The organism is Stenotrophomonas sp. CFBP 13718 (assembly GCF_014842145.1).
Classification (GTDB): domain Bacteria; phylum Pseudomonadota; class Gammaproteobacteria; order Xanthomonadales; family Xanthomonadaceae; genus Stenotrophomonas.
Genome location: NZ_JACYVC010000011.1, coordinates 1 through 56,981, shown reverse-complemented (window position 1 = coordinate 56,981; position 56,981 = coordinate 1). Strand labels below are relative to the sequence as shown.

General features: G+C 65.9%; 50 protein-coding genes and 1 rRNA gene (1 of these 51 running past the window's edge). 19 read left to right on the top strand and 32 right to left on the bottom strand.

The annotated features are described in order from the left end of the window. On the bottom strand, positions 1-288 hold the start of the coding sequence (gene glnE / locus IFT58_RS15600; RefSeq protein WP_192095943.1) for a bifunctional [glutamate--ammonia ligase]-adenylyl-L-tyrosine phosphorylase/[glutamate--ammonia-ligase] adenylyltransferase. It extends 2,523 nt beyond the left edge of the window; 288 of the gene's 2,811 nt are visible here — the first part of the coding sequence; its start codon is at positions 286-288; its stop codon lies off the left edge, out of view. A 516-nt stretch (positions 289-804) separates the two neighbouring features. Here glnE and IFT58_RS15595 point away from each other — a divergent pair. After that, positions 805-2,319, top strand: a complete 1,515-nt coding sequence (locus tag IFT58_RS15595; RefSeq protein WP_192082729.1) for an acetyl-CoA hydrolase/transferase family protein — start codon at positions 805-807, stop codon at positions 2,317-2,319. A gap of 69 nt (positions 2,320-2,388) precedes the next feature. After that, on the top strand, positions 2,389-3,165 hold the full coding sequence (locus IFT58_RS15590) for a hypothetical protein (RefSeq protein ID WP_192095941.1): 777 nt from the start codon (positions 2,389-2,391) through the stop codon (positions 3,163-3,165). Positions 3,166-3,277: 112 nt separating this feature from the next. On the opposite strand, the gene IFT58_RS15585 is transcribed toward IFT58_RS15590, so the two are convergent. From IFT58_RS15585 to IFT58_RS15545, 9 genes are all read right to left on the bottom strand, one after another. Further along, positions 3,278-4,642: a VOC family protein gene (locus IFT58_RS15585; RefSeq protein ID WP_192082731.1), complete on the bottom strand. Its 1,365-nt coding sequence runs from the start codon at positions 4,640-4,642 to the stop codon at positions 3,278-3,280. A 75-nt stretch (positions 4,643-4,717) separates the two neighbouring features. After that, positions 4,718-5,209, bottom strand: coding sequence for a hypothetical protein (locus IFT58_RS15580; RefSeq protein WP_192082732.1), 492 nt, complete (start codon positions 5,207-5,209; stop codon positions 4,718-4,720). 31 nt (positions 5,210-5,240) lie between these two features. Then, entirely contained in the window at positions 5,241-6,005 is a 765-nt protein-coding gene (locus tag IFT58_RS15575; RefSeq protein WP_192095939.1) for an HAD family hydrolase, read from the bottom strand. A gap of 475 nt (positions 6,006-6,480) precedes the next feature. Next, positions 6,481-6,906, bottom strand: a complete 426-nt coding sequence (locus tag IFT58_RS15570) for an EF-hand domain-containing protein (RefSeq protein WP_192082734.1) — start codon at positions 6,904-6,906, stop codon at positions 6,481-6,483. 217 nt (positions 6,907-7,123) lie between these two features. Further along, positions 7,124-7,501 carry a hypothetical protein gene (locus IFT58_RS15565; RefSeq protein ID WP_192095937.1) on the bottom strand — a complete coding sequence of 126 codons (378 nt, stop codon included), beginning with the start codon at positions 7,499-7,501 and terminating at the stop codon, positions 7,124-7,126. 59 nt (positions 7,502-7,560) lie between these two features. Next, positions 7,561-8,274: a M15 family metallopeptidase gene (locus tag IFT58_RS15560; protein WP_192095935.1), complete on the bottom strand. Its 714-nt coding sequence runs from the start codon at positions 8,272-8,274 to the stop codon at positions 7,561-7,563. Next, complete coding sequence (locus IFT58_RS15555) at positions 8,207-9,688, bottom strand: serine hydrolase domain-containing protein (RefSeq protein ID WP_249405731.1); 1,482 nt, start codon at positions 9,686-9,688, stop codon at positions 8,207-8,209. The genes IFT58_RS15560 and IFT58_RS15555 overlap by 68 nt, the downstream gene beginning before the upstream one ends. A 152-nt stretch (positions 9,689-9,840) precedes the next feature. After that, positions 9,841-12,867 carry a TonB-dependent receptor gene (locus IFT58_RS15550; RefSeq protein WP_192095929.1) on the bottom strand — a complete coding sequence of 1,009 codons (3,027 nt, stop codon included), beginning with the start codon at positions 12,865-12,867 and terminating at the stop codon, positions 9,841-9,843. Between the two features lie 39 nt (positions 12,868-12,906). Next, positions 12,907-14,412, bottom strand: a complete 1,506-nt coding sequence (locus tag IFT58_RS15545) for a transglutaminase domain-containing protein (protein WP_192095927.1) — start codon at positions 14,410-14,412, stop codon at positions 12,907-12,909. A 131-nt stretch (positions 14,413-14,543) separates the two neighbouring features. Here IFT58_RS15545 and IFT58_RS15540 point away from each other — a divergent pair, with 131 nt between their 5' ends. The 7 genes from IFT58_RS15540 to IFT58_RS15510 all read left to right on the top strand — a co-directional run bounded on the left by IFT58_RS15540 (position 14,544) and on the right by IFT58_RS15510 (position 22,343). Continuing rightward, on the top strand, positions 14,544-16,001 hold the full coding sequence (locus tag IFT58_RS15540) for an SH3 domain-containing protein (RefSeq protein ID WP_192095925.1): 1,458 nt from the start codon (positions 14,544-14,546) through the stop codon (positions 15,999-16,001). Continuing rightward, positions 16,001-17,095, top strand: a complete 1,095-nt coding sequence (locus IFT58_RS15535; RefSeq protein ID WP_192095923.1) for a dipeptide epimerase — start codon at positions 16,001-16,003, stop codon at positions 17,093-17,095. The genes IFT58_RS15540 and IFT58_RS15535 overlap by 1 nt, the downstream gene beginning before the upstream one ends. Positions 17,096-17,300: 205 nt before the next feature. Next, the gene (locus IFT58_RS15530) at positions 17,301-18,149 is read left to right on the top strand and encodes a MurR/RpiR family transcriptional regulator (RefSeq protein WP_192095922.1); all 849 of its coding nucleotides are present in this window, start codon (positions 17,301-17,303) and stop codon (positions 18,147-18,149) included. Positions 18,150-18,161: 12 nt separating this feature from the next. Continuing rightward, the gene (locus IFT58_RS15525) at positions 18,162-18,935 is read left to right on the top strand and encodes a L,D-transpeptidase family protein (RefSeq protein WP_188325863.1); all 774 of its coding nucleotides are present in this window, start codon (positions 18,162-18,164) and stop codon (positions 18,933-18,935) included. After that, positions 18,932-20,236 carry an amino acid permease gene (locus IFT58_RS15520; protein ID WP_192082743.1) on the top strand — a complete coding sequence of 435 codons (1,305 nt, stop codon included), beginning with the start codon at positions 18,932-18,934 and terminating at the stop codon, positions 20,234-20,236. Before IFT58_RS15525 ends, IFT58_RS15520 begins: the two co-directional genes overlap by 4 nt. 472 nt (positions 20,237-20,708) lie before the next feature. After that, positions 20,709-21,053: a hypothetical protein gene (locus IFT58_RS15515; protein ID WP_188325861.1), complete on the top strand. Its 345-nt coding sequence runs from the start codon at positions 20,709-20,711 to the stop codon at positions 21,051-21,053. Between the two features lie 135 nt (positions 21,054-21,188). Further along, positions 21,189-22,343: a PQQ-dependent sugar dehydrogenase gene (locus tag IFT58_RS15510; RefSeq protein ID WP_192095920.1), complete on the top strand. Its 1,155-nt coding sequence runs from the start codon at positions 21,189-21,191 to the stop codon at positions 22,341-22,343. Positions 22,344-22,409: 66 nt separating this feature from the next. Here IFT58_RS15510 and IFT58_RS15505 read toward each other — a convergent pair whose 3' ends face one another. The 6 genes from IFT58_RS15505 to tsaD all read right to left on the bottom strand — a co-directional run bounded on the left by IFT58_RS15505 (position 22,410) and on the right by tsaD (position 28,691). Next, positions 22,410-23,024 carry a hypothetical protein gene (locus IFT58_RS15505; protein ID WP_192095918.1) on the bottom strand — a complete coding sequence of 205 codons (615 nt, stop codon included), beginning with the start codon at positions 23,022-23,024 and terminating at the stop codon, positions 22,410-22,412. 133 nt (positions 23,025-23,157) lie between these two features. Continuing rightward, the gene (locus IFT58_RS15500) at positions 23,158-25,332 is read right to left on the bottom strand and encodes a glycoside hydrolase family 3 N-terminal domain-containing protein (protein WP_192095916.1); all 2,175 of its coding nucleotides are present in this window, start codon (positions 25,330-25,332) and stop codon (positions 23,158-23,160) included. A 141-nt stretch (positions 25,333-25,473) separates the two neighbouring features. Further along, positions 25,474-26,736 carry a mechanosensitive ion channel domain-containing protein gene (locus IFT58_RS15495; RefSeq protein WP_192095914.1) on the bottom strand — a complete coding sequence of 421 codons (1,263 nt, stop codon included), beginning with the start codon at positions 26,734-26,736 and terminating at the stop codon, positions 25,474-25,476. Positions 26,737-26,855: 119 nt separating this feature from the next. After that, complete coding sequence (gene folB, locus IFT58_RS15490) at positions 26,856-27,212, bottom strand: dihydroneopterin aldolase (protein ID WP_192082836.1); 357 nt, start codon at positions 27,210-27,212, stop codon at positions 26,856-26,858. 260 nt (positions 27,213-27,472) lie between these two features. Then, positions 27,473-27,649, bottom strand: coding sequence for a hypothetical protein (locus tag IFT58_RS15485; protein ID WP_192095912.1), 177 nt, complete (start codon positions 27,647-27,649; stop codon positions 27,473-27,475). 16 nt (positions 27,650-27,665) lie between these two features. Further along, a complete protein-coding gene (gene tsaD, locus IFT58_RS15480; RefSeq protein ID WP_188325855.1) occupies positions 27,666-28,691 on the bottom strand; it encodes a tRNA (adenosine(37)-N6)-threonylcarbamoyltransferase complex transferase subunit TsaD in 1,026 nt (341 codons plus the stop codon). Between the two features lie 168 nt (positions 28,692-28,859). Between tsaD and rpsU the strand changes: the two genes are divergently transcribed. From rpsU to IFT58_RS15455, 5 genes are all read left to right on the top strand, one after another. Beyond that, complete coding sequence (gene rpsU, locus IFT58_RS15475) at positions 28,860-29,075, top strand: 30S ribosomal protein S21 (protein WP_002808376.1); 216 nt, start codon at positions 28,860-28,862, stop codon at positions 29,073-29,075. Positions 29,076-29,217: 142 nt separating this feature from the next. Continuing rightward, entirely contained in the window at positions 29,218-29,664 is a 447-nt protein-coding gene (locus IFT58_RS15470; protein WP_192095910.1) for a GatB/YqeY domain-containing protein, read from the top strand. 260 nt (positions 29,665-29,924) lie between these two features. Beyond that, complete coding sequence (locus IFT58_RS15465) at positions 29,925-30,773, top strand: YihY/virulence factor BrkB family protein (protein ID WP_249405223.1); 849 nt, start codon at positions 29,925-29,927, stop codon at positions 30,771-30,773. A gap of 60 nt (positions 30,774-30,833) precedes the next feature. Further along, positions 30,834-32,570 (top strand): DNA primase, encoded by a 1,737-nt coding sequence (dnaG, locus tag IFT58_RS15460; RefSeq protein WP_192082833.1) that lies wholly within the window; start codon positions 30,834-30,836, stop codon positions 32,568-32,570. Positions 32,571-32,603: 33 nt separating this feature from the next. Further along, complete coding sequence (locus IFT58_RS15455; protein WP_188325851.1) at positions 32,604-33,575, top strand: bile acid:sodium symporter family protein; 972 nt, start codon at positions 32,604-32,606, stop codon at positions 33,573-33,575. Positions 33,576-33,847: 272 nt separating this feature from the next. Here IFT58_RS15455 and IFT58_RS15450 read toward each other — a convergent pair whose 3' ends face one another. From IFT58_RS15450 to IFT58_RS15425, 6 genes are all read right to left on the bottom strand, one after another. After that, complete coding sequence (locus IFT58_RS15450) at positions 33,848-34,603, bottom strand: hypothetical protein (protein ID WP_192095908.1); 756 nt, start codon at positions 34,601-34,603, stop codon at positions 33,848-33,850. Between the two features lie 289 nt (positions 34,604-34,892). Next, complete coding sequence (locus tag IFT58_RS15445; RefSeq protein ID WP_192095906.1) at positions 34,893-35,705, bottom strand: calcium-binding protein; 813 nt, start codon at positions 35,703-35,705, stop codon at positions 34,893-34,895. Between the two features lie 245 nt (positions 35,706-35,950). After that, complete coding sequence (gene cyoE, locus IFT58_RS15440; RefSeq protein WP_192082831.1) at positions 35,951-36,841, bottom strand: heme o synthase; 891 nt, start codon at positions 36,839-36,841, stop codon at positions 35,951-35,953. Positions 36,842-36,845: 4 nt separating this feature from the next. Beyond that, a complete protein-coding gene (locus IFT58_RS15435; RefSeq protein WP_192095905.1) occupies positions 36,846-38,009 on the bottom strand; it encodes a COX15/CtaA family protein in 1,164 nt (387 codons plus the stop codon). Positions 38,010-38,019: 10 nt separating this feature from the next. Further along, positions 38,020-38,595 carry a hypothetical protein gene (locus IFT58_RS15430; RefSeq protein ID WP_192095903.1) on the bottom strand — a complete coding sequence of 192 codons (576 nt, stop codon included), beginning with the start codon at positions 38,593-38,595 and terminating at the stop codon, positions 38,020-38,022. 80 nt (positions 38,596-38,675) lie between these two features. Then, the gene (locus IFT58_RS15425; protein WP_192095901.1) at positions 38,676-39,389 is read right to left on the bottom strand and encodes an SURF1 family protein; all 714 of its coding nucleotides are present in this window, start codon (positions 39,387-39,389) and stop codon (positions 38,676-38,678) included. 57 nt (positions 39,390-39,446) lie between these two features. On the opposite strand from IFT58_RS15425, the gene IFT58_RS15420 reads away from it, so the two are divergent. Then, entirely contained in the window at positions 39,447-39,665 is a 219-nt protein-coding gene (locus IFT58_RS15420) for a twin transmembrane helix small protein (RefSeq protein ID WP_188325844.1), read from the top strand. 17 nt (positions 39,666-39,682) lie between these two features. Here the strand turns inward: IFT58_RS15420 and IFT58_RS15415 are convergent, their stop codons facing one another. The 5 genes from IFT58_RS15415 to coxB form a co-directional block, all read right to left on the bottom strand. Continuing rightward, positions 39,683-40,558, bottom strand: a complete 876-nt coding sequence (locus IFT58_RS15415; protein ID WP_192082827.1) for a cytochrome c oxidase subunit 3 — start codon at positions 40,556-40,558, stop codon at positions 39,683-39,685. 23 nt (positions 40,559-40,581) lie between these two features. Beyond that, the gene (locus tag IFT58_RS15410; protein ID WP_188325842.1) at positions 40,582-41,178 is read right to left on the bottom strand and encodes a cytochrome c oxidase assembly protein; all 597 of its coding nucleotides are present in this window, start codon (positions 41,176-41,178) and stop codon (positions 40,582-40,584) included. Then, entirely contained in the window at positions 41,175-41,306 is a 132-nt protein-coding gene (locus tag IFT58_RS18950) for a hypothetical protein (protein ID WP_274603073.1), read from the bottom strand. The genes IFT58_RS15410 and IFT58_RS18950 overlap by 4 nt, the downstream gene beginning before the upstream one ends. An 8-nt stretch (positions 41,307-41,314) precedes the next feature. Continuing rightward, positions 41,315-42,925, bottom strand: a complete 1,611-nt coding sequence (gene ctaD, locus IFT58_RS15405) for a cytochrome c oxidase subunit I (RefSeq protein WP_192095899.1) — start codon at positions 42,923-42,925, stop codon at positions 41,315-41,317. Positions 42,926-42,986: 61 nt separating this feature from the next. Then, positions 42,987-43,958 (bottom strand): cytochrome c oxidase subunit II, encoded by a 972-nt coding sequence (gene coxB, locus IFT58_RS15400; RefSeq protein ID WP_192082825.1) that lies wholly within the window; start codon positions 43,956-43,958, stop codon positions 42,987-42,989. A gap of 422 nt (positions 43,959-44,380) precedes the next feature. Between coxB and putA the strand changes: the two genes are divergently transcribed. Further along, positions 44,381-47,602 (top strand): bifunctional proline dehydrogenase/L-glutamate gamma-semialdehyde dehydrogenase PutA, encoded by a 3,222-nt coding sequence (putA, locus tag IFT58_RS15395; RefSeq protein WP_192095897.1) that lies wholly within the window; start codon positions 44,381-44,383, stop codon positions 47,600-47,602. Between the two features lie 430 nt (positions 47,603-48,032). Here the strand turns inward: putA and pnuC are convergent, their stop codons facing one another. Together pnuC and IFT58_RS15385 are read right to left on the bottom strand one after the other, a co-directional pair. Beyond that, positions 48,033-48,611, bottom strand: a complete 579-nt coding sequence (pnuC, locus tag IFT58_RS15390; RefSeq protein ID WP_192095895.1) for a nicotinamide riboside transporter PnuC — start codon at positions 48,609-48,611, stop codon at positions 48,033-48,035. Positions 48,612-48,697: 86 nt separating this feature from the next. Then, positions 48,698-50,041: an outer membrane protein transport protein gene (locus IFT58_RS15385; RefSeq protein ID WP_192082822.1), complete on the bottom strand. Its 1,344-nt coding sequence runs from the start codon at positions 50,039-50,041 to the stop codon at positions 48,698-48,700. Between the two features lie 223 nt (positions 50,042-50,264). Here IFT58_RS15385 and IFT58_RS15380 point away from each other — a divergent pair, with 223 nt between their 5' ends. Further along, positions 50,265-50,957, top strand: coding sequence for a rhomboid family intramembrane serine protease (locus IFT58_RS15380; protein ID WP_188325836.1), 693 nt, complete (start codon positions 50,265-50,267; stop codon positions 50,955-50,957). A 104-nt stretch (positions 50,958-51,061) separates the two neighbouring features. On the opposite strand, the gene IFT58_RS15375 is transcribed toward IFT58_RS15380, so the two are convergent. Together IFT58_RS15375 and IFT58_RS15370 are read right to left on the bottom strand one after the other, a co-directional pair. After that, complete coding sequence (locus tag IFT58_RS15375; protein WP_192095893.1) at positions 51,062-52,555, bottom strand: S41 family peptidase; 1,494 nt, start codon at positions 52,553-52,555, stop codon at positions 51,062-51,064. Positions 52,556-52,683: 128 nt separating this feature from the next. Next, complete coding sequence (locus IFT58_RS15370) at positions 52,684-53,901, bottom strand: peptidoglycan DD-metalloendopeptidase family protein (protein ID WP_249405730.1); 1,218 nt, start codon at positions 53,899-53,901, stop codon at positions 52,684-52,686. A 190-nt stretch (positions 53,902-54,091) separates the two neighbouring features. On the opposite strand from IFT58_RS15370, the gene IFT58_RS15365 reads away from it, so the two are divergent. Then, on the top strand, positions 54,092-54,754 hold the full coding sequence (locus IFT58_RS15365) for a hypothetical protein (RefSeq protein WP_192095889.1): 663 nt from the start codon (positions 54,092-54,094) through the stop codon (positions 54,752-54,754). 55 nt (positions 54,755-54,809) lie between these two features. Further along, on the top strand, positions 54,810-56,537 hold the full coding sequence (locus tag IFT58_RS15360; RefSeq protein ID WP_192095887.1) for a M28 family metallopeptidase: 1,728 nt from the start codon (positions 54,810-54,812) through the stop codon (positions 56,535-56,537). Between the two features lie 169 nt (positions 56,538-56,706). Here the strand turns inward: IFT58_RS15360 and rrf are convergent. Then, positions 56,707-56,818, bottom strand: a 5S ribosomal RNA gene (rrf, locus tag IFT58_RS15355). Positions 56,819-56,981 lie beyond the last annotated feature (163 nt).

The window sequence follows — 56,981 nt, the reverse complement described above, 5'->3', positions numbered from 1 at the left end:
GGACATCGCTGCACGGTAGCGCCGCAGCAGGCCGGGCCACTCGCCCGGCTGGGCCGGATCCAGGACAGGCAGCGGCAGCGGCGGGCAATCGGGCTGCGCCAGGTGGGCGAGCAGGGTGGGCTGACGGCACAGCGTGTCGATGGCGAAATCGCTGGTGGCAGCGAGCTGGCGCAGGAACGGAGTCAGGTCTGCGGGAATCGGGGCGCCCTGTGCGGTTACCAGCCGCGCCATGGCGCGATCAACCAGGGGCAGAAGGGCATCGGGGAGCGGCGCGACGATCTGGGTCATCGCATGATTGTAGAGCCGACTTCAGTCGGCTGGTCGCGTACGGAGGTCAATCGGCTGGTCGCGTACGGCGCGCCGGGTAGAGCCGGCTTCAGCCGGCTTGTCGCGTACGGCAGCCGACTGAAGTCGGCTCTACCAGTCCGGACGTATCGGCCAGCGTGCTCCGGTCGGGTGCATCGCCCGGCGCGTATCGGGATGGTGCATCGACCCCGCGCATCGGTCGGCGCAGACATCGGCTGTCGCTTCCCGCAGCCGAAGCGCCGACGCCTATTCAGGTGTAACCTGCAGACGTAAAAAAGCCCGCTTGCAGCGAACTGCCAGCGGGCTCTGCTCCCTCCCCCACGTCGGGATGCAGGTCCATCGTGCCGGTTGCAAAAGCAACTTGCACGCTGCACTGCAAAACAATACTGGCAGGTACAGAAGCGTTCAGGCGCCGCGGCGCCATCCCACCAAGGTCGCAGGCCCCGTACGGGTGGGTTTGGCCGATAATCGGACTTTCCCCCACGAAACATCGTCGTCATGTCTGTAGATCGCATCGCCAACGCGCGTCTCCGTGACCGCGTGGTCTCCGCCGAGGCCGCAGCCGCGCTTATCCAACCCGGTGAAACCGTGGCCATGAGCGGCTTCACCGGCTCCGGCTATCCCAAGGCCGTCCCCGTCGAGCTGGCCCGCCGCATCGAAGCGGTACATGCGCAGGGCCTGCCGTTCCAGATCAGCCTGATGACCGGTGCCTCCACCGCCCCGGAGCTGGACGGCGCACTGGCCAAGGCCGATGGCATCGCCATGCGCATGCCATTCCAGAGTGACCCGTACGCGCGCAACCAGATCAATGAAGGCAAGCTGGATTACATCGACATCCATCTCAGCCATGTCGCCCAGCACGTGTGGTTCGGTTTCTACGGTGACATCGATACCGCCGTGATCGAAGTGTCGGCCATCCGCGAGGACGGATCGCTGGTGCCCTCCACGTCGGTCGGCAACAACAAGACCTGGCTGGACCTGGCGAAGAAGGTGATCGTCGAGGTCAACGAATGGCAGCCGGCCGGCGTGGATGGCATGCATGACATCTACTACGGCACCGCGCTGCCGCCGCATCGCAAACCGATTCCACTGGTGCACGCCAACGACCGCATCGGCGAAACCGCGTTGCGCTGCGACCCGGACAAGATCGTCGCCGTGGTTCGCACCAACGGACCGGACCGCAACAGTCCGTTCAGCCCGATCGATGCGGCCAGCGAACAGATCGCCGAATACCTGATCGACTTCCTGAAGCACGAGATCAGCAAGGGCCGCCTGCCGCCCAACCTGCTGCCGCTGCAGAGCGGCGTGGGCAACATTCCCAATGCGGTGCTGGCGGGCCTGGCCAAGAGTGGTTTCCGTGACCTCACCGCGTTCACCGAAGTCATCCAGGACGGCATGCTCGACCTGCTGCGCGATGGCGTGCTGAGCCATGCCTCGTGCACCGGTTTCGCGCTGAGCCCGCAGGCCAACGAAACGTTCAAAGAGCACATCGATTTCTACCGCGAGCGCATCATCATGCGCACGCAGGAAATATCCAACCATCCCGAACTGGTACGACGGCTGGGCTGCATCGGCATGAACGGCATGATCGAGGCCGACCTGTACGGCAACGTCAACTCCACCCACGTGATGGGCTCGCGCATCATGAACGGCATCGGCGGCTCCGGTGACTTCGCGCGCAACGGGTTCCTGTCGGCGTTCCTCAGCCCGTCCACGGCGAAGAACGGCACCATTTCGGCCATCGTGCCGATGGTCAGCCATGTCGACCACACCGAGCACGATGTGTCGGTGATCGTGACCGAACAGGGCCTGGCCGACCTGCGTGGCCTGCCGCCGCGCAAGCGCGCGCAGGTGGTGATCGACCGCTGTGCGCATCCGGATTTCCGTGCGCAGCTGCAGGATTACGTCGACCGTGCCAACCGGGACAGCTACGGCAAGCACACCCCGCATCTGTTGCCGGAAGCACTCAGCTGGCACCAGCGCTGGCTGGATACCGGCACGATGAAGGCGTGATGCCCTGCGCGCCGACACGGTGAGCGCACGCTGAAAGCAGAGCAGCGCAGGATGGGATGTGCTGCAGTCATGGACATTCCCTTTCCCTGCATTCCCTCCGCGCACTCCGCGTTCGCTACCGTGTCATCCCGTGCAGCCGGCAACGCACTTCCCTTGGCCACCGTGCCGGCGACAGTGACCAATGCAGATGCAACCTCACACGTTGCCTCGGTGCCACGCTTGCTGAGGCTGGCACCGAGCGAGACCGGCAATGACCTGGTCGCCAGCCTGCGTCGGCGCTGCGCGGAGTTCGGTGCACCGCAGTTGATCGACGCCGGCCTGACCTTTATCCGTGGCCTGGATCAGAAGGAAACCGCGGTCTTCCTGCGCGCGACCAGCCTTGCACTCGCCGACGACACGCGGCTGGGCGCTGCGCTGGCAGCAGAGCGCGGACAGGGCAGCGCGCGCGCTCCGGATGCACCCGCCCACCCGCTGACACCGCAGCTGCAGGAATATGTGGACTCACTCAACGGGCTGCTGTGCGCCGTGGCAGACAACGGCACGGTGATGGACGGGACCTACGGCTTCACTACATTTGCTGAGTACTGCCTAGACCGCATCCGCACGGCGCCAGGCCATCATGTTGCCGAGACGATGGTGAACGATTGTCTGCACTGGCAGCGGGCGGCGCGACAGGCGATCAGCGGTACCGACGCACGGCTTTGGCCGGTCCGCGGTAAAGACCCGCTGGGGCCGGTAGGCGTTGCGTTTGCCCTGGACGAACCGACCCCCGATGCGAAAACGGTGCTGAAAGAGCTGCGCCAGTTTCATACATGGCCCCTGCCGTTTGTGCCCCGCAGCGCCTGACGCGCGTTACCTGGAAGCGCGTGCCGTGCACTGCGCGGGCAATGCGCCATTCCCTGTCAGCTGACGAACGCCATGCCTACCCTGTGATCCGGCACCCATCGCGTTGAGATGGTCACGCCCGCAATGACGCGAGCGAGTCGTCCTGCAGCTGCTGGTACAACGCGAATTCGTCATGCACGCGCGCGCCCAGCGCTTCTTCAAACGCACTGCGGTTCGCGTGTGCGGCATAGGCGCGTTGTTCGCCGCCGCCCAGGTTGGACTGGAAGATGCCCGCTGCGCTGACCGGCAGGAAGTCCTCATAGATGATCGGATCGGCGGTGGCCAGGCCTTCGGCGATCAGCTGCTCGGCCGGCAGGTCGGCGACACGTCCCGGCGCCGCGCGGCCAGCGTCGGTGAGCTGGTACCGATAGAAGCCCAGACCCTCGGCACGCAACGTGGCATGGTCGTCCGGGAAGCCGACGAACACGGCCTGCAGGCGCTGGCCGTAGTCAGCGCCCGTGCTGCCTGCCGCATCGGCTTCGCGGGCCTGCGCGAGCAGCTGGTCATACAGCGCGCGGCCCTTGTGGGTGAGGGCCAGCCCGCGCTGCTCGATCTCGCCGAAACGCGCGGTGTGGCTGCCAGCGCGGCCGCCTTCGCCATCCGGGAAGTGCACCGGTTCCTCCAGCGCCTTGAAGCTGGTCTGCCGCAGCAGGATCGGGCAGGCGCGCGGCGGCGGTCCTTCGATCACCGCCTTGGCGGCCATGCCGCGTTCGATCATCGCCGCCTGCGCAGCGTCGATATCCAGCGTACGCGGCGTGAGGTGGTTGATGTGCGGGCCGCGGAAGCTGACCACGTCGGCGATCAGGCGGTGTGCCTCCTGCAGGGCGTGGTAAGTATCCAGCGCCACGGTGGCGTCGCCGTGCCAGCGGAACGTTTCCAGCGCCTGCGCGACGAAGCGTTCGGCATCGGCGGCCGACAGTCCACCGTCGTGCTCGGCCTGTTCGATCAGCGCGAGCGCGTCGTCGGTGAAGATGCGGCGGCGTGCCAGGATCGCGGCAGCCTGCGCGCGCAGCGCGTCGTCTTCGATCAGCTCCAGGCGCAGCAGCGACGTGAACACACGGAACGGGTTGGCCGCCAGCGCAGCGGCGTCGGTGGGACGGAATGCCGTCGAGTGCACCGGCACGCCGGCCACGCTGAGATCGTAGTAGCCCACCGGCTGCATGCCCATCATCGCGAACAACCGGCGCAGGGTGGAAAGCTCTTCGGCCGTGCCAACGCGGATGGCGCCGTGGCGCTCTTCATCCAGCCGACCGCGGCCATCGTTGCGCTGCAGCTGTGAGGCAAGCTCGGCATCGGTGTCCAGCACCTGTGCATTGATCTGCGCCACCAGATCGACCAGGTCGCCGTAGAGCGGCACTTCGGCGCGGTACATGCGGGACATCGCCTGCGCGAACAAGCGGCGGATGGCATCGGTCGACAGGAATTCAGAAGTGCTCATGGGGTACCCGGCAAGGAACTCGGAACAGGCGTTGAGCTGCATTGTCGCTGGGCCACCGCCGCTTGGGTAGCGCCGTCAGTTGCCCAGCTGGCGGCGCAGGGTGGCGTCCAGAGTGATCGGGCGGTCCCAATGGCGGAAGCTGGCCACGATGTCGTGGCGCACCGCGCGCCAGTGCAGGTTGTCCGGTGCTACCGGCAAGCGCTCGACCACGGCTTCCCAGCCCCCTTCCGGGTTCGCACTAAAAGCCCGCACCGTGTCGCGGCAGCTGTGCTTGATTGCCTTGGCCCAGAAACAGGCAAAGTACACGTCGGCGGCGTGCCAGCCGTGGTTGTTGACCAGTGCGGCGGCGTAACCGCGATCCACGCCGCTGTAGCGCGACACCTCGTCCAGGAAGCTGTCCGGGTAGCGTTCGGCGTAATGGTTGATGTCGCTCAGCCAGGTGTCCACCCAGGCGTCGCCGGTCTGCACGGTGTAGGTGGCGGATTTCTCCGCGGTCTGCTGGGCCAACGTGATCGTCGGCACCAGCAGCGCGGACAGCAACAGCAGCAGGGTCAGCAGGCGGCTCATGTCCTGATTGTGACCCAGCGCGCCGCGCCTGTCAGGCCTTCCCGTCGCGGGCCGCGATGGCCTTGGCCTCGATCGTGTCCAGTGCAGCCGGCCAGTCCCACGCGGTATCGGCGGTGACCATGCGCGGCTCGTCATCGGCCACGCCGTGCTCGGTTTCATGGGCCCAGGTGACAGCGTAGGGGGTATGCACGCCCCAGCCACCGAGGGTCACCACTGGCTCGATATCCGAGCGCAGCGAGTTGCCGACCATCACGAATTGCGCGATCGGCAAGTCGAACTCGGCCAGCACGCGGGCGTAGGTTTCCGGGTCTTTCTCGGACACGATCTCGATGCGCGGGAAGAGATCATGCAACTGCGCGACCTTGATCTTGGCTTCCTGATGAAACAGGTCGCCCTTGGTGATCAGCACCACGGGGTACTGCTCCGCGATCCTGGCGACCGACTCGCGCACACCCGCGATCAGCTCGACAGGATGACGCAGCGTGGCATGGCCGATGTCCAGCATGCGTTGGATATGCGCCGCACTGACGCGGCTGTCGGTGATCTCGATCGCCGCCTCGATCATCGAGAGCGTCATCGCCTTCACCCCGTAGCCGAACACGGTCAGGTTCCGACGTTGCACCTCCAGCAGGTGCCGCGCGGTGCCGGTGTCGTGCACATCGATGTAATGGGAAAGCAGCTCGAGGTAGTCCTGCTCGGCCTGACGGTAGAAATCCTCGCTCTTCCACAGCGTGTCGTCACCGTCAAAACCAACCAGGCCAATGGCGCGGTCACGCGCAGGCGTTGGGGTAGTCATCGGTGAAGAATAACAGGGGGTGGGCGGGGCTCCGGATTTGCCTGTGGACGGGGCTGCGAATGCCGGCTGGTGGGGATGCGGATGCGGATGCGGATCTGGCTCTGGCTCTGGCTCTGGCTCTGGCTCTGGCTCTGGCTCTGGCTCTGGATCTGGATCTGGCTCTGGCTCTGGCTCTGGATCTGGATCTGGTAGAGCCGACTTCAGTCGGCTGTCGTCAGGCGGCGCGGCGGCAGAGCAGCCGACTGAAGTCGGCTCTACCAAAAGCAAAGCAAAGCAAAGCCAAAGCCAAAAGCCAAAAGCCAAAAGCAAAGCCAAAGCCAAACTCAAAGCCAAAGCAAAAGCAAAACCAAAACCAAAATCAAAATCAAAAACGGCGACAACCAAAACCGCGAGCGAAATCGGAACTACCCGCGCCGGTCAGCCGGCCAGCATCCCGCGGTGTCGGCCGGAGCCGACACCGCAGAACAGGCTGGAATCAGTTGCCCTGTGCCGCGCCCGCTGCCTGCTGCGACTGGACGAAGGCCTTGTACTCATCGGTCGACAGCTCGCCGTCCTTGTTGGTGTCCGCCTGGTCGAAGACCTGGGCGAGTCCGGCGTTGACCTGCGCTTCGCTCTTGCTGAGGGTGCCGTTGCCGTCGGTATCGATGCTGGCCCAGGTCTGGCCACCGCCATTGGCCTGTGCGGCGGCCTGCCCAGCGGCGTGGGTTGCCTGGTCGGCGGCGTTGCCTGCTTCGGCGGCCTGGTTGCCCGCCGCTGCGGCGGCCTGCTGCGCCTGCACGGCCTGCGCCTGTGCATCCGCTGCGCGATCCTGTGCGGCGCTCTGCGCCATGGCCGGGAGGGCGAACACACTGCCAGCGGCGACAAGGAGGGCGATCAGCGGCTTACGGTTACGAATCGTCATTGGGTGGTCTCCTGAGGGAATGTTGCACGGCCATGTATTCCGTACGGGGCCTACGTTGGCAGCGTGTCGATGAACGCAAATTGGGCCGCAATCAGCACGAACACGGCGCGTTAACCACTCACCGGAAGGCATCGGCTACCTCCTTGGTTAGCCGGTGGTGAGCGGAAAGTAAGGTGCGCATTCAGCAGAGTCATTTTTAACCTGCAACAAACATAAATCAGCCGGCATCGGACGTTTCATCGACTGACCGCGAACTGAACAACAGCCACCCCAAGGCAACACCAGACAGGGCACCGATGATTTCCAGCATGACCCGACTACCCAGTTCGTTCGGATCGTGGATGGTGGACAGGAAAAGACGCGCGTAGAACGGCGACTCCATCCGCACGATGCCCATGTAGAACAGCTTCCACATGTCGATGCCGGCCGCGATGACCACCGAGATACCGCTGGCCCAGCCCAATGCGGGACCGTGGGCCCAGCGCAGCGCGCGCGCGAGGTGGTGGAACAGGAAGTACACGAGCAGGCCGACCAGCAGGGCGATGCCCGCCGCTTCCAGTGTGCCCAGCAGACCGAAATGAAGGGGAAGGTTCATAGCGACAGTGTAAGGGGAGCAGCAGGGCGTCAGACCGCGCGGTGGCGGGGATCGCGCGATCACTCCACGGGCACGTCGTACGCCGTCTGCGGATCCGGCTCGGGCTGGAAGGTGAAGTGCCACCATTCCTTCGGATAGTTGACGAAACCCTCAGCGGCCATCGCCTGCTGCAGGCGTCGCCGGTTGGCCCGCTGCACGTCGCTGAGCCCGGCCGCATCGGTATGTGCGCGGGCGCCGAAGAAGTCGAAGTCGGTGCCCAGGTCCAGCGGCGTGCAGCGTGCGGCGTCGCAACGCATCAGCCCGACATCCACGGTGGCGGCGCGACTGTGGCCGGAGCGCTCGGCGATGTAGCCGTCCGCAAACAGCTGCGATTTCTCCAGGTCGGGGTATTGCACCGCCTTGCGTGATGTCTCCCGGGGGTCCTGTGCCCAGGCCACGAAGGCCTGCACCGAGCGCACGGGGCGGTAGCAGTCGTACACCTGCAGCGCATGGCCTTGGCGGCGCAGATGGTGCTCCACCTTGGCCAACGCGTCGGCGACGGCAGGCAGGAGATAACAGGCCGGACGCGCGTAGCCGGGCACGCGCTGGCTGGTGAAGTTATTGGCCGTGGCATAGCGGATATCCAGCGCGATGCCGGGCGCCCGCGTACGGATCTCCACCAGGCCGGCTTCGGCCGTCGTCCGCGCAGGGGATACCGCCGGCGGCTCAGCGGCGTGGACGCTCGCGGCCAGGGCAATCGCCAGTACGAGTGAAATGCAGGTCCTGGTAGTCATAGCTGAAGTCGATATCCGGATCGATGGCGCGCAGGTCCAGGGTGGGCACCGGCCCGGCAGTGGGCTGCAGCCATGCCTGCGCGGCGGGCTCCAGCGTATCCCAGCGCAGCACCCAGCGTGATCCGGCCTGCAGCACATCGGCCTGCAGCCGCGGGGATTTGTCCACGCTGAAACGCAGCCGACCCTGCACCGGGCAGAGCGATGCGTCGCCCAGCCAAGGGTCACGATAGCGCCCCTGTACGGCCTGCAACGCGGTTGCGGATGCGCGCGGTGCCGCGCGGGTGGCCGCCAGCGGATCGTCCGCCGCAGCGGGCGAAGGGCGCGCCTGTGCCAGTTTGTCCAGCCATCCCTCCACGCCCTGCGTGTCAGCGGGCGCGGTGTAGTGTTTCAGCGCCGCCTGCATCAAGGCAGTACGTGCATTCTCGCCTTCGCCGTTGATCAGCAGCACCACGCCCACCTTGCGGTCCGGTAGCAGGGCGAGCGAGGAATACATGCCGGACAGGGTGCCGGTGTGGGCTACTTTCCATTCCCCGTCCAGGTCGGACAGCCGCCAGCCATATCCATAGCCTGCAAAGTGCGCGTTGTCCCAGCGCCGCTGTCGCTCACCCAGCGGCATCGGCATGTGCAGCGTCCACAACGCATTGCGCTGGGTGGCGTCCAGCCAGCCCGGGACGGTGTCCGGATCGAGCAGCACCTGCATCCAGCGCAGCATGTCATTCAACGAACAACGGATGCCGCCGGCCGCCATCGACGGTGCGTCCGGGTTGGTTTCCATGTCCGGCGCGACGACCACGTTGCGTCCCGCGCGGCGCACGTGGGGCTGGGCGACGTTGCCCACTGCGGTCGTAGACCAGGCACCCACCTGGCAGCGGGTCAGGCCCAAGGGCTGGAACACCTGCTCGCGCATCAGCTGGTCATAGGGTTTGCCGCCCGCGGCTGCGGCGACTTCACCGGCTACGACATACATCAGGTTGTCGTAGGCATACCCGCTGCGGAAACTGGTGACCGGTTTCAGGTGGGCCAGGCCGGCGATGATGTCCTGCCGTGTGAACTGGTTGGGCTCCGGCCACAGCATCAGGTCGCCGGCGCCGAGACCCAGCCCGCTGTTGTGGATCAGCAGGTCACGCACCTGCATCTGTTCCCCCACCCAAGGATCGAACAGGGTGAAGGACGGAAGGTGACGACGCACAGGATCGTCCCAGCGCAGGCGTCCCTGCTGCACCAGCCGTGCCAGCAACGCGGCGGTCATGGCCTTGCTGTTGGAGGCGATCTTGAACAACGTGTCGTCGTCGATGCGCGCACCCGTGGCGTCGCCGCGCAGCCCTTCCGCGCGGCGGTAGACGACGTCGCCATTCTCCACCACGCCCATGGCGAGGCCGGGCAACTGCTCGCGCTGCACCGTGCGCTCGAACATGGCGTCGAACGGCGATGATGCGAGCGCGAGCAGCAGCAGCGGTTGGAACATGGCGGGCAACCCTTCAAGAATGGATCCGTAGCGCCGAGCCATGCTCGGCGAGCGCAGCGGCCGGGGCAACCGATTGACGGCCAGCGGCCGTTACTACCTTCCTAGAAGTTCCAGGCCACCACCAGCTGCGCATAGCGCGGTGCCTGCCAACGCGTGCCCGTGTTGAACGTCGCTTCGCGGTACACGCCGGGCTGGCTCTCGTAGCGCTGGTGCACGTTGATCACGGTCTGGTTGTTGAACAGGTTGTACACCGACAGGCGCGCGCTCAGGTCGATGCCGTCCACCGGCAACCGCCAGGTCACGTTGGCCCCCATGGTCCAGGTCCACGGCAGGCGCCCGAAGGCGCCGCGCGCGGTCGGTTCGAACACACGCTGGTCGACGGGGCCGGCACAGTTGGCCACGCACAGCCAGCCGGTGCCGCCGCCGCTGCCTTCGCTGGAGGTGCTGCCCCCGGCCACGGTGTCACCCGGCCACATCACGCCGAAGGCGGTGATGGGGCCACCGGACTGCACCTGCAGCGTGGTACCGAACGACCACTGCTCGTTCAACGCATAGGCGGCGCGGAACTTGAACTGATGGCGGAAGTCGTTGAACAGCACGCCATAGCGTTCGTTGTTCGACGGGTGGTCCCAGTGCTGGACCATGCCGGTGTCACCGTAGTTGGTGTCCGAGTTGACCGGCCCTTCGAAGTTGCCTTCGCTCTTGGCCCACAGGTAGGACGCGTTGAACATCCACTTCTCGTCCCATGCGCGATCCAGCTGGAACTCCAGCGCCTTGTAGGTGCGCTTGGGTTTGGAATACCCCACCACCTCGCCACTGCCGCCCTTGCGGTAGCCGCTGTTGGCCGTATCGATGGTGATCCAGCCCTCCTCGGCGCACCCTATGCTGGAATCCCCCCAGATGGTCAGGCTTTCGCCGGGATTGGCGATCGGCCACAGCGTGCTGCCGGTCGGCCCGCACGGTGTGTAGTTCAGGCGCATGTCGTCCAGCGCACGGGTCATTTTGCGATAGGTGCCGTTGACGCCCCACGACCATGCCCGGTCGATCATGGTCTGGAACCCAAGGATGTATTCGTCCTGGTAGACCGCCTTCAGGTCTTTGTCCACGCTCTGCCGCAGATCGGCCGCACCGGTGTTCATGCGGGTATCGGTCGGCCCCACCTGCTGGCCGATGATCGGCGCCATGTACGGCGCACCGGTCACCGGATTGCTCTGCTGCTGCCAGCCGTTGAGCACGTAGTAACTGTATTCGTCGGTGAGCCCACCGGCGAAGTTGACGTTGATGTTGTTGGTCACCGGCAGGTAATAGCGTCCCGCGTTGCCGAAGATCTTGGTGCTGCCGTCGCCCTTCACGTCCCACGAGAAGCCGACGCGCGGCGCGATCAGATCGTCCATCTTGATGAAGGCATCGCCATCGGCGGTGCGGTTCTCGAACCGATCCCAGCGCACGCCCAGAGTGAGCATCAGGGTCGGGGTGATGTTCCAGATGTCTTCGACATACAGCGCGTTGGCCTCCGTTTCGAAGGTGCCGCCGGATACGCGGTTGCGGGCACGCAGCATCTGCATCACACCCGGCGGCACGAAGGCACCGGCGCCGTCCCACACCTCGTCACCGGGGCGCGCTGCATAGGCGGTGTAGGTCATCTGGCTGGGGCCGGGATAGCGGGTGGACTGCTCGGTGGTCATCAACTCACGGTCGATGCCGAAGCGCAGCAGGTGGGTGCCCAAGGCCCATTCGAAATCCAGGCGCGCGGCATCGCGGGTATCGTCGCGCTCGGCAATGGCGGTACCGGTGGGGTGGCAGCCGGCACGCAGTCCGTTCAACTGGCCCAGGTAGGGTGCGTACGTGGCATCGGTGAACACTGCATCGCAGTACAGATCCAGCGTCGAGTTGGAGAAGGCGCGCTGGTTGTTCTGGCCGACCATCGCCTTGGCGGTGAAGTTCTCGCCGAAGCGGCCGGTGTACGTGGCCGACCAGTTCTTGCCACCGCCGTCCGTCAGCGTGTCCCCGCCCCATTGCCCGAGCGTCTGCGTCTCCCAGTTGTAGCCGGACGACGCCTGCGTGGTCTCGGTTTCGTCGGAGAAGGCCAGCAGTTCCAGGGTGTGGTTGTCGGTGATGTTCCAGTCCAGCTTGGCCCCCCAGAAGTCGTCGTCGCCCTTGTTGTCGAACCAGGTGCGCCCGTCGGATGCCATGTTGTTGCCGTGGGTATCGCGCTTTTCATACATCGCGAACAGGAACAGCCGGTCTTTCACCAGCGCACCGGAACCCCACACATTGGTCTTGGTGAACGAGGTGGCATCGGTGCTGGCATAGGCGTGCGGCGAACCGTCGCGATGGAAATGGTCGCGTGCCGACGAGCGCCACGCGTTGGGCTCGAAGGTGACTTCGGCGCCTCCCTCGAACTCGTTGCTGCCGGAGCGGGTCACGGCATTGATCACGCCACCGGTGGAGCGACCGAACTCCACGGAGTAGCCGCCGGTCTTGACCTGGAATTCCTGGAAGAAGCCGAACGGCGCGCTGGAGAAGCCGCGACGGGTGTACATGTCGGTGACGTTGAGGCCGTTGATGTAGACCGCGTTTTCCGCCACTGACGAACCGGCAAAGGACAGGCCGCCGAACGATGAGTTGCCGCCGACCACACCCGGCGCCAGCAACGCCACGGCGGACAGGTCCTGGGCCACCGGCAGCCGCGAGATCTCCTGCCGGTTGACGTTGAACGAGGTCTCGGTGGAGTACACGTCCACCCGGTTGATGACCCGCGACCCGACCACTTGCAGGGCATCGAGATTGACCACGCCGCCACCGCTGGCCAGGTTCACCGTGGTGGTGCCGCCCACGGCCACGCTGACGCTGACCGGTTCGCCTACTGCCGCGCCGTCGCGGCTGAGTTGCAGCGTGTAGTCGCCCACGGGCAGCTGGCCAAGGCGGTAGCTGCCATCGCGTGCTGCCGTGGCGGTGCGGGTCAGGCCAGTGCCTCGGCTGACCACGGTCACCTGGTCGCCCGCCGTCGCCCGGCCGGCAACCGCGCCGGATACGTTCTGTGCCGATGCCACGCTGGGCATCATCATGCCCAGACAGGTCCCAAGTGCGACGCAGAGCGCCGCACGCTTCATGCTGATTGCCTTCATCCCCTGCTCTCTCCTGCAGAAATTGAACGGTGTAGGTGCCTAGGGTGTCGCGCTGGGTGTGCCGCCTGCAGGCAGTACCTGCCATTGGAACCGGTAGTCCCATTGGTCGAAGTACAGGTTGCCGCCTGCCCACTCGGCCTCGCCGCGCTGCGAGTCCACCGTTTCCGAGCGGAAGTGCTGTTTGGCCGGTACGAAGGGCTGGCCGAAATCATCGTTGAACGCGATGCGGTAGCCATCCAGGCCACCAAAGTAGAAGTCGCGCAGCACCGGATCCGTGCTGTCCAGCGCACCGGTGGTGACATCCATCGGCAGCCAGCCGTAGGGCGCCAGATAGACCGCGCCCCAGTCGTGCAGGTTGCTGTAGCCGGTCGCGTTGTCGGAGAACACCATGCCGGACTGCCACCGCGCCGGGATGCCGTTCATGCGCAGCAGGGTGATCAGCAGCAGGGTCTGCTGGCCGCAGTCGGCGTGGCCGGCCTGCAATGCATGCTCGCTGATGTTGCTCAGCGTGGAGTACTCGCGCGCACCGGCCCACGGGATCTGGTCGACCGCGTTGAACAGCAGGCGCGCCACTTCATACGGGCGGGTCTCGCCCTGCAGCACCCGCTGCGAGTACGCGCGCAGCGCGGGGGTGAAGCGCACATGCGGTGCGTGCTCGGCGAGGTAAGGCGCCAGGGCAGCATCGTGCGGCGTGGGCTGCACCGTGGAGGGATCGATGGCGGTGTGCCGTGCGCTCACGGTCAGGGCATAGCGGATTTCGAACTGCGTCGGCTGGCCGGCAACCGCCGTGGCTTCCAGATACGCCGTGCGCTGTTGCGTGTCCGCAGGCGCGATGCGCGCCCCGGCAGGACGGCTGCCGATCCACTGCAGATGCTCCTGCTGTCCCGGAATCTCGCGCGGATACGGAATCCATGCACGCACCGTTTCACCCGCCGGCACGGCGTCGGCCTTGACCACCAGCGATTGGGTGACCGCTACCCGCTGTGGCAATACGAACGCCGTGCGGTTGCCCCGTGCTGCCGCGATCACCTGCGCGTGGTACGGGGTGATCGATTCGAAGGGACCGTCCACCGGCATCGGGGCGTCCGCACGGCGACGCGCACGTGCCTCTTCGCTCAGGCGGAAGAGGTTGGACGGCGCGCGATTGAAGTACCAGCGCTGGCCATCGATATCCAGATGCTCCAGCCGCCCCTGCGCATCCCAGCGCGCGAACTCCTCGTCGCGCAGGTCCGGAATCCAGTGCCGCAGTTTCTCTTTTGCCGCACGCTCATCCAGGCTGAAATCCAGACGGATGCGGCGCATGCGCTCCTGCTGGAACCGCAGCGCCTCGGCCCCGGCGACGTCGGTTGCAGGCGTGAGCGCAAGCCGAGACTGCACTGCCTGCTGCGCTTCGCGGAAACGGCCGCTGTCGATCATCGTCACCACGTCGCCGGTCACATCGGCCGCAGGCGCCTGCGGCACGCTGCCGGTTGCCGGTGCGCACACGATCACCGCGCACAGGCAGGCCATGGCGGGCAGCAGCAGTTTGCGAACGACGGTATCCACAGCGACACTTCCCCAGCGCAGGTGGTCATCGCTGTGTAACACGCACGGGGCATCGGGTCAATAATTTATTCTTGCGTTCCCCGCGAAAAGGAATAACTATTCCACTGGCTATCAACGAGGGTGACCGCCGCATGTTCCTGGCTTCCCGTCTTACGTGCCGCTGGCAGGCGCCATCGCTTGCGCTGGTGCTGTGCCTTGGCAGCCTGCCCGCGCTGGCAGGCACCGCCGCGCCGCTGCCAGCCCCCGATCCGGGCCCCGCCCTGCCCTACATCGTGGGGCTGCATGAGGCCTACCTGACGCCCCAGTACTGGGCGGCGCGGCTGCCCGATGCGGATGTGCCGATGCTGGACCGTGCACAGGTCGACGCACAGAACGCGCGCATGCGCCGCGATGATGACCATATCCAGGACATCGCCCGGTTGCCTGCAGCGATCAGCGCGGCGCAGCTGCGGGCATCGATCGTCGCGCTGTCCAGCTGGCCGGCGCGGCCCCTGCACGATAGCCACGGCACGCTGGTGTCGCCGGCGCTGCGCCAGGACATCGAGGCCAACCTGGCGCTGGACGCGCTGCCCGCCAGCACCGCACCGCAGTACGGCCTGGTGGTGCACCGCGCGGCGCTGCGCACATTCCCGACCCGCCAGCGTGTCTTCAGCAGCAGCGAAGGCACCGACATCGACCGCTTCCAGGAGTCCGCACTGTTCCCGGGCGACAAGGTCGCGGTGGTCCATCGCAGCGCCGATGGCGCGTGGTTGTTCGTGCACAGCGACCGCTACAGCGCGTGGATCGAAGCCCGCTACGTGGCGACCGGTCGCAAGGACACCGTGCTGGGCTACGGCGCGAAGGGCCCGTATCGGGTCATCACCGGCGCGGTGGCGCATACCGTGTTCACGCCCGAGGAACCGCGCGTGTCCCGGCTGCAGCTGGACATGGGCGTGCGCCTGCCGGTGCTGGCCGACTGGTCACCTGCGCAGCCCGTGAACGGCCAGCAGGCGCATGCCAGCTGGGTGGTGCAACTGCCGGTGCGCGACGAAGACGGCACGTTGCAGTTGGTGCCGGCACTGCTGCCGCGCTCGCAGGACAGCAGCGCCGACTATCTGCCACTGACCCCGCGCCTGCTGCTTGCGCAGGCCTACAAGTTCCTGGGTGAGCGTTATGGCTGGGGCCACGACTACGATACCCGCGACTGCAGCGGCTTCGTATCGGAGATCTATCGCAGCTTCGGCGTGCTGCTGCCACGCAATACCAGCGCGCAGGGGATCAGCCCGGCCCTGGACCGCATCGCCTTCACCGCGAAGGACGACGCCGCCACGCGGGATCGCGCCGTCGCCGCCTTGCGGGTCGGCGACCTGGTGTACATCCCGGGCCACGTGATGATGGCCATCGGCCACGTCGACGGCCGCACCTGGGTGATCCATGACACCGCCGGTGGCAGCTGGAAGGGACCGGATGGCACGCGGGTGCAGGCGCATCTGAACGGTGTGTCGGTGACGCCGCTGGAGCCGATGATGGCCAGCGACACCCTGCGCTACATCGACCGCATCACCAACATCCAGCGGCTCCGGCCGCCTACCTCGCCGCAGAGTCCTTGATGAAGATCACCGATATCGAACTGGGCATGCTGCGCGTGCCCTTGAAGACCCCGTTTAAGACCGCCCTGCGCACCGTGGAGACCATCGAGGACGTGGTGGTGATGGTGCGCACCGACAGCGGCCACACCGGCTACGGCGAGGCGGCGGCGACCGCAGTGATTACCGGCGATACGCACGGGTCGATCATCGAAGCCATCCGCCATTTCATCAAGCCGCGCCTGGTGGGCCAGGAGGTGGCCAACCTCAACCGCTTGTGCGCGCTGGTGCAGACCTCGATGGAGCGCAACAGCAGCGCGAAGGCGGCGGTGGAGATCGCGCTGTACGACCTGTGGGCGCAGCTGCATGGCGCCCCGCTGTACCAGATGCTGGGCGGCGGCGATCCGGTGATCACCACCGACATCACCATCAGCGTGGACTACATCGACAAGATGGTGGCCGATTCCGTGTCTGCGCTGGATCGCGGATTCGAGTCGCTGAAGATCAAGGTCGGCAAGGACATCGGGCTGGATATCGAGCGGGTGAAGGCGATCCACGCGGCGGTGCAGGGCCGCGCCCTGCTGCGGCTGGATGCGAACCAGGGCTGGACCGCCAAGCAGGCGGTGCACGCCATGCGCACGCTGGAAGACGCCGGCGTGGTGCTGGAGCTGCTGGAACAGCCGGTCAAGGCCGCCGACATCGCCGGGCTGAAGTACGTAACCGACCGCGTGAACACGCCGGTGATGGCCGATGAGAGTGTATTCAGCCCGGCGCAGGTGATCGACCTGATCCAGCAGCGCGCCGCCGACATCGTCAACATCAAATTGATGAAGACCGGCGGGCTGTCCAACGCGATCCGCATCGCCGACATCGCCGCCATCCACGGCGTGCCGTGCATGATCGGCTGCATGATCGAATCCAGCATCAGCGTCGCCGCAGCGGTCCACCTGGCAGTTGCAAAGAGCGATGTGATCACCAAGGTCGACCTGGACGGCCCCTCGCTGGGGCAGTTCAATCCGGTCAGCGGCGGCGTCACGTTCAACGAGTCGGAGATCAGCATCAGCGATGCCCCGGGATTGGGGATCACCGAAGTGCGCGGGCTGGAGATGCTGGCGTGAACACGCAGGCGCAATGCGAAACACCGCGCACGGCGGGAACCACCGCGATGCCTGACCGAAACGCCGCCGAGCATGGCTCGGCGCTACGCGAGACGCCGAGCGACCGCTCAGGTAGCGCCGAGCCACGCTCGGCGGGAACCACCGCGATGCCTGACCGAAACGCCGCCGAGCGTGGCTCGGCGCTACGCGACGTGTTGGATGCTGCATGCCACCGCTGCTGAAAATCCGCGCCGAACGTGGGCAGATGTCGGCGATCGAGCGGCGCATCGCGGATTTCATCCTCGACAACGCCCACCTGCTGCGCGACTACTCCTCGCAGCAGCTGGCCAGCGCGCTGGGCATCAGCCAGTCCAGTGTGGTGAAGTTCGCGCAGAAGCTTGGCTTCAAGGGGTATCCGGACCTCAAGTACTCCATCGGCCAGGACATCGCCCGCAGCGGTGCGCCAGCCTCACCGGCGCCCACCGTGGCCAGCGGCGTGGACGGCTACACCCGCATCGCGCAGGCGCTGCAGGCCAGCAAGGCCGCCGCCGAAGACGAAACGCGCGCGGCCAACCCGCAGTCCGATGTCGAGCGCATCGTCGCCCTGATCGACGCGGCGCCCAAGCTGTTCGTCTACGGGCTGGGCGATGACGGCCTGTATGCCCGCGAGTTCGCGATGCGCCTGTCGCTGCTGGGCATGTTGGTGGTGCACCACGCCGATCCCATCCTGATGCTCGCCAACCTCTCCGCGGCCCGTCCGGGCGATGTGATGCTGGTGTTCTCCGAGTTCGGCAAGCTGCCCCAGTTGTCGATGCTGTCGCGCCAGTTCCAGGATGTCGGCGGCAAGGTGGTATCGATCACCCGGCACACCGCCAACCCCTTGCGCGCCCATGCCGATGCGTCGCTTGCCGTCTGCGCGGAAGATCGCGCGGCGCACGTGGCGCAGGTGCTGTACCGTTCTTCCTTGCAGTCGCTGCTGGATTTTGTTTTCGTGCTGTTGTGCGAGGCCAATCCGGACCGCAACCGCCAGTTGGCGGTCAACCTGGAACGCATCGAACACCTGCTGGATACCTGACCGGAGCTGCCCATGAAGTCGCTGTTGCGTTGCCTGACCATCGCGGCGCTGTCGCTGGCCGGTCCCGTTGTCGCCGGCACGCCGTTGCACGGCGCCGATCAGCTCGTGGTGGTGACCAGCGAGGGGTGGGACAGCACACAGGGGCGCCTGCAGGCGTACGCGCGCACCCGCAGCGGATGGAAGGCAGAGGGTGCACCGTTCGACGTCGCGTTGGGCCGCAGTGGCAGCGCGTGGGGCCTCGGCCTGCATGACGCAGACATCGACACGACGGCCCCCCAGAAGCGCGAAGGCGATGGTCGCAGTCCTGCTGGTGTGTTCGCGCTGGGTACCGCCTTCGGCTACGCCGCGCAGGCCGATACGAGGTGGCCGTGGCAGCCGATGCGCGAGAGCAGCTACTGCATGGACGTGCCCGACTCGCCGTACTACAACCGCATCGTCGATGCAGACACCGTGGGCGCAGATGCGGTGGAAGGCTCCACCGAGCCGATGCGCCTGGACCTGCACAAGAACGGCGACATCCGCTATCAGCAGGGATTCGTGATCGCGCATAACCCGCGCAACGTGCCCGGCCAGGGCAGCTGCATCTTCGCCCACCTGTGGCGCACGCCCGGTGAGGCGACGGCCGGCTGCACGGCCATGACCGCGGCACACATGCAGGCGCTGCTGGCCTGGCTGGACCCGCGACAGTCACCGCGCTTCGTGCTGTTGCCCCGCGCCGCGTATGCGCGCCTGCAGGACGCGTGGCAACTGCCTGCGTTGCCGCCCATCGCCAAGGCGCAACCGTGAGCGCGGCCGATACCGAACCCACCCCGAGCCTGCAGCGCGCGGTCAGTCGCTGGCAGATCGTTGGCCTGTCCATCAACGATGTCATCGGCAGCGGCATCTACCTGCTGCCCGCTGCGACGGTACTGCTGCTCGGCCCGTTCAGCCTGTGGGGCGTACTCGCTGCAGGCGTGGTCGTGGCCCTGCTGGTGCTGTGCTACGCGCAGGCCGCGAGTTACTTCGACGAACCCGGCGGCAGCTATCTGTACGCACGCGAGGCCTTCGGCCGGTTCGCCGGCTTCGAGATCGGCTGGATGATCTGGCTGACCCGCATCAGTTCGGCTGCTGCCCTGAGCAACGCGCTGGCCGATGCCGTGGCCCGCTTCTGGCCCATGGCCGGCAGTGGCGGCGGGCGCATCGCGGTGATCGTGCTGTCGCTGGCCTTCCTGACCGGGATCAACATCATCGGCGTGCGTTCTGCCGCGCGTACCGGCGTGGTGCTGGTGATCGGCAAGCTGGTGCCGCTGGTGTTGTTCGTGGCCATCGGCGCGTTCTACATCGATCCGCAGCTCGCCTTCTCCGGTCAGCGCCCGGACCCGCATGACCTGCAGCGGATGGGCGAAGCGGCGCTGTTGCTGCTGTACGCGTACGCCGGATTCGAGAACATCCCGGCCGCCGCGGGTGAGTATCGCAACCCGCGGCGTGACATCCCGTTCGCTCTGATCACCATGATCATCACCGTCACCGTCATCTATGCAGCGGTACAGATCGTGGCGCAGGGCACGCTGGTAGGTCTGGCGGGGTCTGCGACGCCGCTTGCCGATGCGGCGGCCGGCTTCGGTGGCGAGGCACTGGCCCTGATCCTGACCGTGGGGGCGACGATCTCGATCCTGGGCACGAACAGCAACACGATGATGATGGGGCCGCGCTTCCTGTATGCGTTGGCGGCCGATGGCTACGGCCCCAAGGTGCTGGCGCAGGTGCATCCACGTTTCCGCACGCCTGCGGCGGCGATCCTGTGCCAGGGCCTGATTTCGTTGGCGTTGGCGTTGAGTGGTTCGTTCGTGCAGTTGGCGCTGCTGTCGATGACGACGCGTCTGTTTGCCTACATCGGGACCGCTGCCGCCGTGCTGGTCCTGGCGAAGCGCTTTGCTGACCGTCCCGGTGCGTTGAAGCTGCCGGGCGGCCCCGTGATCCCGGTGCTGGCGCTGGTGCTGTGCCTGGCGCTGTTTGCCAGCGCGAGCTGGGCGAACATCCTGGCCGCGCTGGCCGCATTCGCGGTGGGCGCGGTGATCTATCTGTTCCCACGCAAAGCGGAGCAGTAACCCACGCGGTACCCATGACGCGCCCGGCTGCGTCAGCTCGGTAGAGCCGACTTCAGTCGGCTGCGTCAGCCTGGTAGAGCCGACTTCAGTCGGCTGCGTCAGCCTGGTAGAGCCGACTTCAGTCGGCTGCATCAGCCTGGTAGAGCCGACTTCAGTCGGCTGCATTTCGCGCAAGAGCAGCCGACTAAAGTCGGCTCTACCAGAGCGAGAGCAAGAGCAGCCGACTGAAGTCGGCTCTACCAGAGCGGGGGCAAGAGCAGCCGACTGAAGTCAGCTCTACCAGAGCGGGGGCAAGAGCAGCCGACTGAAGTCGGCTCTACCAGAGCGGGGGTGGTGGCGGGGGTGGCATGAGCAGCATGGGCGCAAGCCACAACCTGTCAGCTGCACGTTGCGCTCACGCCGTGGGCCCGGGGCGTTAACCGCCGCTCGGCCATGATGGAGCCTCACTCATGACCAAGACGGAGCCCACCCAATGAGCCCCGATTATCAGATCCCCGGCCGTGTGCCGGACGACGGTGTGCAGCGCGACACGTTCTCCACTTACTGGCGTGAGCGCTATCCGAGCGAGCCGTACTTCGATGCCAACTCGGCGTTTGATGAGTACGAGCCCGCCTACCGCCTCGGCCATCAGTCGCGGGCACAGGATGTCATCCGTGCCTACGAAGAGGTTGAGCGTGAGCTGGAAACGCGCTGGGCCGCCGAGCGCGGAGAGAGCCGCCTGGAATGGCTGCAGGCGCAGCATGCCGTGAAGCGTGGCTGGGAAGATGCATTGCTGGCCGATCCGCGGCTGGGCAAGGATCCGAAGCGCGGCCTCTGATCACGGCTGAGACATGATGGATCCCCGATGCGCCCCTCAGTGGGCGCATCGTCGTTTCCGCGCCGCGCACGGTGTGCACGACGGGGATGGTATACAGAAGGGGTTGGCCATCCGCGTCCCCGTCTGGAGATACCCATGACCCGTAAGTTGCTTCTCACCCTCGCCATCGGCTTGACGCCGGTGTTCGTCACTACCGCCTGCAGTGCGGCGGCACCCGATGCACCGGCCCCCGCCGCGACACCGAAGACACAGGCCGCGTTCAACAGCACGGAGTTCGCCCGCTTCGATGAGCCGTGGGCCATGGCCTTCCTGCCCGACGGCAGCCTGCTGGTGACCGAGAAAGGTGGCCGCCTGCAGCACTTCGATATCGCCACCAAGCAGAAGCACGAAATCAATGGCGGGCCGAAAGTGGCCTATGGCGGCCAGGGCGGCTTCGGCGATGTCGTGCTGCATCCCGCGTTTGCCAGTAACCAGCTGGTGTATCTGAGCTACGCCGAACAGGGCAGCAACGATACGCGCGGTGCGGCCGTGGCGCGTGCCAAGCTGGTACTCGATGGCAACGGCGGTGGCACGCTGCAGGACCTGTCGGTGATCTGGCGGCAGGATGCGAAGGTCAGCGGCAACGGCCACTACGGCCACCGCATTGCGTTCGGCCCGGATGGCAAGCTCTGGATCACCTCCAGCGAGCGGCAGAAGTTCGATCCCGCACAGGACATGAAGAGCAATCTCGGCAAGCTGATCCGGTTGAACGACGACGGCAGTGTGCCGGCAGACAACCCGTTCGTTTCGCAGGGTGGCGTCGCGGCGCAGGTGTGGTCGCTGGGCCACCGCAACATGCTGGGCATCGCCTTCGACGGCAGCGGCAAGCTGTGGGTGCACGAGATGGGCCCGGCCGGCGGCGACGAGTTGAACCTGATCACCCGCGGTGAGAACTACGGGTATCCGATCGTCTCCAATGGCGACCATTACGATGGGCGGCCGATCCCGGACCACAGCACGCGCCCGGAATTCGCGGCGCCGAAGATCACCTGGAATCCGGTGATTTCGCCTGCCGGCTTCATGATCTACAGCGGCGACCTGTTCCCCCAGTGGAAGGGCAGCGGCTTCATCGGCGGCCTGTCGTCGCAGGCGCTGGTGCGCGTGACGTTCGACGGCGAGAACGCGCGTGAGGCGGAGCGCTTCGACATGGGCGCACGCATCCGCGAAGTCGAGCAGGGACCTGACGGTGCGGTCTGGATCCTGGAAGATGGCAAGGACGGCAAGCTGCTGAAGCTGACCCCCAAGGGCTGAGCAACCGGGGTCGGATCCCTTTCGCAGCGCGAAGATGATCCGACCCCGCCCCTCGCGGGACGCGCGTTACTCCTGGATGGTCACGACCTTCACGTCGCTGCGGCTGCACGCCTGGTCCACGCAGGTGCCGTTCAACCAGACCTGGCCGCTGCCGATCATCACGCCCTGCTGGTTCGCGAACACGGTGTCGAAGGACTGCGCGGCGATCGCCTGCGCGACCGGCTTGGTGATGATCTGTGCGTAGTCGTGCTGGAACGCAGCGGCATCGGCGATTTCGCGCTTGCCGGCTGCGGTTTCGACACGCAAGGGATAGCGCATCAGCGTGGCGACCGCGGCACGGTCTTCGCTGGCAACGCCCTGCTGCAGCGCCTTGAATACGCGTTCATAGCTGTCCGCATCCCCGAGCACCCGCTCGATGCGGGTACGCGCCTGGCCGGCGTCCTGCGCTGCGGCGTCTGCCGGTGCGTTGGGCCCGGACTCCACGGCAGACGCAGTGCGGTCATCGGGTGCGGCCGTCGTCGGCGGGGGCGTCGGCGTGTCAGGCTGTGCAGGCGCTGCGCCCGTCATCGGCGGCGGCGCGGCTTCGTCAGCAGCGGGTGGCGCGGCGGAAGGGCTGCAGGCGGCCAGCAGCAAGGGGCTGGCAAGCAGCAACGGCAATGAGAAACGTCGTGTCAGGCGCATCGGTGACTCCGTCAGAATCGGTCACCACCAGCCTAGCCCGGCCAACGTGAGCCGGGCATGCATGACGGGCCGCAGACGCGTGTGCGCCGTGTTGGCAGACCCGTGCAACGCGCCCGCAGGCGCGTTGATCGCGTCAGCCCGCGAGCAGCTCGAACTGCACCGGTGAACCACTGATCGCCGAGGCACACACCCACAGGTCGAACAGCCCCGGCTCCGCACGCAGCACATTGTCGCGGCCGGTGAACTCCAGCTGCGAACGGTGCACGGTGAACGCCACCTCGACCGACTCGCCCGGCTGCAGCATGACCTTGCGGAAATCCTTCAGCTCACGCACCGGGCGCACGCGGCTGGCAACGCGGTCATGCACGTACAGCTGCACCACTTCTTCGCCGGCCACGCTGCCGGTGTTGGTCAGCGTGGTGGTGACGGTCAGCGTGTCATCCCAGCCCAGGCGGGCTGCACTCAGCTGCGGTACGCCGTAGGCGAAGCTGGTGTAGCTGATGCCATGGCCGAACGGGTACAGCGGCTCGTTCGGGATCTCGCGCCAGCGTGCCTTGAACTCCGACATGGTCGGCAGTTCCGGACGGCCGGTACGCGGATGGTTGTAGAAATAGGGCTGCTGGCCGGACACCTGCGGGAAGCTCACCGGCAGACGTGCGGACGGGTTGTAGTCACCGAACAGCACATCGGCCACGGCGTGGCCGGTCTGCGTGCCCAGGTACCACGTGATGGCCACGGCCTGCGCATTGCGCACCGCGCCCTGCAGGGCCAGCGCGCGACCATTGCGCAGCAGCACCACCAGCGGCTTGCCGGTCATCGCCACCGCTTCGGCCAGCGCCTGCTGCGCGGGCGGCAGGGTGATCTCCACGCGCGACTGCGCTTCGCCGCTGTACCGCTGCGGTTCGCCCAGGGCCAGCACCACCACGTCGGCGCGCAGGGCAGCCGCTACCGCTGCTTCGATGCCACCGCTGACGGCCGCTTCGAGGTCACAACCCGGCACCACTTCCAGCTGCGCTTCGTCGGCGATGGCCGCGCGCACGCCGGTTTCCAGGTCGACATAGCGTTCCTTGTCACCGAACAGCGTCCAGCAGCCTTCGATGTTCTCGCGGTCCTGCACGAACGGGCCGATCAGCGCGATCTTCTGGCTGGTCTTGCGCAGCGGCAAAGCAGAGTGTTCGTTCTTCAGCAGCACGATGGAGCGGCGCGCCGCATCACGCGAGAGCGCGTCATGGGCCACGATGTGCGCGTCATCGGCTTCGCGTGCCGGATCCAGCGAACGGTACGGGTTGTCGAACAGGCCGATGGTTTCCTTCAGCCACAGGATGCGACGCACCCCTTCGTCCAGCACCGACATCGGCACTTCACCACTTTCCACCAGGCCCGGCAGGTGTTCGGCATAGAAGCCGCTCTGCATGCTCAGGTCCAGCCCGGCGGTGAATGCCTTGGCCGTGGCGTCGCGGTCGTCGGCGGCATAACCGTGTGCCACCAGTTCCATGTCGGCGGTGTAATCGGAGATCACCACGCCGGGGAAGTTCCACTCACCGCGCAGGATGTCGGTCAGCAGCTCCGCATTGGCACTGGCGGGCACGCCGTTGATGTCGTTGAACGAGGACATCACGGTGACTGCACCGGCATCGAAGGCGGCCTTGAACGGCGGCAGGTGCACGTCGCGCAGGGTCTGCGGCGAGATGTCCACCATGTTGTATTCCATGCCCGCCATCACTGCACCGTAGGCAGCGAAATGCTTCGGCGTGGCCAGCAGCGCGTCGTCGGCACGCAGGTCATCGCCCTGGAAACCGCGCACGCGGGCGGCGGCAAACGCACAGCCCAGCACCACGTCTTCGCCCGCGCCTTCCGCACCACGGCCCCAGCGCTGGTCACGGGCGATGTCCACCGCCGGTGCATAGGTCCAGTGCAGCCCGGCGGCCGTCGCTTCCACCGCCGTGGCACGCGCGGTGCGGCGGGCCAGGTCGGGCTCGAAGCTGGCTGCTTCACCCAGCGGAATCGGGAACACGGTGCGCATGCCGTGGATGACATCGGCCGCCAGGATCACCGGAATGCCCAGGCGGCTTTCTTCCAGCGCAACCTGCTGGATGCGGCGGCCCAGTTCGGCGCCCACGCCGTTGAACAGCGAGCCGACCTTGCCTTCACGGACCTGCTGCAGCACCTGGTCGGCGTTGCTCACGTTGGCTTCCGGGTTCACATCCGGTGCAAAGGGGCGAACCATGTCGGCGAACACGCCCAGCTGACCCACTTTTTCTTCCAGGGTCATCTGTGCAATGAGGGATTCGATACGTTCGGAAGCCACCGGGTGTCCTTGATGTAAACGTTTTCAGTGCCGACATTCTATCGGTATCGGGTCCATATGTGCGCATCTTCTGCGTTCATGTGGACCCGGTCTGTGCGGTTGGCCGCAGGGCCAGGGGGTCAGATTAAAGCACCCGGCCGATCAGCGGGCAGCGTCGCGGGCGGTCATCAGCATGGCGTCGCTGGATGACTGGAATACGCGAAGGCCGAAGGCCGGCAGTACCGCCAGCAAATGGTCGAAGATGTCGGACTGCACGCCCTCATATTCCACCCATGCCGTGCTGCGGGTGAAGCAGTACAGCTCCAGCGGCAGGCCCTCGGTGGTCGGCTCCAGCTGGCGCACCATCAGGGTCATGTCCGTATTGATACCGGGGTGGCTGCGCAGGTAGCGGTCCACGTACGCCCGGAACGTGCCCAGATTGGTGACCCGGCGGCTGTTGATCTCGTCGGCGCCGCGTTCGCGAAGCTCGGCATTCCAGGCCGCCAGTTCCTCTTCCTTGGTCTTCAGGTAGTCGCCCAGCAGCGCGAAGTGGCCGATGCGGGTGCGGACTTCCGGCGCCATGAAGCCGACACTGTGCTGGTCCAGGTACAGCGAGCGTTTGATCCGCCGTCCACCGGACTCCTGCATGCCGCGCCAGTTCTTGAAGGACTCGGTCACCAGCTTCTTGGTCGGGATGGTGGTGATGGTCTTGTCCCAGTTCTGCACGGTGACCGTATGCAGGGCGATATCGATGACATCGCCATCGGCATTCTGGCTGGGCATTTCGATCCAGTCGCCCAGGCGGATCCGGCCGTCGCCGCTGATCTGCACGCTGGCGACCAACGACAGGATGGTGTCCTGGAAGACCAGCATGAGGACCGCGGTGGCGGCACCCAGGCCGGTCACCAGGTAGCGCAGCTCGACACCGGCGAGGGTGGCCACGATCGCCAGGCCGGCGATGGCGAAGATGACGATCTTCGCCACCTGCAGGTAACCCTTGATCGGCTTGTTGCGCGCGTCCGGCCGACGCTCGTACAGATCGTTGGCGGCGTCGAGCCCATGCGATATCGCCAGCGAGACGGTCAGGATCGCCCATGCCTGGCAGGCGGCGACGATGAAGGCGACCAAGCCCGCCGGCAGGTCCGGTACATAGGTGATGCCGGAGGCGATGACCTGGCTGGGCACGACGTTGGACAGGCGCGCGATGACCCGCATGACGTTGCTGCCACGGCCGGAATCGGCACCGGGCAGGCGGGCGATCAGGCGACGCAGGCCGCGAAGCAGGATGCGCTTGGTGACCCAGTTGGCGACGAACGCGGCGATCACCAGCGCCGACAGCATCAGGCCGAGGTACGCACCCGGGTAGGGCGCCAGGGAATCCTGCAGCTTGTCCAGCCAGTTCACGATTACTACCGCATCCACCATCAGTTGTGTCTCCTGCTGTTTCAGTTGTGTTTCGGGTTGTCGGGGGTGTGTGCCGGGAGATTGCGTGCCGACTGAAGTCGGCACTACCGGTCGGCGTTACCGGTCGGCACTACTGGCCGTCAGCGCGCGCGTTCGCGCTCGATGATCACGCCGACGGCACGGGCGCCGCGTACGGCACCGGGCTTGCTGAGTTTCAGCCGTAGCCAGTGCACATCGAACTCCTGCAGGACGATCTCGGCACAGCGCTCGGCCAGGGTTTCCACCAGGCCGAAGTCAGAAGCACGCACGTACTCTTCCAGCCGCTTGCTCACCGCCTTGTAGTTCAGCGTGTGCTCGATGTTGTCGCTGGCAGCCGGGCGGCGGTTGTCGAAGCCCATTTCCAGGTCGAACACCAGCGTCTGGCGGATGCGGCGCTCCCAATCGTAAATACCGATCAGAGCGTCGATTTCCAGCCCTTCGATGAATACCTTGTCCATGCCCGATGCCCAGCGAATGAGGCGGCCATGGTAACGGGACCGGGCGTGGGGTGCAGGGACGGGGCGTGAACGGGTAGCCCGCTGCCAGGACTCATTCGATCATTTCAGGCGCTGCCGGGCCATCACGGTCAAGCGTCGGGAACCGGTTGATCGACGAACTTCAACTTGTCACGTTTGTACAGGCGTATGCGACATGCCCCGCCATATCACCTTCGTCATTGACGAGCTTGGCGTAGGTCAGATGCCCGCCCATCGCTGCATCAGCCGCGTTTCAGCGAACCGAGTGCAATCCTGCCAGCCCGGTTGATCATGTCGCGGGTCAGCACTACAGGGTACTGGGCGTTGCCGGGGTGTAATGCAGGAGCCGTAGAGGACGAAGAGCGCGCTATCAGGCGCTCGTTGGCATCACGCACCATCTGCGGCACACGTATGCTCATCAACGACCGCTTTTCCTTACACCGCCGGCAGCGTCGCCATGTCCCAACGAGGAGTGACGTCCACGCGCGGCGGAGTGTGCTGGCCGGCCTGCAGCCGCAGCGCGCCGGCGAAGGCGATCATCGCGCCGTTGTCGGTGCACAGCGCCGGACGCGGAAAACAGGCGCGGCCGCCCAGCTTGGACGCCATCTCCTGCAGGCGCACGCGCAGGCGTTTGTTCGCCCCCACGCCACCGGCCACGACGATGACATTGGTGCCTGCCGCCTCCAGCGCGCGGCCGCATTTGATCACCAGTGTTTCCACCACCGCGTCTTCGAAGCCGCGGGCGATGTCGGCACGGGTCTGCTCGGTCTGGTCGCTGTCGCGCCATGCCAGCAGCACCTGGGTCTTCAATCCGGAAAAACTGAAATCCAGCCCCGGCCGGTCGGTCATCGGCCGCGAGAAGCGGAACGCGCCCGGACGCCCCTGTTCGGCCAGCGCGGCCAACTGCGGACCGCCCGGATACGGCAGCCCCATCATCTTGGCGGTCTTGTCGAAGGCTTCGCCGGCGGCATCGTCCAGGGTCTCACCCAGCAAGCGATACCGGCCGATGGCGTCCACCGCCACCAGCTGGGTATGGCCACCGGATACCAGCAGCGCCACGAACGGGGCCTGCGGCGGGTCGTCTTCCATCAGCGGAGCCAGCAGATGGCCTTCCATATGGTGTACACCCACCGCCGGCACGTCCAATGCCCATGCCAGCGAACGGGCCACGCCGGCACCGACCAGCAACGCGCCGACCAGCCCGGGGCCGGCCGTGTAGGCCACCCCGTCGATGTCGTTGACGCCCATCCCGGCCTCGTCCAGCGTCTGCCGGATCAGCGGCAGCAACTTGCGCACATGGTCACGGCTGGCCAGTTCAGGCACCACCCCGCCGTACTCGGCGTGCAACGCGATCTGGCTGTACACCGCGTGGGCGCGCAGGGCCTCGATGCCGGTCAGGTCGGTGTCATACACCGCCACGCCGGTCTCATCGCACGAAGATTCAATACCCAGGACTCTCATGTGGTGTATTATGCGCCCCCTGCGTGCTCCTCAGGGGCGATGCAGTCCCTTGAGATGCAAGAAAACCGGCCCGTATTCAGGCAGGGGCGCTTGCAGTTTATCGAACCGCCGCTATAATGTGCGGCTCGCCGGGTATAGACCCGGTTCTACACAGTGTCCGGAGATTCCATGCCCAGCGTCAAAGTCCGCGAGAACGAACCTTTTGAGTTTGCTCTTCGCCGCTTCAAGCGCACTTGCGAAAAGGCCGGTGTGCTGGCCGAAACCCGTAAGCGCGAGTTTTACGAAAAGCCGACCCAGGAACGTAAGCGCAAGGCTGCTGCTGCAGTAAAGCGTCAGCTGCGCCGTTCGTCGCGCGACGTTACCAAGCGTCAGCGCCTGTACTGATCGGACGCACTCATGGCGACAGGTCCTGCCTGTCGCGGTGAGGTTGAAGCCGGCACGCGCAAGCGTCGCCGGCTTTTTGCGTTCCCGGGAATCCGTTCCCGATGCCCCTATCTGCCCGACCATCGACACACGAGGTGCCCCCATGAGCATGAAGCTGCAGCTCAACGACGACATGAAGGCCGCCATGAAGAGCGGCGACAAGCACACCCTGGGTGTGGTCCGCCTGATCAAGGCTGCCGTCCAGCAGAAGGAAGTGGACGAGCGTATCGAACTGGACGACGTGGCCGTCATTGCCGTGCTGGACAAGATGGTCAAGCAGCGCAAGGACTCGATCAGCCAGTACGAAGCCGCCAACCGCGAAGATCTGGCACAGATCGAGCGCGAGGAAATGGTGGTGATCGAGCGCTACCTGCCGGCCAAGATGGGCGAAGCGGAGATCATCGCGGCGATCCAGGCGGCCGTTGCCGAAACCGGCGCTGCCAGCCCGGCCGACATCGGCAAGCTGATGGGCGCGCTGAAGCCGAAGCTCGCCGGCCAGGCCGACATGGGCCTGGTGTCCAAGCTGGTCAAGCAGCAGCTCGCGGGCTGACGTAAACGCCTGCGCACTTCTGCCCTGGTGGTGGCGCGCCATGCTCGGCGGACAGGGTCAGAACGCTTCAAGGGAAAGCCGCCGAGCAGGGCTCGGCGCTAGCTTCGCTTCACGCTTCACCCTTTCTTCGACCTGCGGCTGGTAAAACAGCCCGCATGTCCGATCCGACCCACACCCCCGCCGCCACCGCCGCCACCGCGCACAGTCCTGTGCCCGCGCCGCTGCGCAAATATGTCGACCGGCTGCAGCGCAGCTTCCCGATGGCGGTGATCAACCGCTTCATCGAAGTCGACGTGCTGAGCCAGGCAGCCGCAGTCTCGTTCTATGCCTTGCTGTCGATGGCCCCGCTGCTGGTGCTGCTGCTGTGGCTGACCGCATCGCTGTATCCGCCCGCACAGCAGGCGCTGGTTGATCAGATCGCAACGGCGGCCGGCAGCAGCGTGGCGACGGTCGCCGAGACCGTGCTGAAGAACGCCGACAACCAGCCCAACATCGGATCGCTGGCCGGCATCTGGAGCACGTTGTTGTTGTTCATCGGTGCCACCGCGGTCTTCGCGCAGTTGCAGAACGCGCTGAACCTGATCTTCCGCACCAGTGGCGAGCGCCTGGATGGCTTGGCGGCGTGGCTGCGCAAGCGTGTTTTCTCCTTCGGCGTGGTGCTGGCGCTGGGTTTCCTGCTGGTCGTCTCCATGACCGCCACCACGATGCTGCAGGTGGCGTTCGCGCAGCTGCCCTCGCTGCTGCCGGCACTGGGTTACCTCAGCACCCTGTTGCTGTACACCGTGGCCTTCGCCTTCATGTACCACTACCTGCCCGACCGGCGCGTGGCGTGGCGACAGGCTTTCATCGGCGGCGCCATCACCTCGGCGCTGTTCGCCTTGGGTCGCTACGGCATCGGCGTATACATCGCCCAGGTTGCGCCGGGCAGTGCGTATGGATCAATGGGCGCGCTGGTGATCTCGCTGGTCTGGATCTACTACGCGATGGTGGTGTTCTTCGTGGGTGCGGTGATGACCTCGGTGATCGACGAGCGCCTGCGCGCGCGTACCCATCTGGTCGCCGCCGGCATCACACCGCCAGAGCCGGGCGAGACCGTCGCCAACAGGTAAACTAGGGGCCTGATCTTTCTGCCCCGCGCGGCCGCCCTGGCCGTGCACCTGCTGGTGGCCATGGCCCGCATCCCCGACGCGTTCATCGACGACCTGCTTGCCCGCTCCGACATCGTCGAAGTGGTGGGCAGTCGCGTTCCCCTGAAGCGCCAAGGCAAGGAATACGCGGCACGCTGCCCGTTCCATGACGAACGCTCGGCCTCGTTCACGGTGTCCCCGACCAAGCAGTTCTATCACTGCTTCGGCTGCGGCGCGCATGGCACGGCGATCAGCTTCCTGATGAATTACGACCGCCTCGAGTTCCTCGACGCGGTGGACGAACTGGCCAAGCGGGTCGGCATGGAAGTGCCGCGCAACGAGAACCCGCGCAGCGCGCAGCAACAGGATGAGGGGCGCGAACTGTATTCGGCCCTGGACGCTGCCGCGCGCTTCTTCCAGAAGAATCTGGAAGACAGCGAGAAGGCACGCAGCTATCTGGACGGCCGTGGCGTCGACGAAGAGAACCGCGCGCGCTTCCAGATCGGTTATGCGCCGGATGGCTACAGCGGGCTGCGCGATGCACTGGGCAAGGACGAGCGGCGGATGAAGCTGCTGGACCGCGCCGGTCTGTTCTCCAAGAACGACCGCGGCCATGTCTACGACAAGTTCCGCGACCGGGTGATGTTCCCGATCTTCGACCGCCGTGGCAGGGTGATCGCCTTTGGTGGCCGTGTCTTCGAAAAAGACGATGGCCCGAAGTACCTCAACTCGCCGGAGACCGCGCTGTTCCACAAGGGGCGCGAGCTGTACGGGTTGTGGCAGGTGCGCCAGGCCAACCAGAAGATCGAACGGTTGATCGTGGTCGAGGGCTACATGGACGTGGTCTCGCTGTTCCAGTTCGGCGTCACCCAGGCGGTGGCGACGCTGGGCACGGCGACCACGCCGGACCACGCCGAGCTGCTGTTCCGCAACGCGCCGGATGTGTTCTTCTGCTTCGATGGCGACGCCGCTGGACGCCGCGCGGGCTGGAAGGCGCTGGAATCGGTGTTGCCGCGCATGAAGGATGGCCGACAGGCGTTTTTCCTGTTCCTGCCCGACGGCGAAGATCCGGACACCATCGTGCGCAAGGAAGGCGCCGAGGCCTTTGATGCACGCCTGAAGGCGGCCACGCCGCTGTCGCAGTTCTTCTTCGACGAGCTGTCGCGCGAGATCAACCTGGGCACGCTGGACGGCAAGGCGCGCCTGGCTGAGCGGGCCAAGCCGATGCTGGCGCAGATCCCCGATGGCGCCTTCGGTGACCTGATGAAGCAGCAGCTGTCGGTGGTGACGGGGCTGGGTGCCAATGCGGCCCAGCGCGCGGTGCCGCAGCCGCGACTGGCTGGCCGTCCGATCGCCCCGGTGGCCAAACGCAGCCTGGTGCGCGCCGCGATCGCGATCCTGCTGCAGCAGCCCTCGCTGGCGATGTCCCTCGGCGGTCGCCACCATTTCCATGGCCTGCGCCTGCCCGGTGTGGAGCTGCTGCTGGAGTTGCTGTCGCTGGTCGAGCAGCGTCCGGACATCAGCACCGGCGCCTTGCTGGAACACTTCGACGGCCGCGAAGAGCAGGCATCGCTGCATACGCTGGCCGCGCAGAGCATGGCGGGCGATGAAACCCTGTGGACCGAAGAACTGCACGACGCGGTAGGTCAGCTGGAGAAGCAGCTGTTGTTCCAGCGCATCGAAGACCTTAACGCCAAGCAGCGACAACACGGCTTGGACGATACTGACAAATTCGAAATGCGCGAGCTGCTCAAGGCCCGCGCCAGCCTGCGCATCTGATCGCGTGGGCACCCGCCAAGGAGCCTGCCCGACATGACACGCTGGTGGTCGCGACTGCGACCGGACAACTTCACCCTCGCCCTGCTCGGCACCGTACTGCTGGCCTCACTGCTGCCGATGACCGGGGCCGCGGCGATGGTCCTGGATGATGTCACCAATGTAGCGATCGGCCTGCTGTTCTTCCTGCACGGCGCGCGACTGCCGCGCGAAGCGGTGATCGGCGGCCTGCTGCACTGGCGGCTGCACCTGCTGATCCTGGCGTGCACGTTCGTACTGTTCCCGTTGATCGGGCTGCTGTTCCATCCGCTGTCCGGGTGGCTGCTGACGCCGGAGCTGTACCTGGGCGTGTTGTTCCTGTGCACCCTGCCCTCCACCGTGCAGTCGTCGATCGCGTTCACTTCGATGGCGCGCGGCAACGTGCCGGCAGCCGTGTGCAGCGCGTCGCTGTCGTCCATCCTTGGCGTGTTCCTGACGCCCCTGCTGCTGACCGCACTGGCCGGTACGCAGGGCGGCATCCACAATCCGCTGGAGGCCATCGGCGGCATCATGCTGCAGTTGCTGGTGCCGTTCGTGGCCGGCCATCTGCTGCGACCGTGGATCGCCGGCTGGGTGGAACGCCAGCGCGCGCTGCTGCGCTACACCGACCAGGCCACCATCCTGCTGGTGGTGTACTCCGCCTTCGGTGCAGCGGTGACCGAGGGCCTGTGGTCGAAGACCCCGCTGCTTTCACTGTTCACCGTGGCCGTGGTGGCGGCGGTGATCCTGGGCATCGCGATGCCGCTGATCACCTTCATCGCGCGCCGCCTGAAATTCAGTCGCGAAGACGAGATCGCGATCGTGTTCTGCGGCTCGAAGAAAAGCCTGGCCACCGGCATCCCGATCGCCAAGGTGCTGTTTGCCGGCGGCAGCCTCGGCGCGATCGTGCTGCCGGTGATGATCTACCACCAGATCCAGTTGATCGTGTGCGGCATCATCGCCCAGCGCTACGCCAGAGAAACCCGATAACCCGGTAGCGCCGAGCCATGCTCGGCGGCTGTCTGCACGGACGGTCTGACACTTTCCGCCGAGCGTGGCTCGGCGCTACCAGAGCCGAAGCATCATCGCCCAGCGCGACGCCAAAAAAGCCCGATAACCCGGTAGCGCCGAGCCATGCTCGGCGGCTGTTTGCATGAAGGTTCTGACACTTTCGCCGAGCATGGCTCGGCGCTACCAAAGCTGGAGCAACATCATTCCAGTAGCATCTGGAAACACAAGGCGCTGCTACGCCCAACGCTGACCTAGCCCTCAATGCCCTCGGCGATGCGCTTCAATAGCGCGGCGCCCTGCACGATAGCGTCACCGTGGTCGGTCACCAAGGTCAGACTGAAGAACTTTGCGTCCGTTGCCCAGATGAGCGTTGCCATGCCACCTCCGTTCACGCCACGCCTCGTGCTCGCCGCCGCCGGGTACGCATTGACTCGGGTATTGAGAGCTTCCTCGAACTGGGTGATCTGCCCATTCCTTTGTCGATAGTCTTCCTCATTGAGTTCGATGAAGCTTGTCCCATCCAGCAGAAAGCTTCGACTCAACCCGGTCGCATTGATTCCAATGCGTGTTCCCGCCCATGAGGTATCGAGCAGTTTCGCTTTGGCGAGTGCGGTGCCGCTGACATCTGCCGGCGGCAGCGCAAGCCGCTGGCGAAGTGCCTCGTCTGGAAAGACCTTCCGGGGCAGTTGAGACAACAACAAGGCGACAGCAGGAATGGGGCGTGCAGCGGCGCTGACATCGTCGCCGCGCTGTCGAGCTATCCGCGCACGGAGAAGGGCTTTGACTTCAGCGGGTGCGTTGAGCGCTTCGATGGCTGTCGTTACCAGAGGGTCGCCCCCGGGCCTCAGGTCAGGAGTGAGATCGTGGTTCGCGGTGGTCGCCCAGTTCATGGTGATCTCGGTCAGCCATGCGCTGAGCGCCTCCTGTGAACCCTCGGGTCCTTCTGCTTGCGCAAGGCTGCTTTGGAAGAGGGCGAGCAATAGCAAGTAGAGCAGCAGCGTTCTCATGTCACCACCGTGTTGAGACACAAGCGGCAAGCATTACTGCGGGTCGGGCCTTTTTGAACGCGTAGTGTTTCAAACGGCGACCGCCGTTACATGCTGCACAACGGGATGCGCTAAGTACAGGCAACTCGTTCGGAGTTCACCGACAGGCGGCGGGAGGGCGACCAAGTTCAAAGCGTCATGGACACCGACACGCTCCGCTCGGGATTGACTGAAGGGACGCCTGACACATTCCGCCGAGCATGGCTCGGCGCTACCAGAACAGGCTTCCGGTAGTGACGGCCGCTGGCCTTCAGTCGAGCAGGCGGGCGACGGTGAAGCGCGGCAGCCAGACCCACAGGTCGTAGCTGCGGTCGGAGCCCTCATCGGTGCGTGGCGATGCGCCCAGAAAGGGTGGGATCGGTTGGCTTCCGCATCGGCGGTAGCCGCGACAGCCCCAGAACTCGCCGGTGCGCGCCTCGATGCGGACGTTGTACTGATCCAGGTCGACAAGCAGTGAGGCCATGGGCGGGTAGGTAATCATGCTGGGCTGACTGCGCATGCCGTGCACATTCCCAATCAGTACCAGCAGACGCGCGTTTGCAGGCAAGGCGTTATACCATTCGCGCAGTTCGTTGGCCATGGCGGCATCGCGCGTGCCGGGCGGTGCGCTCTCGGCAGGCAACGGCACGTGGTCAATGCCGTAGACCTGGATATCGTTTCCACTCTCGAGCGATACGCGCAGCGCTTCAATCATGTCCAGCATGTCGTGGCTGCGGCGTCCGTCATGGAGGTGCGACTCCACCGTCCAGTACTTCGTACCCCGCAGGGCACTACGCACAGCCGTGTCCCCCTTGGAGTGCCGATAGGTTCGCAGGGCGTCGTTCTCGCTGGTGGGCAACTCCAATGCCAACTGAGTGGGAATTCCCTGTCGGGCGTAGGACTCCACGATCTGCTGCACCAACTGCGGTGTTTCGCGTGTGCCATGCATTTCCCCGAGCACCAGCAGACGATGAGCGCCAGCGTGCTCCCGGATCTGCGCGGCGATCGATTCGTCAGCCAGCGCGCGGTTTGCAAGCAGCAAGCTGATCAGCAAAGTGCAGCCAAATCGCATCCATCGGGACATCCGCGCCACCTCGCTTCCTTCGGGTCGTGATGCAAGGAGTGGCGACGTTGTGTGCGTGATTCAGGATCGAAGCGTTTGCGCCGAGCCATGCTCGGCGGCTGTCTGCACGGACGGTCTGACACATTCCGCCGAGCGTGGCTCGGCGCTACCAGGGCCGAAGCATCAGCAGCGCGCGCCGGGCCGACGCGCAGGCTCCCGGTAGTGACGGCCGCTGGCCGTCAGCACCCCTCGCCGGGATCAGCGCATTACAGCCAGGGCAGGATCCAGTGGTCCACCAGCAGGAACGCGAACAGCGCCATCAGGTAGACCACCGACCAGTTGAACATCTTCATCGAGAACAGTTCGTCCGGCGGGTTCTGCATGCGCCAGGCGTACCAGAGGAACACGGCGTTGAGCACGATCGCGCCGCCCAGGTAGAACGGACCGCTCATGCCGACCACATATGGCAGCACGCAGATGAGGGCGAGCACGATCGAGTACGCCAGGATCTGCTTGCGGGTGTGCACCACGCCGTGGGTGACCGGCAGCATCGGGATCTTCGCCTTGGCGTAGTCTTCGCGGCGGAAGATCGCCAGCGCCCAGAAATGCGGCGGCGTCCAGATGAAGATGATCAGCACCAGCAGCGCGGAGTACCACCAGTCGGCGGAGGTCTGCATGCCGGTCACGGCGGCCCAGCCGAGCATCGGCGGCATCGCGCCGGCCAGTCCACCGATGACGATGTTCTGCGAGGTCGCGCGCTTCAGGTACACGGTGTAGATCACCGCGTAGCCGATCAGCGAGGCGAAGGTGAGGATCGCGGTGATGACATTCACCCACACCACCAGGATGGTCATCGACAGCACGATCAGCGCACCGGCGAAGGCGAGCACCTGCCACGGCTTGACCTTGCCGACCACCAGCGGGCGCCATGACGTACGCGCCATCTGTGCGTCGATCTTGGCATCCAGCAGTTGGTTGATGGCCGCCGCTGCCGACGCCGCCAACCAGATGCCGAAGAAGCCCAGGGCACCGAGGCGGACCTGCTCCCAGCTGGGCACACCGGGGATGGCGAGCACCATGCCGACCAGCGCGGTAAATACGATGAGGGCGACGACCTTCGGCTTGGTCAGGTCCCAGTACTGACGATAATTGGCCATGGCGTCAGTCCGGTGCCCGCAGTCGGGCCAGCAGGCTGACCATCACGAACAACAGCACCACGGCACCGCCGTTGTGCAGCACGGCCACCGGCAACGGCAGCGCCATCTTGACGTTGGCGATGCCCAGGCTGATCTGCGCGATCAGTGCCACGACCAGCGTCACGGCCCAGCCGCGCATGCTCGGCGTGCGGAACAAGCGGATGCCCAGCCACACAAGGTAGAGCGCCACCACGATGGCGAACATGCGGTGGCCCATCTGGATGGCGATGCGCGATGCTCCGTCGAGGATGCCGCCTTCGTAATCCACGCCGATGCCACGCCACAGGGTGAAGCCTTCGGCGAAGTTCTGCTGTGGCCACCACTGGTTGGCACAGCGCGGGAAATTGTCCAGCGACAGGCTGCCACCGCCGCAGGCGAGCGCGGCGTAGTTCGCACTGACCCAGCCGCCCAGCGCAATCTGCGCGGTCAGCACGGTGATGCCGATGCGCAGCAGCCATTTCAGCTTCGGCGCTTCGGCCAGGGTGATGGGCAGGTGGGTGGCGCGCCACGCCATCCAGGCCAGCATCGCGAACATCAGCATGCCCCCCAGCAGGTGGCCCATCACCACGATCGGCTTGAGCAGCCAGGTGACCGTCCACATGCCGAGCAGCGCCTGGAAGATCACCACCGCCAAGGTCAGCACCGCCGCGCGCGCCAGGTCGCTGTTGCTCCAGCGGAACGCGGCGATCAGCAGGATCACCTCACCGGTGAGGGCCAGGACGCTGGCCGTTGCATGCCAGCCGGTCATGTACAGCGGTATGCCCGCCGCCACCAGTGCGCAGGCGGTCACGACCGCCGTGCTGCCGAGGCGACGGCGACGCGTGGCCAGCAGGGCCAGGGTAAGGATCTCGATGCCCAGCGCGCCGGCGAGGAAGCGATGTACCTGCTCGCGCCAGGCTTTGTGCGTCTCCAGCGGACGGATCTCCGCCGCCGGGTGTCCGATGGTTTCTTCCACGTGCTGCGGCCACGTGGCCTGGCCGTAGCAGGTCGGCCAGTCCGGGCAGCTCAGTCCGGCATCGGACAGGCGCACGAAGGCACCAAACAGGATGGTGCTCGCGGTCATGATCATCGCGAACCACGCCAGGCGGTGGAAATTGCGGTGCAGCGCCGGACGCGTGGAAAGACTCATCTAACGGGACTCACTTCAGTTTCAGCAACGTGGACAGGTCCTTGCGCAGGCCACCGAGGTCGGTGCCGGGCGCATGGCGCAGGATCACGAAGCCGTTCGGGTCGACGACATAGACCGGCACGCCGGACGGGTCATCGACACCGGGCAAAGCAGCGCGCAGTGCCGGCGAGGGAGCCAGCGCGCGCAGTGCGGGGGTTCCAGCGAGGGGCGCCGGCGGCGTTCCCAGCCAGAGGATGTCGACATTATCGGCGTTATGGCCGAACAGCTGCCACACCTTGGCCAGTCCCTGCGACAAAGTGACGCACTGTTCGGCGCAGGTGGCAGGCGGCGCGACTAGGATGCGCCAGATCTTTTTCTCGCCCTTCCACGGATACGGGGCGCCGCTGGCCAACTGCGGTGGCTGCCCGCGCAGGTCCACCGGCGGCTGCAGCAGCTGGCCCACGTTTTTATGGGCGGCAGGCTGCCAGCCCGTGAAGCGCAGCACGCCGGCCAATGCCATGGCGCCGAAGAACACGGCGAACAGCAGCAGCAACGTGCGGCGACCGTGGCCGCGCGCGGTTTCCTGCGGTGACGAAGCAGCGTTCATGGGCGGTATTTTCTCATGTCGGGAGGGGGTGTGCCGGTGGGTGTGGCGTCGCCGCAGCGCTCGCCGAGCATGGCTCGGCGCTACCGGAGAAAACGGCGGCGGCGCCATTCCAGAACCAGCGCCACCAGCAGCACGGTCAGCGCCAGCGCGAACCACTGCACGGCGTAGCCCAGATGGCGCTGCGGCGGCAGGGTATTGGGCAGCAGGTCGAGGTCGCGCTCGTCGCCGAAGGGCAGCGCCGGATCCAGCCGCAGCACGCGCGCAGGCAGCCTCGGCAGGCCCAGCACCGGTGCCAGCGCATCGGTCTGCAGGCGACTGGCCAGCCAGCGCTGTGGACCCGCTGCGTTGAATACCGGCCCCAGGGCCAATCCCGGTGCAGGCGCAGGGGCCAGTAATCCACGCACGGCGACCGGCGACGGCGGCGATGGCACCTCGGGCAGGGCGCGGTCGGCAGGCAGCGGCCGCCAGCCGAGGTCGACCAGCACCACGGCTCCCCGCTCGCTGCGGAACGGGCGATACAGCTTCACCCCGGCACGACCGTGGCGCATCTGGTTGTCCAGCAGCACCAGACCGGGCAGGAAGCGCCCGTCATCGACGACCCCGTGCACGACACCCGGCGCCGCCAGTGCGCGGTCCAGCGACATCGGGGGCTGCGCGGATGCGGCCACCTGCGCATCCAGCAGGTGCTGCTTTTCGTGCATGCGCTGCAACTGCCAGCGACCCAGCAGGCAGAAAACCACCATCGCCCCCACCGCCAGTGCCCACCCCAGCGGCCGTGTGTGCCGACGCGTCATGACAAACGACCGGAAACGCGGTCAGATAGGGCCATCCGCCCCGCCATCGAGCTGCGCATGAACGATTCGCTGAAGACCCTGCTGGTGATCGCGTTCCTCATCGTCATCGTCTGGAACCTGGGCGCGGGCCTGTACTACCTGCTGGTGGATCGGGGGCAGACCAAGCGCACCGTCAACGCCCTGACCCGTCGCATCGCGGTATCGGTGGCGCTGATCCTGCTGGTGGTCATCGGCATCCTGGGCGGCTGGATCCAGCCGCACGGTGTTGGCCGCTGAGTGCATCGACGCCGCGGTCAAAGCACGTAGACGAACAGGAACAGCATCAGCCACACCACGTCGACGAAGTGCCAGTACCACGCGGCGGCTTCGAAGCCGAAATGGTTGTCGCGGGTGAAGTGCCCCTTCGCTGCGCGCAGCCACATCACCGCCAGCATGATCGTGCCGAGCAGCACGTGCGCCCCGTGGAAGCCGGTCAGCATGAAGAACGTGGACCCGTAGATGCCCGACCCCATCGTGAGGTTGAGCTCGGTGTACGCGTGGATGTACTCCTCTGCCTGCAGGGTCAGGAACACCAGCCCCAGCACCACGGTAATGCCCAGCCAGGTCAGCAGCTGGCGGCGATGGCCGGCCTTCAGTGCGTGGTGGGCGATGGTCAGGGTGACGCCGGAGGTCAGCAGGATCAGCGTGTTGATCAGCGGCAGGCCCCACGCCGGAATGGTCTGGAACTGCCCACCGATCGCCGCCGGCCCGTTGGTCGGCCAGCCCGCCGAGTAGCCCTGCCACAGCAATTCGTTGGTCATCACACCATCGCCCTCGCCGCCCAGCCATGGCAGGCCCAGCGCGCGGGTATAGAACAGCGCGCCGAAGAAGGCACCGAAGAACATGACTTCGGAGAAGATGAACCACACCATCCCCATCCGGAACGAGCCATCCACCTGCACGTTGTAGCGGCCGGCCTGCGATTCGCGCACCACGTCGCTGAACCACCAGAACAAGGTGAGCACCAGCATCGCCAGGCCTGCGAAGAAGGTCCAGCGGCCCCACGTGGCATCGTTGAGCCAGCTGGCGACGCCGACCATGGTCACCATCATCGCGATGGACCCTATGAACGGCCAGCGGCTATGGGTGGGGACGTAGTACACGTTGGCGTCGGAGGGAAGCTGGGCCATGGTCGGTGTCCGGTTCGTTGCGCTCAGGGCGCGGCGTGCGCGGTGGCCGGCACGGTCGCCGGTGCCAGGCGCGCGGAGAGCGCGTCGTTCTTGTAGAAGGTATAGGACAGAGTGATGGTGCGGATTTCCGGCGGCAGGTCGGGATCGACGATGAAGCGCACCGGCATGTCGCGTTTCTCACCGGCCTGCAGGGTCTGTGCGGTGAAGCAGAAGCACTCGGTCTTGCTGAAATATCCCGATGCGCGTGCCGGTGCGACAGAGGGCACCGCACTGCCGACGATGGCGATACTGCTTTCGTTGCGGGCGAAATACAGCGCTTCGTTGAGCTCGCCGGGCACCACGTCCATGGTCAGTTGTTCGGGATGGAAGGCCCACGGCAACTGCGAGTTCACCCCGCCGTCGAATTCCACGCGCACGGTGCGCTTGCCGCCCGCCGCGCCCAGGCTGGCCTGCGCCCCCGGGCCGCGTTCCAGGCGCACGCCAAAGACCTTTTCGCAGGCGATGCGATACAGCGGCACCAGCGAAAACGTCAGCAGGAACACGGCTACCGCCACGCCGATCAGGCGCGGCAGGCCGGCATGCCGGGACGGTGCGGGCGCCGTGTCATGCGGGGTGTTCATCGCCCGATCACTCCGCTGAGGATGAAGCCGGCGTACACCAGCACCGCGATCGCGCCCACCCACAGCGCGGTGCGGCGTGCGCGCCTGCGCTGCAGGGCCATGGCGGTGGACGTGTCGGTGTCATGCATCACGCACCTCAGTGACTGATGTCGTCGTGGGCCAAGTCACCCGGGCGGATGACCGGTGGCGTGGTGAAGGTATGCGCCGGCGCCGGTGACGGCACCGTCCACTCCAGTCCGCGCGCGCCTTCCCAGCTGCGTGCGGCGGCCTTTTCACCATGGCGCAGTGACCACAGCAGGATGGCCGCCATCATGAAGGGGGTGACGAACATGCCGAAGGCACCGATGGAACTGATCAGGTTCCAGTCGGCGAAGGCCACGCTGTAATCGGGGATGCGCCGCGGCATGCCGGCCAGGCCGAGGAAGTGCTGCGGGAAGAACAGCAGGTTGACGAAGACGATGGACCACCAGAAGTGCACGCGGGCCCACCTTTCGCTGTACATGCGCCCCGTCCACTTCGGCCACCAGTAGTACACCGCGGCGATCAGCCCGAACACCGCGCCGGTGACCAGGACGTAGTGGAAATGCGCGACCACGAAGTAGGTGTCGTGGTACTGGAAATCGGCCGCCACGATGGCCAGCATCAGGCCGGAGAAACCGCCGATGGTGAACAGGATGACGAAGGCCACCGACCACAGCATCGGGGCTTCGAAGGTCAGCGAACCGCGCCACATCGTACTGACCCAGTTGAACACCTTCACCCCGGTGGGAATGGAGATCAGCATGGTGGCGAACATGAAGTAGATCTCACCGCCCAACGGCATGCCCACGGTGAACATGTGGTGGGCCCAGACGATGAAGGACAGGAACGCGATGGCGGCGGTCGCGTAGACCATCGCCTGGTAGCCGAACAACGGCTTGCGGCTGAAGGTGGGAATGATCTCGCTGACCACGCCGAAGGCGGGCAGGATCATGATGTACACCTCCGGATGACCGAAGAACCAGAAGATGTGCTGGAACATCACCGGGTCGCCGCCGCCGGCCGCATTGAAGAAGCTGGTGCCGAAGAACTTGTCGGTCAGCAGCATGGTCACCGCACCGGCCAGCACGGGCATCACCGCGATCAGCAGGAAGGCGGTGATCAGCCAGGCCCAGCAGAAGATCGGCATCTTCAGCAGATCGATGCCGGGTGCGCGCATGTTCAGCACGGTGGCGATGATGTTGATCGCGCCCATGATGGAACTGATACCGGCTACGTGGATGGCGAACACGGTGAACGCCACGTTGTAGCCGCCCTGCAGCGACAGCGGCGGGTACAGCGTCCAGCCACCGGCCGGTGCGCCACCGGGCAGGAACAGGGTGACCAGCAACAGGCTGAAGGCCACCGGCAACAGCCAGAATGACCAGTTGTTCATGCGCGGCAGCGCCATGTCCGGTGCACCGATCTGCAACGGGATCATCCAGTTGGCCAGGCCGACGAAGGCCGGCATCACCCCCCCGAAGATCATCACCAGCGCGTGCATGGTGGTCATCTGGTTGAAGAATTCCGGCTTGACGAACTGCAGGCCGGGTTGCGCCAGTTCGGTGCGGATGACCACGCTCATCGCCGCGCCGATGATGAACATGACGAAGCTGAAAAGCAGGTACAGCGTGCCGATGTCCTTGTGGTTGGTGCTGAAGAACCAACGTGCGAAGAACCCCTGCGTAGGGCCGTGGTGGTCGTCGTGCCCAACTGCCGAGTGCGCCATTGCAAAACACCTCTCAGATCGATTTGTCACGGTGGCCGCGGTGCGGCCACGGGCGGTTGGGTCAGGCGTCGGTGGTGGGCGCCGGGGCCGGTGCGGAAGCGGGCTCGGCCGGGGTCACCGGTTGCCGTGGCGCGCTGCCGTCGCCAGCCGGAGTCGTGGTCTCCGGTGACGTCGGCGTGGCGGGCGCAGCGGGAGCCGCGGCAGGCGCCGGCTTCTTCTGGGCCAGCCAGCGCTTGAATTCGTCCTTGGACACGGCCTCCACCACGATCGGCATGAAGCCGTGGTCCTTGCCGCACAGTTCGGCGCACTGGCCGCGGTAGACGCCGGGGGTGTCGATGCTGGTCCAGGCTTCGTTGATGAAGCCCGGGATCGCATCCTGTTTCCAGCCCAGCGCCGGTACCCACCAGGCATGGATCACGTCGTCGGACGTGATGACGAAGCGCACCTTGGTATCCACCGGCAGCACCAGCCGGTTGTCCACATCGAGCAGGTAGTGCGGGTTGCTCTCGCGGGTGGGCACCTTGCCACTCTGGCGCATGCGGTCGGATTCGCGATCCAGGCGGCTGGTGAAGTCCACCCCTTCGCCCAGGTATTCATAGCGCCACATCCACTGGTAGCCCGTGACCTTGACGGTCATCTCGGCATCGCGGGTGTCGTACATCTTGATCAGGTTGGCCGTCGCCGGCCACGCCATCACCACCAGGATGATCACCGGGATCACCGTCCAGATGACCTCGGCCTTGGTGTTGTGGCTGAAGGTCGCGGCGACCGCGCCCTTGGATTTGCGGAACTTGAATATGGCGTAGGCCATCGCACCGAAGACGATCACGCCGATGACCGTGACCACGATCAGCGACAGCATGTTCGACTCCCACGCCAGGCGCGAGGTCTGGGTGACCCCCCGGCCCATGTTCAACTGCCACGGCTTCGGATCGGCGGACTGGGCCCAGCCGAGAGCAGGAACACCTGCGCCTGCCGCCAACGCGGCCAATCCGGAAACGCACCTGCCGCCCCACGCGCTGCTTTGCTTCATTGCCTAGACCCTTGACGTCATCGGTGACCGCCATCGCTGGCGGAGAGCAAGCTTTCAAACTGGCTGCCGGGGCATCGAACGTCCGTGGGGGGGACGCCCGCGCCGTTGCGTATTCAGATCCCCTGCGGCGCACCGTGCGCCCTGATCCTGTCGCAACCGCGTTGTTGCCGCGGGATACGTCTGGATGGTAGCCCTGCCCTCTCGACACTTACAAGGTCCATTCACGGTTTTTAGCATGCTGCAGCACAGCAATACGCCGTCAGCCGATTTGCCGATTTCAGCACACTTTTGCTCCGACTCGTGGAGATAGCTGAATCCTTTACAGGGCGGGACTATCAGGAATACCTCAATGGTCCGTAAGAGGGCTATCCGGCGAGCGAAAAATGATTAAAATCGCCAAGTTTTCCACTGGCCGGACCGGCATGAACGCACCCACTCTTTCGCCCGCTGCCCCCGGCCTCGTGCCGCAGGCCGACGCGCTGCTGTCGCCGGAACTGCCGGCCTCCCCCTCCCCGTTCCGCCAGGCAATCACCGACGCCTGGCTGAAAGACGAAACCGCGCACGTCACCGAACTGCTGGCCCAGGCCCGCCTGCCGGCTGACGAACAGGCCCAGGTGCAGGCGCTTGCCGCGGACCTGGTCGCCCGTGTGCGGGTGCGTGCCAAGGACCAGGGCGCCATTGAAGCCTTCATGCGCCAGTACGACCTGGGTAGCGAGGAGGGCGTGCTGCTGATGTGCGTGGCCGAAGCGCTGCTGCGCATTCCCGACCAGGCCACCGCCGACAAGCTGATCCGCGACAAGCTGGCCGATGCGGACTGGAAGAAGCACATGGGCGGCAGTGATTCGGTGCTGGTCAACGCCTCGACCTGGGGCCTGATGCTGACCGGCCGCCTGGTGCAGATCAACGATGCGACCCGCGCCGATGTCCCGGGCGCCTTCCAGCGTCTGATGGGCCGCGTGGGCGAGCCGGTGATCCGCCTCGCGGTGCGCCAGGCGATGAAGATCATGGGCCACCAGTTCGTCATGGGCCGCACCATCGGCGAAGCGCTGGACCGTTCGCACAAGGGCGACAACGCCAGCTACCGCTACTCGTTCGACATGCTGGGCGAAGGCGCGCTGACCATGAAGGACGCGCTGCGTTACCTGGAAGACTACCGCCGCGCGATCCATGCCATCGGCGGCGACCACAAGGCCCGCGGTGGCCGTCCGGATGGCGATGTCAACAACGCCCCGGGCATTTCGATCAAGCTGTCCGCGCTGTACCCGCGCTATGAACATGCCAAGCGCGAACGCGTGCTGCACGATCTGGTGCCCGGCGTGCTGGAGCTGGCGCAGCTGGCGAAAAGCTACGGCATCGGCTGCACCGTCGACGCCGAGGAAGCGGACCGCCTGGAACTGTCGCTGGACATCATCGACCGCGTGTTCTCCGACGCCTCGCTGGCCGGCTGGGATGGCTTCGGCGTCGTGGTGCAGGCGTACCAGAAGCGCACGCCGTACACGATCGATTTCCTCGCCGACATGGCCCGCCGCAACGGTCGCCGCCTGCAGGTACGCCTGGTCAAGGGCGCGTACTGGGATGCCGAGATCAAGCGCGCGCAGATCGAAGGCTACCCGGGCTACCCGGTGTTCACCCGCAAGCAGAACACCGACGTGTCCTACCTGGCATGCGCCAAGCGCCTGTTCGGCCATTCCGATGCGATCTATCCGATGTTCGCCACCCACAACGCGCACACCATCGCGGCGATCCGCACCATCGCCAAGGGCGGCGTGTACGAGCACCAGAAGCTGCACGGCATGGGCGACGATCTGTATGCCGAAGTGGTGCCCGCCGATCGCCTGGGCCTGCCGTGCCGCGTGTATGCGCCGGTCGGTTCGCACGAAGACCTGCTGCCGTACCTGGTGCGCCGCCTGTTGGAAAACGGCGCCAACTCCAGCTTCGTCAACCGCATCACCGATGACCGCGTCGCGATCGCCGAACTGGTACGCGACCCGGTGGAGATGGTGGCGTCGTTCGCGTCCATTCCACACCCCAAGATCCCGCTGCCGGTTGACCTGCTGCGCAGCCAGAACCACGACAGGAACAATTCCATGGGCATCAATCTGGCCAACGACAACGCGCTGCGCGACCTTGCCGAGCAGCTCAACGGCGCCGTCAAGGCATGGCACGCCACCCCGCTGGTGCCGGGTGCGACGCTGACCGGTGCGACGCTGCCGGTGACCAACCCGGCCGACAACCGCCAGGTGATCGGCCAGTGGCAGGCGGCCGACGATGTGACCGTGCAGAAGGCGTTGACCAACGCAGTGGCGGCGCAGCCGGCATGGAACCGCACGCCGGCCGCCAGCCGCGCGGCGATCCTGGAACACGCCGCGGACCAGCTGGAAGCCCGCATCGCCGAGTTCATGGCGCTGTGCGTGAAGGAAGCCGGCAAGAGCCTGCCCGATGGTGTGGCCGAAGTGCGCGAAGCGGTCGACTTCCTGCGTTACTACGCCAAGCAGGCGCGCGAACAGTTCGGCCATGCCGAGAAGTTGCCCAGCCCGACCGGTGAATCGAACGAACTGCAGCTGCATGGCCGCGGCGTGTTCGTCTGCATCAGTCCGTGGAACTTCCCGCTGGCGATCTTCCTCGGCCAGGTGGCCGCTGCGCTGGCGGCGGGCAACAGCGTGATCGCCAAGCCGGCCGAGCAGACCAACCTGATCGGCTACTACGCGGTGAAGCTGATGCTGGACGCGGGCGTGCCGGAAGGCGTGCTGCAGTTCCTGCCTGGTGATGGCGCCACCGTGGGCGCGGCACTGACCGCCGATCCGCGCGTGGCCGGCGTGGCCTTCACCGGGTCCACCGATACCGCACGCGCGATCAACCGCGCGATGGCCGCGCGTGATGCCGCGATCGGCGTGCTGATTGCCGAAACCGGCGGCCAGAACGCGTTCATTGCGGATTCGTCGGCGCTGCCGGAACAACTGGTCAAGGATGCCATCGGTTCGGCCTTCACCTCGGCAGGGCAGCGTTGCTCGGCCGCGCGCGTGCTGTTCGTGCAGGACGACATCGCCGACAAGGTGATGACCATGCTGGCCGGCGCGATGAAGGAACTGAAGATCGGCGACCCGGGCCTGCTGTCCACCGACGTGGGCCCGGTGATCGATGCGGACGCGTTGAAAATCCTGCACGACCATGCCGCACGCATGGACACCGAAGCGCGCCTGATCGCCGCGGCAACCCTGACCGACGAAGCCGCACATGGCAGCTTCTTCGCCCCGCGCGCGTATGAACTGAAGGACCTGGGCCAGCTGCACAGGGAGATATTCGGACCCGTGCTGCACGTGATCCGTTGGAAGGGTGATCAGCTGCAATCCGTGATCGACCAGATCAACGCTACCGGCTATGGCCTGACGCTGGGCGTGCATTCGCGCATCGATGAGACCGTGGACCGCATCACCACCGGCATCCAGGTGGGCAACGTGTACGTCAACCGCAACCAGATCGGTGCCGTGGTCGGTGTGCAGCCGTTCGGTGGCCAGGGCCTGTCCGGCACCGGCCCGAAGGCGGGCGGCCCGCACTACCTGCTGCGCTTTGCAACGGAGAAGACGGTGACGGTGAACACCACCGCCGCCGGTGGCAACGCCTCGCTGCTGACGCTGGGCGACTGATTTTTCCTGCTGTGCCGCGGGTGTGGGTTTTCTGTGGGTGGGTAGAGCGGGATGGGCTCCTGCGGCTGCCAGCAGGTGGGGATGGTAGCGCCGACCCATGGTCGGCGAGCGCAGCGGGCCGTTGGCGGAAACAGTCCGCCGAGCATGGCTCGGCGCTACCACAGGCATTGTTGACCCGTCGGGTGGAGAGAGCCCCCGATCCCTTTTCATTTCCCCCCGTCCAACCCGATGTTTGGCCATGGCCACCATGGACCTGTCGAAGGCGGGGCGGGGTGGGTTGGCGGGGGTGTTGAGCGCCATGGATGGCGCGAAACAAGGCCCGCATGGACGCAGTTTTTGCCGTCCCCCGCCAATCCACCCCGCCCCGCCAACCCACGAGCCTGCACCGCTTCTGACGTTGACGTTGCCTGCGCTTCTGACCGTACGCGCGTCAGCGCGCAACGCACATTGCCCGCCGCCAGTGCCGCAGTGCGACCAGCGCGTTGATCCAATACCCCACGTACAGCAGCGCAGTCAGCTGCAGGCCACCGCTGTAGTACAGCGGAACCGCCAGGGTGTTCACCAGCAGCCATACCCACCAGCACTCCAGCTTGCGCCGCATCATCAACAACTGGCCGACCATGCTCAGCAGCAGGATCGCCGCGTCCACGTAGGGCGCATGGCCGTCCGTATGGCGCACCAGCATCGCGCCGTAGCCCCACGTGCCCACCACCACCAGCAACGCCAGCCACGGCCATGCAGCGGCCTTCAGGCGGGTGATGCGCAGCGGCGCACCGCGGTCACCGCGCAGCCACTGCCACCAGCCCAGCGCGCCCACGGCGATGAAAAAACCCTGCAGCGCCACCTGACCGTACAACCGCGCCTGCAGGAACACGAGGGCGAACAACACCCCGGCGATGATGCTGATCCACCAACCATGCACGCTGTTGCGCCCGGCCAGCAGGATCGATGCGGCAGCGGCGATGTTGGCGGCGATTTCAAGCTGGAACGCGGGGTCTGAAAAGTCCATGGCCCAGTCTAGTGGCATCGCGGAAACGAAAAAGCCCCGCTTGCGCGGGGCTCCTTCGTTCTGCGCTCACGCGTTGCGGCGTGAAATCAGAACTTGTATTGCATCGAAGCGGCCAGCACGTCGCCACGGACCTTGTACTTGCCGGTCAGCGAGTTGCCCTGGTTGTTGGTGGTCGGCGACACGAACACGTTCGGATCGCTGGTCAACAGGTGGGTGTAGCCGAAGTTGTACTCGACGTTTTCCGACGGGTTCCAGCCCAGGCCGACCGACAGCCACTTGCGGCTGGTATCCGGCACGCGGACATCGCGGTGCGCGTCGGTGGTCGGGGTCTGGTCCAGTGCCACACCACCGCGCAGGGTGATGGTATCGCTGAGCTTGAAGTCGGTACCCAGCGACACGAAGGTGGTGTCGCGGTAGCCGAAGTCCAGCACCGAATCCGGCTGCGCCGACGCGTAGTCGATGGTCACCTGGTCGAACGCGGTGGACCACGCGGTACGGGTGACGTCACCCATCACGGTCCAGCGATCGTTGATGTTGTGGGTCACGCTCAGCGTGGCCGACGCCGGCAGGGTCACCGTCGCCCGGCCGCTGGTGTCGGTGAAACGACCCGGCTGGGCCACGGCCAGCACGGCCGCTGCATTGGACGGCACGTCGAAGGTGGCGTCGCCGCCGGTGATCTTATGCTCGACCTTGGAACGGTAGCTCAGGCCGATGTGGGTGTTCTCATCGAGGCTGAACAGGCCGCCGACGGTCCAACCGACCGCGTTGTTGTCGCCTTCCACGGTCAGCTTGCCATCGGCGCTGCCCGGCGCGAAGCCCGGAACGCGGGACTGGGCCAGCGCGGTGCCGAAGTCGATGTTGTTGCTCAGTTCGATGGTCAGGTGCTCAACGAACACCGACGCGCCGAACGACACATACGGGTTGACGTCGTAGGACATCGCGAAGCCGAGGTCGATCGCCTTCAGGTCGGTCTTCAGGCCGCTGTAGCGACCCACCCAGCCTGCGTCGTAGTCGGTCTTGAAGCCGAACGGTGCGGTCAGGGAGACGCCGAAGTGGGCCTTTTCGCCGACCGGCATGTGGAAGTACGCGGCCGGGACCGGCGCGATCATGCCGGCGTCGCCGCCATCACCACCGGTCTGCGGGGCGCCGGTCGGCTTGCGGCCGGAGCCTTCGAACTCGGCCTTGAAGCTGATCGCGCTCAGGTCGCCCTGGACCACGCGGCCATCCAGCTGGCGCATGCCGGCCGGGTTGGCGGCGATGATCGAGGCATCACCCTCGGCGCTGCCCGAACCGGCGAAGGCACGGCCCAGGCCCTTGGCACTCTTTTCCGCCAGCTGGAACGCCGCAGCGTTCGCATCGGTGGCAGCCAGTACGCCGGCAATGCCGACGGCCAGCATCGAAATGCGGGCAAAAGTAGAAGCGGTTTGCATCGTTTTATCTCTCCGGAAAGCGGTTGTTTGCTCTGCATGCGCCTGCGTCCCCCTTAGGCCAAGGCCCTCCAGGACGCGCCGGATTCCCCTCCCGACATACGACGCCGTATGCGAGTATCACCCAGACGTGTTAATGAAACAATAACAGATAGGGTGCTTTTTCCACCCTGAAATCTGAATACGAGGCGCACGATGAGGGCGCCGACGGGATACGCTTGCCGTCATGTTCCTTTCGCTCCCCTCGCGCCGGAAAGCCGCCGTCCGCTGGGCTACCCCCCTGCTGTTCGCCGCCCTCTGGATCGCGTTCCTGTGGTCGATCTCGCGCCCGCACGAGGCGCGCAGCAGTCTGTGGATGGACTGGGGCGCCCTATCGGCGGGTCTGGTGCGGCCGCTGGACTGGTGGGCCACGTTCAAGGACGGCAGCGTGCTGCGCCTGTTCACCGCGCTGTTCCTGCACGCGGACTGGTCCCACCTGCTGGGCAACCTGGTGTTCCTGCTGATCTTCGGCCTGCCTGCCGAGCGCGTGCTGGGACCGTGGCGACTGATCCTGCTGTTCCTGTTCGGTGGGGCCTTCGCCAACCTGACCGCGGTCTACACGATGGGCACGCCGGACCAGATCATCATCGGCGCCAGCGGCGCGGTGTCGGCGTTGATCGGCACCTACCTGGCGCTGTTCCCGGGCGCGCGCCTGGGCGTGGTGATCCCGCTGGGGCTGTTCCTGGAGTTCGTGCGGGCCCCGGCGTATCTGCTGATCGGCGTGTGGGCGGTGCTGCAGGTGGTGTTCGCACACATCGGGCCGAGCTTTGGCATGGTGGCGTGGTGGGCGCACATCGCCGGCTTCGGGTTCGGGGTGTTGTACGGGGTGTACGTACGCGCGGCGATCGCGCGCAGGCTGCGCAAGCGTCAGGGATTCTGACGCGTCGCGGCTGGGGGGAGTGACGGTCGCTGGCCGTCGGGTGTGCTCTGTCCGCTGCGCTCGCCGAGCATGGCTCGGCGCTACCAGGGGCGGCGTCGCCGTGATCAGGGTTTGACCGGCGGCTCCGTGGGCTTTGCTTCCGGCTTTGCTTCCGGCTTTGCTTCCGGCTTTGCTTCCGGCTTTGCTTCTGGCTTTGCTTCTGGCTTTGCTTCTGGCTTTGCTTCTGGCTTTGCTTCCGGCTTCGCTTCGGCGGCTGGCTTGGGCGGGGCCTTCGCGGCTTCGGCCTTCAGCCGCGCGGCGACCGAGCCGGGCTGCTTGAGCTCGGCCAGTGCGTCGTTGATCGGGCCGTCGCCGGGCAGTACGTCGCCCGCCTGGTAGCCTTCTTCGCCTTCGGCATCGCCATGCAGGTGACCCGGCAGCGTGGCTTCACTGAAATCGGTCAGGCTGGCGGGCAGTGCCTCTTCGCCTTCCACCGGTGCGGGCTTCAGTTCCACTTCGGGCACGATGCCGGTGGCCTGGATCGACTTGCCGCTCGGCGTGAAGTAACGCGCGGTGGTCAGCTTCACTGAATCGCCATTGTCCAGCGGCAGCACGGTCTGCACCGAGCCCTTGCCGAACGTGCGGCTGCCGATCACCCGGGCCCGCTGGTTGTCGCGCAGCGCGCCCGCCAGCACTTCGGAAGCACTGGCCGAACCCGCATCCACCAGCACCATCACCGGCGCGCCCTTCAACAGGTCGCCCGGGGTGGCATCGAAACGCGCATCGCTGATGCTGATGCGGCCACGCGTGCTGACGATGTTGCCCTTCTCCAGCAAGTCATCGGCGACCTGCACCGCGGCGGTCAACAGGCCGCCAGGATTACTGCGCAGATCCAATACCAGGCCCTTCAGCTGGCCACCGGCCTGCTTGGACAACTGGCGCACGTGCTTCTGGAAATCCGCACCGGTGTCGGCCTGGAAGGTGCTCAGGCGGATGTAGCCGTAGCCCGGCTCGAGCATGCGGCTGCGCACGCTGGTGACCCGGATCGTTTCGCGCGCCAAGGTGACATCGAAGGGCTTGGGCTTGCCGTCGCGCACGATGGTCAGCACGACCTTGCTGCCGGCGACGCCACGCAGCGGTTCGCTGGCCTTGATGGCACTGATCGGCTTGCCGTCAATGGCGATGATGAGGTCGCCGGCGAGGATGCCTGCGCGGGCGGCCGGCGTGTCGTCGATCGGCGAAATGATCTTCAGGCTGCTGTTGTCCGGCTGCTGCTGCAGCTCCACCCCGATGCCTTCGTAAGCGCCATTGGCCTGCTCGTCGAAGGCTTCGGCGTCTTCCTTGCCGAAGTAGGTGCTGTGCGGGTCCAGGTCCAGCAACAGGCCACGTACCGCGTCCTGCATGAGCTTCTTGTCATCCACCGGATCCACGTACGCTGCACGTACCGCGTTGTACACCGCCACGAAACGCCGGATTTCCTCCAGCGGCACCTTCGACGTCGCGGCTTCCTCGTTGTTGGCCGCACTGGCGTCACTGGCGGGGACGGCTGCCGGTTGCTGCGCCAACGCAAGCGAAGGCAGCAGGGCCAGCAGCAGGGTGGCGGTTCGGGCTACACGCATGAAGCACTCCTGGGGGATCGGTGACGGATGCGCCGCTGGAATGCGTGCACGACCGTTGCAGCGCCCGATTATGCGTTACCCGCCGGTAAATTCCCGTTGACATGCATACCGCCGCGAACGACTACGGTTCAGCGTCGCTGCAACCAGCTGTCCGGGTTCACCGGCTGCCCACCGCGACGCAGTTCGAAGTACAGCGCCGATACGCCCTGACCGCCGGAATTGCCGACCTTGGCCAGCGCGTCGCCGCGCTTGACCGCCGCACCGGCGTCCTTCAGCAACGTGTCGTTGTGTGCGTACAGGCTCATGTAGCCATTGCCGTGATCGACGATCAGGATCATGCCGTAGCCGGTCATCCAGTCGGAAAACACGACCGTGCCATCGGCCACGGCGGTGACCGTGGTGCCGGCAGCCGCGCCGATCAGTACACCGCTGCTGGTGCGTCCGTCGGGCAGCTTGCCGCCATAGCGCGCCAGCAGATTGCCGGAGAGCGGCCAGCCCAGGCCGCCGACCTTCGGCGCGGGGGCCGAGGCCACGGCCGGCGGAACCTTGGCCGCGCGCGGTGGCGGTGCGGGGCGGCCTTCAGCGACGGCACGATCGGCGGCGGCCTTTTCGGCCGCTTTTTCCGCTGCGACCCGACGGGCGGCGGCACGGCGCTCCGCCTCCGCACGCGCGGCGGCCGCACGCAGGTTCGCAAGCAGGGTTTCCAGCGCCTTGGCATCCTTGCCGAGGGCTTTCTCGCGTTCGCTGCGGTCCTTGAAGCGCTCGTCGAGCGCGGCAACCGCGCGCTCGCGATCACGGCGATCGTTGACCAGCGCCGTGGCCTGCTGTTTCTGCTGCTGGCGCGTGCCCTGCAGCTCTGCCTGCCGCGCGCTGATCTGTCCCTGCAGGGTGTCCAGCTCCTTCAGGTCGGCGGTGATGTCATGGATCCGCTGGCTGCGTTCGCGCTGCAGGTACCGGTGATACGCGAGCGAGCGGTTGCCATCGGCCACGGTGTCCTGCGAGAGCAACAGCTTCAGCGGTGCATGGTTGCCCAAGCGGTACGCCCCACGCAGCAAGCCGGCCAGTTCCTTGCGCTGCTGCTGCAGGCTGCCCTGCAGATCCCCACGCCGCTTCTCCAGACCGGCCAGCGCCGTGTTCTGCTCCTGCAGCGCGGCTTCGGTCTGCGCCAGCGTGCGCCCGGTACGCGCCACCTTCTCGTCCATTTCGCGCAGTTGGCGGCTGGCCTGGTCGCGCTGGCTGTCCAGTTGCTGCCGCTCCTGCGCAACGCCCTTCAGTTCGGTACGCAGTTTCTGCAGTTTGCGTTCGGCCTCGCGGGTGGACTGCGCATGGGCCGGCGCCACCGGCATCAGCCCGGCAGACAGGGCCAGCAGCGCGCCGCACGCCAGCAGGCAGGCGCAGGTGTTAGCGATGCGTGAGGGAAAGGCGTTGTCGCGCAAGAGCGTTCCAGTGACTTCAGGCAGATGCGGTTTCTGGTGCAGCATGGTGACATCTTTGCCGGGCGGCCTGCCAGCCGCATGTGCCACACAAGGAACCGCCATGAACGCACGATCCCTCGCCTTGCTGCTAGCCCTCGCGGCGGCTGCCACACCGGCGCTCGCGCAGGAAGACATCAGCAAGGTCAACGGCAGCATCAGTGCCACCTCCGGTCAGCGCTACGGTGATCTGGACACGGTCAACGGCAGCATCCGCGTAGACGATGGCGTGGAAACCGGCGACATCGAGACCGTGAACGGCACCATCAAGGTCGGCGAAGGAGCGCGCACCGGCGGCATCGCGACCGTCAACGGCGGCGTTCGCCTGGCCGGCGGCGTGATCGCACGCGGCAACGTCACCACGGTCAACGGAAGCATCTTCGCCGACCGCCGCAGCCGGATCGAAGGCCGCGTGGAAACCGTGAACGGTGGCATCGGCCTGGTTGAAACGCAGCTGGCGGGCGACATTGAAACCGTCAACGGGGATGTCACGGTGGGCGTCGGGTCGGTGGTCAACGGCGGCATCCAGATCAAGAAGCCGAGCTTCAGCATTTCATTCACCCCAAACCGGAAGCCCCGCGTCATCATCGGCCCGAATGCCGTGGTGAAGGGCCCGCTGCAGTTCGAGCGTGACGTGCTGTTGTACGTACATCGCAGCGCGACGACCGGTCCGGTCAGTGGCGCGACGCCGGTACCGTTCGATACCGATACCGCGCCTGAAAATTGATTCCATGCGGGGCCTGCCTGAGCGGTCCCGCCCCTACCCTGCAGGATCCTAGATGATGCCCCGCAACCTACTGCTCTGCCTTGCCATCACCGCGGCATTGACCGCCTGCAAGGGCGACGACACCGCGCCCGCCGCAGCGGCGCCGGCCGCGCCCACTGCGACCACCGCCCCGGCTGCCAGCACCCACACGTTCTCGCCGGAGATCAATGCGGCCGACTTCGCCGAACTGGTCAAGACGCTTTCTTCCGACGCGTTCGAAGGACGTGCCCCCGGCAGCAAGGGCGAAGAACTCACGGTCAACTACATCCGTGACCAGATGCAGCGCATCGGCCTGCAGCCCGGCAACGGCGACAGCTGGTTCCAGGACGTGGCGATGACCGAGACCACGGCCGACGAATCGACCTCGTTGAAGATCGACCAGGCCGGCAAGTCCAGCGAGCTGAAGTTCGGTACCGACATGGTGGTGGGTACCCGCACCGGTCAGACCGAGGTCAAGGTCGACGGCAGTGACATCGTCTTCGTCGGCTATGGCGTGGATGCGCCGGAGCAGGAATGGAACGACTACGCCGGCCAGGACTGGAAAGGCAAGACGGTGGTGATGTTCGTCAACGATCCCGGGTTCCATGTGGACGATGCCAAGCTGTTCGACGGCAAGCGCATGACCTACTACGGTCGCTGGACCTACAAGTTCGAAGAAGCCGCCCGCAAGGGTGCGGCTGCCGCCTTGATCGTGCATGACACGGCCGGTGCGTCGTATGGCTGGGACGTGGTCAAGAATTCCTGGGCGGGTCCGCAGTACGACCTGCCGGCCAAGGACGATCCGGACGCGCGCCTGCCGGTCCAGGGCTGGCTGAGTGCGGACGCGGCGAAAGCCTTGTTCGCCGGTGCCGGCCTGGATCTGGCGCAAGCCTACAAGGATGCCAACAAGCGTGGCTTCAAACCGGTGCCGCTGAAGGCCAAGCTGTCGGTGGACCTGAAGAGCACGACCGCGGAGAAGACCTCGCGCAACGTGGTGGGGGTGTTGCCGGGCAGCAGCCGCGCCGACGAAGCGGTGCTGTACATGGCGCATTGGGATCACCTGGGCAAGCATGAAGGCGAGGCCGACGACAACATCTACAACGGCGCGGTGGACAACGCGACCGGCGTGGCCGGCATCCTGGAAGTCGCCGACGCGATGGTGCATCAGGACCCGAAGCCGGCGCGTTCGGCGGTGTTCCTGGCCGTGACGCTGGAAGAGTCCGGCCTGCTCGGCTCGAAGTACTACGTGGCCCACCCGACGTTCCCGCTGGACAAGATTGCCGGTGTGATCAACATCGATGCGATGTCGGTGGCCGGCCGGGCGAAGGACATGACCGTGACCGGCTTCGGCAGCTCGGAGCTGGAAGACATCCTGAAGCCGCTGGCTGCCGCGCAGGGCCGTACGCTGCATGGCGAGAGCGCGGTGCAGAGCGGCTTCTACTTCCGTTCGGATCATTTCAACTTCGCCAAGGCCGGCGTGCCTGCGTTGTATGCCGACGGCGGCGAAGACCTGCGCGAGGGCGGTGTCGAGGCCGGCCGCAAGGTGGCCGAGGACTACGGGCGCAACCGCTACCACGGCCCGAAGGATGAGTTCGATCCGGCGACGTGGAAGCTGGACGGCACCGTGGAAGACCTGCAGTTGCTGCATGGTGTCGGCAAGGAGCTTGCCGCGGGCGACCGCTGGCCGAACTGGTACGAGGGCAACCCGTTCAAGGCGGCCCGCGACGAGATGATGAAGGGCAAGCCGGCAGCCGCTGCCAAGTAACGTCTGGCGTGATGCACAGAAGAAGCGGCGGCCTGCAGGCCGCCGCTTTTTTTATGCCTGACGCCCGTGGGATCGCCCTACATCGCCATGCCTGCGGTGCCAACGCACACCGGTAGCGCCGAGCCACGCTCGGCGAGCGCAGCGGCAGGCAGTTGACGGCCAGCGGCCGTCCCTACCGCNTACTCTCGCATGGCTTGAGCCACACTACCATCGGCGCAGCTACGTTTCACTTCCGAGTTCGGGATGGGATCGGGTGGTTCCATAGCGCTAATTTCACCAGGGAGACGGTTGGAGCGTCGCGTTGCGGCGTGCCCTTGCGGGGGACGCGCATAAGCGCAGCTCACGTTCTTGCCCTTGGGCGGCAGGTACGAAAAAGCATGTACCTACATAAAAAGAAAACCCCGTTGCGTAAGCAACGGGGTTTTCGGGGTATAAACCCTGGCG

Bases quoted from the DNA above. Each gene is read 5' to 3' on its own strand.
- IFT58_RS15370 (WP_249405730.1), bottom strand. From the start codon at position 53,901: ATGCCGGTGGCGCCGGCCCATGCGCAGTCCACCCGCGAGGCCGAACGC.
- IFT58_RS15580 (WP_192082732.1), bottom strand. From the start codon at position 5,209: ATGAGCCGCCTGCTGACCCTGCTGCTGTTGCTGTCCGCGCTGCTGGTG.
- IFT58_RS15385 (WP_192082822.1), bottom strand. From the start codon at position 50,041: ATGCAAACCGCTTCTACTTTTGCCCGCATTTCGATGCTGGCCGTCGGC.
- IFT58_RS15380 (WP_188325836.1), top strand. From the start codon at position 50,265: ATGTTCCTTTCGCTCCCCTCGCGCCGGAAAGCCGCCGTCCGCTGGGCT.
- IFT58_RS15450 (WP_192095908.1), bottom strand. From the start codon at position 34,603: ATGAGAACGCTGCTGCTCTACTTGCTATTGCTCGCCCTCTTCCAAAGC.
- IFT58_RS15570 (WP_192082734.1), bottom strand. From the start codon at position 6,906: ATGACGATTCGTAACCGTAAGCCGCTGATCGCCCTCCTTGTCGCCGCT.
- IFT58_RS15435 (WP_192095905.1), bottom strand. From the start codon at position 38,009: ATGAGTCTTTCCACGCGTCCGGCGCTGCACCGCAATTTCCACCGCCTG.
- IFT58_RS18950 (WP_274603073.1), bottom strand. From the start codon at position 41,306: ATGCATGACACCGACACGTCCACCGCCATGGCCCTGCAGCGCAGGCGC.
- IFT58_RS15555 (WP_249405731.1), bottom strand. From the start codon at position 9,688: ATGTTCGAGCGCACGGTGCAGCGCGAGCAGTTGCCCGGCCTCGCCATG.
- IFT58_RS15565 (WP_192095937.1), bottom strand. From the start codon at position 7,501: ATGAACCTTCCCCTTCATTTCGGTCTGCTGGGCACACTGGAAGCGGCG.
- pnuC (WP_192095895.1), bottom strand. From the start codon at position 48,611: ATGGACTTTTCAGACCCCGCGTTCCAGCTTGAAATCGCCGCCAACATC.
- IFT58_RS15455 (WP_188325851.1), top strand. From the start codon at position 32,604: ATGACACGCTGGTGGTCGCGACTGCGACCGGACAACTTCACCCTCGCC.
- IFT58_RS15465 (WP_249405223.1), top strand. From the start codon at position 29,925: ATGGCGGTGATCAACCGCTTCATCGAAGTCGACGTGCTGAGCCAGGCA.
- IFT58_RS15365 (WP_192095889.1), top strand. From the start codon at position 54,092: ATGAACGCACGATCCCTCGCCTTGCTGCTAGCCCTCGCGGCGGCTGCC.
- rpsU (WP_002808376.1), top strand. From the start codon at position 28,860: ATGCCCAGCGTCAAAGTCCGCGAGAACGAACCTTTTGAGTTTGCTCTT.
- IFT58_RS15585 (WP_192082731.1), bottom strand. From the start codon at position 4,642: ATGAGCACTTCTGAATTCCTGTCGACCGATGCCATCCGCCGCTTGTTC.
- tsaD (WP_188325855.1), bottom strand. From the start codon at position 28,691: ATGAGAGTCCTGGGTATTGAATCTTCGTGCGATGAGACCGGCGTGGCG.
- cyoE (WP_192082831.1), bottom strand. From the start codon at position 36,841: ATGGCCAATTATCGTCAGTACTGGGACCTGACCAAGCCGAAGGTCGTC.
- IFT58_RS15550 (WP_192095929.1), bottom strand. From the start codon at position 12,867: ATGAAGGCAATCAGCATGAAGCGTGCGGCGCTCTGCGTCGCACTTGGG.
- IFT58_RS15445 (WP_192095906.1), bottom strand. From the start codon at position 35,705: ATGTCCCGATGGATGCGATTTGGCTGCACTTTGCTGATCAGCTTGCTG.
- IFT58_RS15540 (WP_192095925.1), top strand. From the start codon at position 14,544: ATGTTCCTGGCTTCCCGTCTTACGTGCCGCTGGCAGGCGCCATCGCTT.
- IFT58_RS15560 (WP_192095935.1), bottom strand. From the start codon at position 8,274: ATGACTACCAGGACCTGCATTTCACTCGTACTGGCGATTGCCCTGGCC.
- IFT58_RS15495 (WP_192095914.1), bottom strand. From the start codon at position 26,736: ATGGTGGATGCGGTAGTAATCGTGAACTGGCTGGACAAGCTGCAGGAT.
- ctaD (WP_192095899.1), bottom strand. From the start codon at position 42,925: ATGGCGCACTCGGCAGTTGGGCACGACGACCACCACGGCCCTACGCAG.
- IFT58_RS15515 (WP_188325861.1), top strand. From the start codon at position 20,709: ATGAGCCCCGATTATCAGATCCCCGGCCGTGTGCCGGACGACGGTGTG.
- IFT58_RS15595 (WP_192082729.1), top strand. From the start codon at position 805: ATGTCTGTAGATCGCATCGCCAACGCGCGTCTCCGTGACCGCGTGGTC.
- IFT58_RS15415 (WP_192082827.1), bottom strand. From the start codon at position 40,558: ATGGCCCAGCTTCCCTCCGACGCCAACGTGTACTACGTCCCCACCCAT.
- IFT58_RS15410 (WP_188325842.1), bottom strand. From the start codon at position 41,178: ATGAACACCCCGCATGACACGGCGCCCGCACCGTCCCGGCATGCCGGC.
- IFT58_RS15360 (WP_192095887.1), top strand. From the start codon at position 54,810: ATGCCCCGCAACCTACTGCTCTGCCTTGCCATCACCGCGGCATTGACC.
- IFT58_RS15425 (WP_192095901.1), bottom strand. From the start codon at position 39,389: ATGACGCGTCGGCACACACGGCCGCTGGGGTGGGCACTGGCGGTGGGG.
- IFT58_RS15535 (WP_192095923.1), top strand. From the start codon at position 16,001: ATGAAGATCACCGATATCGAACTGGGCATGCTGCGCGTGCCCTTGAAG.
- IFT58_RS15510 (WP_192095920.1), top strand. From the start codon at position 21,189: ATGACCCGTAAGTTGCTTCTCACCCTCGCCATCGGCTTGACGCCGGTG.
- IFT58_RS15420 (WP_188325844.1), top strand. From the start codon at position 39,447: ATGAACGATTCGCTGAAGACCCTGCTGGTGATCGCGTTCCTCATCGTC.
- IFT58_RS15575 (WP_192095939.1), bottom strand. From the start codon at position 6,005: ATGACTACCCCAACGCCTGCGCGTGACCGCGCCATTGGCCTGGTTGGT.
- IFT58_RS15430 (WP_192095903.1), bottom strand. From the start codon at position 38,595: ATGAACGCTGCTTCGTCACCGCAGGAAACCGCGCGCGGCCACGGTCGC.
- IFT58_RS15590 (WP_192095941.1), top strand. From the start codon at position 2,389: ATGGACATTCCCTTTCCCTGCATTCCCTCCGCGCACTCCGCGTTCGCT.
- IFT58_RS15375 (WP_192095893.1), bottom strand. From the start codon at position 52,555: ATGCGTGTAGCCCGAACCGCCACCCTGCTGCTGGCCCTGCTGCCTTCG.
- IFT58_RS15530 (WP_192095922.1), top strand. From the start codon at position 17,301: ATGCCACCGCTGCTGAAAATCCGCGCCGAACGTGGGCAGATGTCGGCG.
- putA (WP_192095897.1), top strand. From the start codon at position 44,381: ATGAACGCACCCACTCTTTCGCCCGCTGCCCCCGGCCTCGTGCCGCAG.
- IFT58_RS15505 (WP_192095918.1), bottom strand. From the start codon at position 23,024: ATGCGCCTGACACGACGTTTCTCATTGCCGTTGCTGCTTGCCAGCCCC.
- IFT58_RS15525 (WP_188325863.1), top strand. From the start codon at position 18,162: ATGAAGTCGCTGTTGCGTTGCCTGACCATCGCGGCGCTGTCGCTGGCC.
- coxB (WP_192082825.1), bottom strand. From the start codon at position 43,958: ATGAAGCAAAGCAGCGCGTGGGGCGGCAGGTGCGTTTCCGGATTGGCC.
- IFT58_RS15470 (WP_192095910.1), top strand. From the start codon at position 29,218: ATGAGCATGAAGCTGCAGCTCAACGACGACATGAAGGCCGCCATGAAG.
- folB (WP_192082836.1), bottom strand. From the start codon at position 27,212: ATGGACAAGGTATTCATCGAAGGGCTGGAAATCGACGCTCTGATCGGT.
- dnaG (WP_192082833.1), top strand. From the start codon at position 30,834: ATGGCCCGCATCCCCGACGCGTTCATCGACGACCTGCTTGCCCGCTCC.
- IFT58_RS15485 (WP_192095912.1), bottom strand. From the start codon at position 27,649: ATGAGCATACGTGTGCCGCAGATGGTGCGTGATGCCAACGAGCGCCTG.